Origin of the sequence: Methylobacterium tarhaniae, assembly GCF_001043955.1 — a bacterium.
Classification (GTDB): domain Bacteria; phylum Pseudomonadota; class Alphaproteobacteria; order Rhizobiales; family Beijerinckiaceae; genus Methylobacterium; species Methylobacterium tarhaniae.
The window spans coordinates 1-41123 of record NZ_LABZ01000044.1 but is presented as its reverse complement, the minus strand read 5'-3'; the positions used below and the strand labels follow the sequence as shown (position 1 = coordinate 41123).

Here is a 41123-nt window from a genome sequence, read left to right as displayed (position 1 = left end):
CGCCGGCGCTCGAGGCGCCCGGCCTCGAGGGTGGCGATGCCGGCCGAGTCGTAGCCGCGGTATTCGAGCCGGCGCAGGGCGTCGACCACCTGCGTCGACACCGTCTCGCGCCCCACGATTCCAACGATCCCGCACATGCCGCCGTGCTCCTGTTGCGGATGGGTGATGACCTCGAGGACCAGTCAGGCGCATCGGGCCGGTCCCCCGGCGCCTCGCGGGGGTCGTTGCCGCCGACCGGGTCCGGGAGGGGGCGGCCGAGGAAGCCGCCCCCGGGCTGCGCCGTCCGGCGCGGGGCCCGATCGGTGTTAGACGATCGTGAAGTCGCTCGCCGTCAGCGTCGGCTTGGTGTCGAGGGTCGCGAAGAGAACCGGGTTGCTGGCGGCCTGCGATCCGTCGGCATCGTAGTAGAGCGTGCCCAACGTCTTGTTGTAGAGGATGCGTGTGGTGGAATCCTCGACGGCATTGCTGGGAGTCGCCGGGTTCGTCGAGTTGATGGTCTTCAAGGCGGTGTTCGCGAGCGTCCCCTTCGGGATGGCGAACACGCTGCTCGACAGCTGGATCGTGTCGTTGTTGCCCGAGACCGACGGGCTGAAATCCGTGATGCGGTCGGCGTTCCCGGACACGAGGGCGGCGCTGAAGGCGAAGGTGTCGTTCCCCGCCCCGCCCGTCAGCGTGTCGGCGCCCGCCGCTCCGTCGATGAAGTCGTCGCCGCCGAGGCCGCTGATCGTGTTGCCGGCGGTCGTTCCGAAGATCAGGTCGCGCGCCGAGGTCATCGCCGGCGCCGATACCTCGTTGACCGAGATCGTGTGCTGACCCAGTCCCGACACGGTGAGGTCGAGCAGGTTGCCGGACAGGCTGGCGCTGTCGGCGCCGGTGACCTGGACGAACTGGTTCTGCGGGGACTTCAAGGTGACCTGGAACTTGCCCTCGCCGACGGCCGTGAAGCTGAGATTGGTGCCGTCGCCGGTCACCGAGACGAGATCGGACCGGTCGGCGAGCTTCGAGAGATGCGTCACGTCGTCGGGCGTGCCGCCGAGCGCGATGGTGAAGTTGCCGCCGTCCCGGTCGACGAAGACGCTGTCCTTGTCGTAGGCATACCATCCGGCGACGTTCTTGATGGTCTGGCCGGCGCCGAGATCGAGAGAGAACTTGCCGAGATCGCCCGTCGCCGCCGTGGTGACGGAAGCCGCCAGCACGTTGGTGGAGGCGTTCCAGGTATAGTTCACGTCGGACTTCTCGAGCGTCGCGACCCGCTGCGCCAGGTCGGCCAGCGTCACGAACTCGGATCCGGCCTGGTACGCCCGCTGGATGTAGCTCGTGAACATCTGCTGGGTGTAGTTCGACGCCACGCCCGGATCGAGCGGCCAGTTGGTCGGGCCGTAATCATGCCAGGGCCAGACGACCACCGGCAGGTCCGAGTGGCTGACGAGGTCGTTCCATTCCGAGGCCCATTTGGCGTCGGCCTGGGCCGGCGTGAGCTTCTGGTAGCCGATGAGGGTGAAGTCGAAGGAGGTGTTGGGGGCGATGTAGACCTTGGAATCCGCCGCCGCCGGGCTGAGATACCCGATCGCACCCGGATAGCCCGCGCCGATCATCGACGCGCCGCCGGTCATGTAGGGATAGTACTGGGCGATGTTGCGCGACGTCGCGATGGTCTCGCCCGCCCCGGGGACGGCGACACCGATATTCGTCAGCCCGAGCTGCTGCTCGATCACCTGCCGCGATTGCTGGAACTCGAACTGGTACTGGCTCGCATTCAGGAGGTTCGTGTCTTCAGGGTGCGTGTAGGAATGCGACCCGATCTCGTTGCCCATCGCGAGCAGCTGGTTGTAATACTTTTTCGAATAGGCCCAGTCCGTGTATTCCCCGTTGGCCTGGTTGTTGCCGATATCGATGTAGTAGGAACCGACGAAGTTGTAGTCCTTCTTCCACTGCGACAGGATCGGCATGAGCGCGTCGTAGATGCCGCGCCCGGAGGCCGGCTTCACGTCGTCGATCTGCATGGCCTGGTCCATGTCGACCCGGGCGGCCACGATCGCCTTGCCGCGGCTCATGTGCAGGCTGACCTCGGGCCCGCCGGCCGGCGTCGTCACCCAGTCGATGGCGTGCTGCAACATGTTGTTGTCGCCCATCATGCCTTCGGTGGCGAAATGGACGTTGTTGCCGCCGGTCTTCGTCGCCAGCACGGCCGCCTTCGACTGTCCGTTCACCACCTGGTTGGCGAGCGTGGTGCCGAGGCCGTCGGCACTCGTGAAGAAGGAGGTCGAGATGCCGGAATAATTGCGGATGACCTCGTTGGGCGTGTAGCCGGCCATCATCGGGTTGGTGCTCGACCCGGCCGTCACCTGGACGTTGCCGCTGGCGTTCCCGACGAGCTGGACGTCCAGCAGGGCCTTCATGCGCGCGTAGGAATCGCCCGGCAGGGCGGCTCCGGTCGCGTCGTTGGTCATGAAGTTGCCGGCCGTGACGATCCCGACATTGTAGTTCTTGGTCAGCGTGGTGAGGGTATCGGTGATCGCCCCGACCTTGTCCGCCGGAACGTTCTGGAAGGAGGGGAAGACCAGGGCATCGTAGTTGACCAGCTTGGACAGGTTGGTGAGGTCGGCCTCGGAGAGCAGGTCGTAGGCGACGCCGGCCTGGGCGGCCTGGTTCTGGGCCATCATGAACAGCTGCGAATACGCCGTCGGGCTGAAGTACTTGGCCGCGCTCGTCTCCGAATAGACGATACCGATCTTGTGCCCCGTGTAGGTTCGGGCCGGCAACGAGGCCTTTTCGGCGACAGAGTACGGCCCGGCACTGTAGTCGCCCGGCAGGTAGACGCTGTTGTCGACGTCGGCGAGGACGTTCAGGGCGGTGGTGTTGCCGATCTGCGCCACCGGAACGGTCACTTCGACGGCGGTTCGATCGGCATTGTAGGCATAGGTGAGCGGGGTCGGGCTGACCAGGTTCTGGCCGTCGGCGCCCGTATAGAGATACGGGACCCCATTCGTGAAATTGATGTTGTAGTCGTAGCCCGGGAACAAGCCCCAGATGTTGTAGCCGCTCGCCGTCGACTTGTCGGTGTTGAGCCAGATCGTCGAGCTGGTCGTGAGGGCGGTCGGCGCCTTGATCGCGAAGGAGAGAGAGCCGCCCGAGAGTTCGCCGTAGAGCTGATAGCCCGCCGGCGCGCCCGTGGTCGTCAGGAGGTCGGCGGTGGTCCAGTCGGACAGATTGCCATCGATCGTGCGCATAGCGGAGGACTTCCTGTCAGGATTGCTCGGCCAGCCGACCTCACGAACGGCTCACGCCGCGAGCCGCGCTGCAGCGGCCGGTGAGGCCGCCTGGTCATCGTTCGATGGCTGGGTATATGCAGGTTCCATCTCGCGAGAGGGTAATCATTCTCGCATGTAAACGCTTAATTTGCATATAACACTGACGAGTTACAGCATCTACGCCCTGTTTTCTTGCAGATCTGCTTGGACAGTCCTTCCTGCCACCGGAGCGTCCGCGCCCCGGCCCGGCTGCGCCCGGGACAGGACCTGAACCGCCGCCTCCCGGAGGCCGCCTCGCATCGGCTCGTCCGTCCAGGCGCGCAGCCGGGTCGTGTCGCCGACGATGATTCTCGGCTCGTGCGGCCGGTAGCGGGCGGGGTCGGCCGAGACCGCGACGGCCTTGCCGGACGCGGCGATCATCTCCTGGAGCAGATCGCCGAGGCGGGTCGGGACGCCCGTGCAGACGTTGCAGAGGCCGGCGGCATCGGCGTGCCGCGCCAGGGAGCCGAGAGCGACCGCGACGTCGTCGACGCGCATGAAGTCGCGCCGCACATCGACATTGCCGGTGAGCAACTCCCCGCCTTCCGGGGGCATCAGCGCGATCTGGGCCGCGAAATCGGCGAGGGCCAGGTGAGGCGGCATGCCGGCACCGATCGGGTTGAAGATGCGGGCCACGAGGACGCGTGACGACGTCTCGTCGCCGAAGGTGAGCGCGGCCTGAGTCTGCGCGAGCTTGCTGCGCCCATAGGCGGCGTAGGGCGAGCAGGCGGCATCTTCCCGCACGGGGATCCCGTCGAGCGCCGCCGCCCCGTACTCGGCCGCACTCCCGGCGATGATCAGCGTCGGGCGCAGGTCCGTCAGGCGAAGCGCTTCGAAGAGCGCTTCGGTGAGGCCGAGATTGATGGACAGGAGGTGCGCCTCGTCGCCCTGCATGGCGCCGGCGAGATGATAGACGGTGTCCGGTCTCGCACTCGCGAGTGCCCGGCGCCACCGTTCCACGGGCGGGACCGCCGTCTCCCGCGCGCCCTCGGCATCGGTCCGCAGGCCGACCGTCTCGACCTGCTCGCCGCTCGCGCGGAGATGGTGCGCGAGCGCCCGGCCGACGAAGCCGCCGGCCCCGCTGATGAGGCTGCCGGCCATCGGCTCACGAGGCCAGGAACTGGTTGCGCTCGCTGACGAACATCTGCTGCGCCAGAGCGAAATCGTCGGGCCGCCCGATATCGAGCCAGACGCAATCCTCGTGGTAGCAGTTGATGTCGCCGCCGGCCTCTTTGACATTCATGATCAGGCTCGGCATGTCGAGATACTCGCCGCTCGTCAGGTGGCTCCGCACGGCTTCCCGGCGCAGCGCGTAGACGCCCATGCTGACGAAGTGGCTGCTCGTCGGCTTCTCGCGATAGGCCGTGAGGCGGCTGCGCTGATCGATCTCGATGAGCCCGAAATCGATCTTCACCTCTCTTTTATAGACGCCGATGGAAATATCGGCGTTCGAGCGATAATGATTTTTCATCATCCGATTGAGGCTGAGGGTCGTGAGCAGGTCGCCATTCGTCACGAAGAAATCATCATCCAGATCATCGAAGATGTCACCGAGCGCGCCCGCCGTTCCGAGCGGCTTGCTCTCCAGCCTGTAGCGGATGTTGAGACCGATGCGCTCGCCATTGCCGAAGAAGGCCTCGAGCAGGTGGCTCAGATGGTTTACGGCCAGGATGACATCGGTGATCCCGGCATTCTTCATCTGCCGCAGCAACAATTCCAGGACGGGCATGTCGTTGAGCGGCATCAGCGGCTTGGGGAACAGGGCGGAATAGGGATGCAGCCGGGTCCCCTTGCCGCCGGCCATGATCACGGCCTGCGTGATGCGGGGCTCGGTCGAGGGGCAAGGGAGGCTGCTCGACATCAGCGCTTCGCCGTAATCGGCGGAGAGGAGATCGTCGCCTGCTCCATTCCGAAGATCTGCGTAGTCATCCAACCTCTGTGACATCTCGTTCTCCATTCTCGATGTCAGCGCTGCCCAGTACTTGCGGCGTCATTTTGCCGAATTATGCATCGATTTTTATCAGATAAATCGCCAATTTAGCAAGTAGATCGATATGGGTAGGAATTTATATCTCCGCGCCTTCGCATCGACACGTCGATGCGAAGGCGTCCGGCGCATCGGCGCCGGCGCCCGTTCGGGCTTGCCTTGCGCCTTCGAACGGATCTGTTCGAAGGCGCGGCGGTATTATACGGTGCCTGCCGGCGGTCATCCGGTCGAATTATCGCACGACAATCGTGTCTTCGGCCGCGGTTTTCGTCTCGCCGGCAATCTGGCTGCGGATCGCGCGGCCGAGAGCCAGCGCAGGCGGGGCCGCCCCGCGACAGGGCGACCCTGGTCCGGCGATGAGATCGCCTCGCATCCTTCGCGATCGTCCGGCTTACTGCGGCGGGGCCGAGTCCCCGACGCCGGCTCCCCGTGCGGCTCATCCTCCAGCGGGCTCGGGCGGGCTTGCCGCAAGCCGCCCGCCCCCCGTTCGAACCTGCCTGCGACGCCGCTCAGGCCACCATCATGGAGTAATCCTTGGCCCAAAGCGCCGCCTGGGTGCGGTTGTTGAAGTTCAACTTCCTCAGGATATGCCGGACGTGGACCTTCACGGTCGCCTCGGTGATGTTGTGCTTCCGGGCGATCACCTTGTTCGAGTTCCCCTCGGCGAGGGAGGAGAGAATTTCCTTCTCGCGAAGGGAGAGGCTGCACGCCACCGTGTCGCGAAAGGTGCGCTTCTCGGGAATGGCATGACCGAGCAGGATCGGGAGGTCGTTCCTCTGTTGGGCGGCGAGCGGCTCGCGGCCGACCTGCCGCGTGTCGAGAAGCGCCGCATCATGAACGATGACGCCGGTCATCACGGCCTGGACTGCAATGAGAAACTTCTTGGGGCTGCTCGCGCGGTCGAGGAGGGCCGCCGCGCCCGCCAGCACTTCGGTCGGCAGGCAGGCATCCATCCCGCCGCTCAGGAGGACGACCAGCTTGGTTCTGCTCGGCATCCTGCCGGGACGGGTCGCCTCCGCGAGGCTCGCGCCCCCCTGATCCGAGCAGACGATCAGAAGGTCACAATCGATGATGTCGGGCAAAGCGGGGAGGCTCGCGCTGACTTTGTACTCGGCCGATTGGAGGAGCAAAGCCAATCCTTCCCTGAGTAGCTCATCGCTACCAACGACAATGACATCGGGACAAGTGAGCGTGGTCATTGAAATCCCCTTCAGAAGTCAAGGCTGCGCCAATTGACGCAATGCGGGAGCGATGACGGCCCCTACGCGTTCCTCGATCCGCGCGCGATTCGCGGTTTTGAGCTTCTGGTTGCGCCGTGCCCGGCGCGGCCTCATTCATGTCTTATTGGTTACCGGCAAAGTTGGCACACGCAAGCGCAAGCACGCCGTCGTGCTCTCCCCGACGCATGTCAGGCAAATTCCGCGTTGTCATGAAAATTCCGCCAGGGACGGCCTGCCACCGGTCACGCACGACCACATGGAGTGCCACCGCGACCGCGGCCCCCTGCCTATCGCAGGCAGCGGATCGGCTTCGCCGCTTGGCCGGTGCGTGACCTGGCCGCCAACTCCCGCAGATCGCCGCACCGACCCACATTCGCTCGGCGAGATCGCCCGGCAAGGTGGCCCGGGCCGCCGGGATACATCTTCCGACGAGTATGGAATTTCACGGCGAGAATGTCGTCTCCGACTTCCGTATCATCGGCCCCGGCACCGGCCCTGCTGGAGGGGCCGGCCGCGCGCCCGGATCGCGACAACCGGCGGCGCGATGATCCGAACCGCCAGGTGAGAGGCGCCAGGCGGCCTCCGGCCATGGCGGGGAGGACGTCCGGCAAGCCGGAGAAAGCCGGCCGAGTTGCGTCTGGCTCCCGCCATCTCACGCATGCTTCAGTGAAGACTGAAGCCGTCTGCCACGATGGGTGTATCGGTCACCACAAACGCGTACCTGTGCCATTTGTTAGTGTGGCGGCTCAAAACTGAAATATCTTGACTCATTGCGCGTGGCGTTATCTTTGATCGTTGCGAAAAGGATATATTTGCAAAGCAATCCAATGCACCGATAGCTCGCTGCGACGGGGCATGACGGCAAAATCGATCTCGAGCGACGTTCAAGCGGCGACACGCCAATTTCCGCGATGTCGTCATGTACCAATCGAGACTGCCAAAGCGAAACTGCCAACGCGAAACCGCCAAGCAGAAGCCAGGAGGACGCACAATGTGGCATGCCTCACGCATCGACGGCTACCGCCCTGCCAAACGCGTGGCCGCTCTCCTTCTGGCGAGCGGGATGGTCCCGGGCGGGCTTGCGGCGGCCGAGGGCGTCGGACACCCTGTCACGGTGCATGACCGTCCCGTCGTGTCGGCGCGCAACGTCGTGGGAGAGGCCGGCGCGCCGATCCGCTTGGACATCGAGGTCGTGCCACCCTCCAACCGGCAGGTCGCGAGCACGTACCTGCTCGGTCTGCCGCTCGGCGCGCACGTGACCGACACCACCAACATTGCGGCGGCGGCCGAGGAGGAATCCGTCATCGAGGTGACGCGCTGGAACCTGCCGGAACTCGCCATCACCCTGCAACCGGGGCAGGTCGGCACCTTTGCCATGCGGGTCGCCGCCATGTCCGACTCGGTGGAGGGTGGCACGCAGCAGGTCGTGAGCTCCGGTTTCACCGTCAGCGCCCAGCCGCCCCATCCGACTCCGCTCAGACCCGCGCTCCACGCCGAGATGCCGCGCACCGTCGTCGCGGTCATCCCCAGGGGCACGGGCACCCAGCCGCCTGCTTCCGCGCCGGATGCGGCCGCGCCGCCGAAGGAGAAGCCCGTCGAGGCCAAGCGGCCCGAGACCAAGAGCCCCGAGGTCAAGAGCCCCGAGGTCAAGCGTCCCGACCCGGCTCCTCAGCCCCCTCCCGCCCCACCGGCACCGGCGCTGCGGCCGTCCCTCTCGGCCGCGACGCCCGTCGCGACGCCGGAGCCGGGCGCGCAGGCCCTCGTCGGACGCGCCGAGCAGCTGATCCGCCGCGGGGACATCAGCGGCGCACGGCTCACGCTGGAGCGGGCGCTGAGCCGGAACGAGCCGCGCGCCGCGTTTCTGCTGGCGCAGACCTACGACCCGAACGTGCTGCGCACGTGGAAGGTGCGGGGCCTGCAACCCGACGCCGAACGCGCGCAAGCCCTCTATGCCCGCGCGGGGCGCGACACCCTCGCCGAGCCGACGAACCTCGCCGCCTCCCCCCGCTGACGCCTCAACGATGACGGAGCATGCCGATGACGCCGGCCCGGTCCACGCTGTCCGCCCTGTTCGCCGCCGCGGCCCTGCTGACGGCCCCCTTCTGCCTCGCCCGTGAGGCCGGCGCCCAATCCCCGGCACCGCGCGAGCCGACGACGGAGGCGATGCTCGGCGAGATGATGAACGCCAACACGGTGTCGGTGATCACGGGAACGGCCGGCGGCACCTATTTCCGCATCGGCGCCGATCTCGCCTTCGTCCTCAACGACGGCGACAAGATCCGGGTCCTGCCGATCCTCGGCAAGGGCGCCGGCGAGAACGCCTACGATCTGCGCTTTCTGAAAGGCATCGATCTCGCCTTCCTGCGCACGGACACCATCGAGCAGCTTCGCCAGGACAAGCGCCTGAGGAACATCGAACATCATATCCAGTACGTCGCGAAGCTCTTCGACGACGAACTTCACGTGATCGCGCCCAGGGAGATCGACGACATCCGCGGGCTCGCCGGCAAGCGCGTCACCTTCGACGTGAAGGGCAGCGGTACCGACTATAGCGGCCGCGCGATGTTCCGCGGCCTCGGCATCGAGGTGAAGGCGGTCAACGTCGATCAGCCCACGGCCTTCGAGATGCTGCGGAAGGGCGAGGTCGAGGCCGTGGTGTCGGTGGCCGCCAAACCCGTCGCGGTCGTCGCGGGCTTCGATCCGGGCGATCGCTTCCACCTCGTCAAAGTCCCGTATCCGGAGACGATCAGCGAGGCCTACGTACCCGCGACGCTGACGAGGGCGGATTATCCGAAGCTCGTCGACGGGTCCGGACCCGTCGAAACGCTCGCGGTCGGCACCATCCTGGGCGTGTACAACCACCCGAAGGGCTCGGAGCGCTACCGCAAGCTCGAGCGCTTCGTGGACGTCTTCTTCGGCCAGTTCGACAAGTTCCTGGCCCCGCAGCGACACGCGAAATGGCGGGAGGTCAATCTCGCGGCCACGGTTCCCAGCTGGACCCGCTTCCGGCCTGCCCAGGACTGGCTCGACGCTCATCGGGAGGAAGCCTCCCCCCGGGCCGAGATCGAGCGCTTCCTGAGCGAGCAGCCGCTGGGCCTCGGCGCCGACAAGGAGCAGGTCTACCAAGCCTACCTGACCTGGCGCCGCGCCAAGGACACGGCGCAAGGGCCCGCGCGCCGCTGATGGCGGCGTCGCGCCGGACGGGACCACCGCGATCGCCTCGCCGTGGTCCCGGGACGAACAGGCGCCGGCCGGCTCACCCCTTGGCCGCCGTCACCACGACCTCGATGAGCGCGCCGCCGCCGAGATCCGCGACGCCGACGGTCGCGCGGGCCGGCAGGTCGTCCCCGAAGAAGCGGGTCCAGGCGGCGTCCATCTCCTTCTTGTGCGACAGGTCGGTCACGAAGATCGTCGCCGAGACGATGCGCGAGGCGTCCGTCCCGGCTTCCTTGAGGTAGCCGGCGATTTTGCCGAGGATGTTCTCGGTCTGGGCACCCATCGGCACCGAGGTGTCGTCCGCGATGGTGCCGCCGATGAAGACGAGACCGTTGACCTCGACGGCGCGGTGCATGATCGGGGTGCGGATCGAGCGGGTGATGGTCATGGTGGTCTCTCCTTGGGTCAGGACCGGAAGCGCTCGATGCCGAGCGCGCCGATCCGGGTCTGGGTGCCGCCCTCGACGATGAGCTCGGCCATGACGGCGCCCGCCGCCGGCCCGAGCTGGAAGCCGTGCAGCGAGAAGCCGAACTGGTGGTAGAGGCCCGGATGCCGGGCGCTCGGCCCGAGGACCGGCAGGTCGTCCCGCATCTTGGCCTCGATGCCCGCCCAGGCGCGCAGGATCTGGGCCTCGCGCATCACCGGAAACAACTCGAACACCGTGCGGGCGCTCTCGGCGAGGCGCCGCCAGTCGAGCACGGTCGTGCCCCGGTCCTGGTCCGGCACCGCGAGATGGCCGCCACCGATCAGCACCGTGCCATTGCCGAACTGCTTGAACGACAGCTTGCGGCCGCGCAGGATCACCACCGGATCGATGAAGTGCGGCACCCGCGAGGTGATCATCAGCATCGGCGCCACGGTCTCGACCGGGACCGGCTCGCCCAGGCTGGCGGCGATGCGCCCGGCCCAGGCGCCGGCGGCGTTGACGAGGACCGGCGCCGCGTAGGTGTCGGCGCCGACATCGACCCGCCACAGCCCGTCCTCCCGGCGTATGTTGGTCGCCGGCTCGCCCTCGCGCATGGTGGCCCCGAGCTGTTCCGCCTTGCGCCGGAACGCCGCCACCGTGCGGGCGGGCTGCGCCGCGCCGTCGCGACGCGAGACGACGCCGCCCGGACAGGTCTCGGCCACCGCCGGCACCAGCCGGCGCAGCTCCGCCCCGTCGATCAGCTCCTCGTGGGTGAAACCGTGGCCGTGGAGGTCCGCGACCCGCTCGGCACAGGCCGAGAGCTCGCCGTCATCCTCGGCGACCAGCACCTGGCCGTGGCTCTCGAAACCGCAATCGTCGTCGACGAGGTCGCCGATGCGCTCCCAGAGATCCATCGAGCGGATCGAGAGCGGGATCTCGGCGACGTGGCGGGCGAGCTGGCGCACCCCGCCGGCATTGACGCCCGAGGCGTGCCGGCCGGCATAGTCCTTCTCGATCAGGACGGGCTTGAGCCCGGCCCGGCAGAGATGGAGCGCGGTGGAGCAGCCATGGATCCCGCCCCCGACCACGATGGCGTCCGCGAGCACGGTCATCCGCGCACCACCGCCTCGGTCTCGGCCTTGGTCTTGGGCAGGGCGGCGAGTTCGCCGAGCGCGATCGGTTTCACCGGCGCGCGCAGGCGGTAATAGCCGATCTGCTGCGGCGTCTTTCCTCGCGCCTCGGCCATCAGCTCGGTGACGGTGAGCCCGCAGAGCCGGCCCTGGCACGGGCCCATACCGGTCCGGCGATAGGCCTTGAGCTGGTTCGGCCCCGTCGCCCCGATGGCGACGGCCTCGCGGATGTCGCGGGCGGTGACTTCCTCGCAGCGGCAGACGATGGTGTCGTCGGCGGGGATGCGGAACTGCCGGGCCGGCCGGAACAGCAGGTCGAGGAACGGCCGGCCACGCTCGGCGCGCGCGAGTTCGGCCCGCACGCCCGCCGCCGGTTCGAGCGTCGCGAGCGCCGCCGGCGCCAGGGCCTCGACCGCCGCCAGGGCGGCGAGGCGCCCGCGAAGGGCGGCAGCCTCGGCCCCGCCGATCCCGGCCCCGTCGCCCGCCACCGCGATCCCCTCGACCGAGGTCGCGCCATCCTTGCCCAGCACCGGCAGCCAGGCGAGCTGCACGTCGTCCCAGGCATGCTCGACGCCCGCCGCCATCGCCAGGTTGACGTTCGGCACCACGCCCTGATGCAGGAGCAGCAGCGAGGCCGGCAGGGTCTCCTCCCGCGCGCCCACCTTGTAGGTGACGCTCGACAGCCGCCCCTCCCCGCTCGCGGCAAGACCGGTGACGCCGGAGACCACGCCCACCTTGGCGCGCACCTCGCGCATCAGGGCGAGGCCCTTTCGGAAATACGGCGAGGTCGCGAAGGCCAGCGCGTGCGGCAGGGCACTCACGACGTTCCGGCGCTCGGTCGTGTCGAGGATCCGGTCGATCCGTCCGCCGAGGCGCAGGATCTGCGCCGAGAGCAGCCAGAGCAGAGGCCCCTGCCCGGCGATCACCGTCGGCTCGTCGGGCACCAGGCCGGAGGCCTTGAGCAGCGTCTGGGCCGCGCCCGCCGTCATGACGCCCGGAAGCGTCCAGCCGGGAATCGGGAACGGGCGTTCCAGCGCCCCGGTCGCCAGGATCACCCGCCGCGCCGTCACGAAGGCCGAGCCGCCGCCGACCGAAACGCCGATCTCGAGGGCCTTGTCGAGGCTCCAGACCGTGGCGCGGTGGATCACCTCGGCGCGGCTCTCCCGCAGGGCCCGTACCAGGTCCTCGCCGCTCCAGAAGTCGTGGCCGAGCTGCGTCCGGTCGGCGAGCGGCGTCGAGGTGATGGCGCGCCAGACCTGGCCGCCGGGGCCGGCATTCTCGTCGAGGAGCAGGACCGAGAGGCCGGCCTTGGCGGCGGTGGCGGCGGCGGCGAGGCCCGCCGGGCCGGCGCCGATCACCACGACGTCGTAGGCGTCGCGCCGCGGGGCGTTGGTGGACGGTCCCTGGCTCATCGGCCGATCTCCCGCTTGCCCTTCTGGATCTCGATTCGCATCCCGTCGGCCACCGGCACGAGGCAGCCCTGGCGGTTGCCGACCCCATCGATGGTGACGAGGCAGTCGAAGCACACCCCCATCATGCAGTAGGGCAGCCGCGGCGCCCCGCTGACGGCGGTGAGCCGGCGCACGTCGCGGCCGGACGCCAGCAGCGCGGCCGACACGGTGTCGCCCGCCCGCGCCTCGACGGCTGTGCCCTCGACGAGGATGCGGACGATGGGTCTGGTGTCGTGGTCGGATCGCTTGAACATGGGCGTCTCCGGGCCTTCCGGCCCTTGTCTCAGTGTCGGAGCCTGTCCGATGAGTTCTTGGTTCTTCCCACCCCCAACCTCATCCTGAGGTGACCGGCGATCGAAGATCGCAGCGCTTGCAGCAGCCTCGAAGGCGGGCTCCAGAAAAACACCGAGATCTCTGGAGCCCGCCTTCGAGGTCGGTCCCTCTCCGATGGACTGGCGACTCAGGATGAGGTGGAGGGTGGGATCGATCGAAGGATCCGGCTGTTCTCAATAATACCCGCTGCCGGCCCGGCTCTCGGCCGCCGCGAACCGCTTCGCCGTGAAGGCGCCGACCAGCTCCGGCTCCAGCGCCCCTCCCGCCACCATGCGGGCGATCTCGAAGGCGTGATTGGAGGCGAGCGTGACGCCCGAGTGGCAGCAGGCCACGAAGGCGCCCGGATGGGTCTCGGACTGGTCGTAGATCGGGAACCCGTCCCGCGGCATCACCCGGATGCCGGACCAGGTGCGCACCACGTTGAGCCGGGCGAGATGCGGGAAGGTGCGCTGGGCCCGGTCGGCCATCACGGCGTTGATGCCCTGGCGCATCGCGCGGTCGTCGAGCACGTCCTCCTTGCTGTCGCCGATCATCACCGTGCCCTCGTCGGTCTGGCGCAGGGTCGAGAGCGCGTGGGGCAGGAACGGTTCGGTGCGCTCGGTGACGATGATCTGGCCCCGCGTCGGCCCCATCGGCGCCGAGAGGCCGACCATCGGGGCGAGGGCCTGGTTGGCGTTGCCGGCGGCGAGGACCACCTTGGCCGCGCGCACCTCGCCCGCCGGCGTCGTCAACCGGAACTCGCCCCCCTCCCGGGCGATGCCGGAGACCGGCCGCTCGGGCAGGTAATCGACGCCGAACGCCTTCAACCCGGCATGGAGGGCCCGGTAGGTGCGCAGCGAGTTCACGTGGCCGTCGAGGGGGCAGAAGCTACCGCCGGACACGTCGGGGCCGAGGCCGGGCAGCGCCCGGCCGAGCTCCGCCGCCGGGACCATCTCCATCCGGTAATCGGCGGCGCCGATCTGGTTGTGCATCCGCGCGACGAGGTCGGTGCGGCGGCCGTACTCGTCCTCGCCGAGAGTGATGTGGAAGCCGCCATTCTGCTGCAACGAGACGTCGAGCCCGGTCTGCTCGCGCAAGGCGGCGGCGAGCTGCGCCCAGCTCTTGGCGGCGCGCACGGTCCAGCCGGTATAGGCCGGCATGCCGAGGCCCTTGCTCTGCACCCAGACCAGGGCGAAGTTCGCCCGCGAGGCGCGCTTGGTGATGTCGCCCTCGTCGAGGACGGCCACCCGCTGCCCGAGCCGGCCGAGGCCCCAGGCGATGGCCGAGCCGAGCAGGCCGCCGCCGACGACGGCGACGTCGTAGTCCTTGGACATGTGATCTCCTGTACGCGGCCCGCTCAGTGGCGACCCTCAGTCGGTTCCCTTGCCCGCGAGCACGCGGTCGAGGCCGTAGAGGCGGTCGAGGACGACGAGGAACGCCATGGTGACGGCGATCACGCAGGCCGAGACCGAGGTCACCAGGGGATCGATGTTGTCCTGGATGTAGAGGAACATGCGCACCGGCAGCGTCTCGGTGCCGGGCGCGGCGAGGAAGACCGTCATGGTCAGGTCGTCGAAGGACTGGATGAAGGCGAGCGCCCAGCCGCTCACCACGCCCGGCAGGATCAGCGGCAGGGTCACCCGGCGAAACAGCGTGAACCCGCCGGCCCCGAGCGAGACCGCCGCCCGCTCCAACGCCGGATCGAGGCCGGCCGCCGCCGCCAGCGTCAGCCGGAAGGCGAAGGGAAACACCACGACGATGTGGGCGGCGAGCAGCGCCAGGAAGGTGCCGCCGAGGCTCAGCGCGGTGAAGAAGCGCAGGAAGGCGACGCCCAGCACCACGTGCGGGATCATCAGGGGCGACAGGAACAGGGCCTGCAGCGCGCCGCGGCCCGGCACCTTGTAGCGCGTCAGCGCCAAGGCCGCCGGCACCGCGAAGAGCAGGGCGACGAGCGAGGACAGGGCGCCGAGCCCGAGGCTGACCCAGAAGGCGTGGACGAATTCGGGGTAATCCGCGATCGCCCTGAACCAGCGCAGCGAGAACCCGTTCGTCGGCAGAGAGAGGAAGCCCTCCGGCGTGAAGGCGACGAGGCAGACGACGACGATCGGCGCCAGCATGAAGGTCACGAACAGGCCGTGGAAGGCGAGCGCGAGGGGGCCGTTGCGGCTCATCGAAACACCTCCGCGTAGCGCCGCTCGACCAGCGCGTTGGCGCCGACGACGATCAGGATCAGGCCGACCAGCAGCAGCACCGCCACCGCGGCGCCGAGCGGCCAGTTCAGCGTGTTGAGGAACTCGTCGTAGGCGAGCGTCGCCGCGACCTTGAGCCGGCGCCCGCCGATGATCGCCGGGGTCGCGAAGGCGCTCGCCGAGAGCGAGAACACGATGATCGCGCCCGACAGCACGCCCGGCATGACCTGCGGCAGGACGATGCGGCGGATGATGGTGAGCGGGCCGGCGCCGAGCGACATCGCGGCGTGCTCGACCTGCGGGTCGAGGCGCTGGAGCGCCGCCCAGACCGACAGCACCATGAACGGCATCATCACGTGGACGAGGGCGATGACGACGCCCGTCTCGGTGAACAGGAACGGCAGGGGCGAGGCGATCAGCCCGAGCGACATGAGCAGCTTGTTGGCGAGCCCGTTCGCGCCGCCGAACAGCAGCGCCCAGCCGAGCGTGCGCGCCACCACCGAGATCAGGAGCGGCCCGAGGATCAGGAGCAGGAACAGACCGCGCCAGCGCCCGCTCATCCGGTTGAGGATGTAGGCCTCGGGGGTGCCCAGCAGCGCCGTGACCAATGTCGTGATCAGCGCGATACGGAGCGTCCGCCCGAACATCTCGGCATAGTACGGATCGGTCGCGATCTCCTGCCAGTTCTTGAGGGTCAGGACCGGCTCGATGCCCTTGTACTGGCCCCAATCGTGGAACGAGAGCAGCACCGTCATCGCCAGCGGCACCAGCACGATGCCGACGAAGAGCATCACGGCCGGAAGGATCAGCCAGAGCGGCGCGCGGCTGGCGCGGGGCTCCGGCACCGCCGCCGGAGCGGCGGCGGGCAAGGCGGTCGTGGCGGCGGCGCTCACGCGGCGGCTCCGGCGCTCAGGCTCATGTCCTCGGGCCTCCAGGCGAGCCGCACCGTCTCGCCTTCGCCGGGCTGGCCCGCGCCGTCGTTGGGGCGCACCACGATCGCGGGACCGCACTCGGTCTCGCACTGGAACAGCCAGTGGTTGCCCTGGAAGATGCGGGCGGCGACCCGGGCCGGCAGGCCGGTCTCGGCGAAGCCGATCCGCTCGGGGCGCACGCTGATCGTCACCGGGCCGCGCAGGCCCACGGGCGCCGGCGCGCTCCAGCCGCCGGCGACGATCCGGGCGGGAGAGCCGCCCTCGATCCTGGCGGCGAAATCGTTGGTCTTGCCGAGGAACTGCGCGACGAAGGCGGAGGCCGGGCGCTCGTAGGTGTCCTGCGGCGTGCCGATCTGCTCGATGCGGCCCTTGCTCATCACCACGATCCGGTCGGACAGCGACAGGGCCTCGGTCTGGTCGTGGGTGACGAGGATCGTGGTGGTGCCGAGGTTGCGCTGGATCTGGCGCAGCTCGATCTGCATCTCCTCGCGCAGCTTGGCATCGAGGTTCGAGAGCGGCTCGTCGAGGAGCAGCATGCTCGGGCGGATGACGAGGGCGCGGGCGAGCGCCACCCGCTGCTGCTGGCCGCCGGACATCCGGCGCGGATGACGGTCCTCGTAAGCAGCGAGTCCCACCATCGCGAGCGCGGCCCGGACCCGCTCGGTGCGCTCGGCCTTGCCGATGCGCTGCATCTCGAGGCCGAAGGCGACGTTCTCCGCCGCATTCATGTGCGGGAAGAGCGCGTAGCTCTGGAAGACGATGCCGAGGCCGCGCTTCGAGGGGTGGACGCTCGTCAGGTCTCGCCCCTCCAGGCGGATCGTCCCGCGGGAGGGCGCCAGGAAACCGGCGATCATCTGCAGCGTCGTGGTCTTGCCGCAGCCCGAGGGGCCGAGGAACGAGATGAACTCGCCGGGGGCGACCGCGAGGTTGAAATCCTCGACCGCGACGTGGCTGCCGAAGGCCTTGGCGACGCGATCGAGCTCGAGCAGCGGCGCGGCGGAGCGGGAGGGTGTCGTCATGCACAGAGTCCGGGTCAGTCCGGGGAAAGAAGAGGCGCAGCGTCCTCCTCCCCCCGCGGGCGGGGAGAGGGGACAATCCGCGTCCTAATCGGGAATGGCGGAATGGCTCACCGCTCCACCTCCCGATTCCACCTTTTCGTCCACTCCTCGCGCTTCTCGTTCACCACGGTCCAATCCGGGGTGTAGAGGGCGGTGGCACGGGCGCCGACGGGGGCCATCTTGACCATCTCCGGCGGGACCTCGACCGATTTCAGCACCGGGCCGTAGCCGTATTCCTTCAGCATCACGAGCTGCACCTTGGGGTCGAGCAGCGCCTTGATGAAGGCGTTGGCGAGCGGCGAGGCCTTGGGCTTCGCCACCGGGCAGGCGGCGGTGAGGAGCGCGACCGCGCCCTCTTTCGGGTAGACGAAATCGACCGGGAATCCGGTATTGGCGAGCCCCTGCACCCGGCCGGTGCCCCAGACCGCGATCACCGCCTGGCCGGACTGGAACAGCTCGGTCATCTTGCCGGGGGACGGCTCGTAGGCGAGCACGTTGGGGTTGATCTCGGACTTGAAGATCTTGAAGGCGGAATCGACGTTCTTCTCGCTGCCGCCGTTCATCTTCGCCAGCATCACCAGGACGTTGAGCCCGTAGGTGTTGTTGATCGGCGGGATGACGAGGGTCTGGCGGTACTTGGGATCCTTGAGGTCGTTCCAGGAGGTCGGCGGCGCCCAGCCCCGCTCCGAAAAGACCTTGGTGTTGTACATCAGCCCGGTGGCGACGAGGCCGGTCGCCACCGCCTTGTCGTCCTTGAAGCGGGCGAGGTCGTAGAGGTCGCCCGTCGGCACGCCCTCGATCCTGTCGCAGAATCCGAGCTGGATCGCCTGATACATCGGGCCGTCATCGACGATGGCGACGTCGATCTGCTGATTGCCCTTCTGCGCCTGGAGCTTGGCGAGCGTGTCGGTGGAGTTGCCGGCGACGTACTCGACCTTGACGTCGTTCGCCTTCTCGAAGGCCGGGATCACCTCGGTGCGGATCGTCTTCTCGAACGAGCCGCCGTAGCCGGCGACGTAGAGCGTCTTCTGCTGTGCCGCGGCGGGCGCGAGGGAGGTCGCCAGGGCCGTCAGGCCGAGAGCGGTCAGGAGGCCGAGCTGCTTCACCAAGGACCTGTCTCCTCTCGCGGACGCGATGCGGCGCTGCACAAGAATGTGCCATGGCGCGCCGATGGGCAAAAAGGTGCCGGGCCGGCCTGGAATCGTCCAATGCGAAATGGCGCGCACTTCATGCCGAAATGTTATGATCGGCCTCGGCGAGGGAGGCAGAATTGGCACGGATCAACCTGCGGCAAGTCGAGGCCTTCCGCGCCACGATGCTGACCGGCAGCGTCACCGAGGCCGCGGCCCTGATGGGGGTGACGCAGCCGGCGGTGAGCCGCTTGCTGCGCGACCTCCAGGCGCTCCTCAACATGCCGCTGTTCGAGAAACGCGGCACCGGCTTGGTGCCGAACGCCGCCGCGGTCGCGCTCTATACCGAGGTCGAGCGCTCCTTCGTCGGGCTGGAGCGGATCGGGGCCGCGGCCGAGGAGATCCGCTCGCGGCGCACCGGGTTCCTGCGGGTCGCGGCCCTGCCGGCGCTGGCCAACGGCTACCTGCCGCGGCTGGCCGGCCATTTCCTCAAGGAGCGGCCGAACCTGAACCTGTCGCTGTTCGGGGTGATCTCGCCGCTGGTGGTCGACTGGGTGACGAACAACCAGTGCGACGTCGGCTTCGCCGAGGTCCCGATCGCCCATGAGGGCGTGCCGAGCCGGCGCCTGCCGGCGGTGGCCCGGGTCGCGGTGCTGCCGGAGGGCCATCGGCTGAGCGAGAAAGCCGAGCTCGGGCCGCGCGATTTCGAGGGCGAGACCTTCGTGTCGCTCACCGCCGGCTCGACCGGGCGCCACCTCGTCGACCAGGCCTTCCACCGCGACGGCGTGCGCCGGATCCTGCGCATCGAGACGGCCCTGTCGGAGATCATCTGCGGGCTGGTCTCGTCGGGAATCGGGGTGTCGATCTCCGATCCCTTCACGGCACGGGAATTCGAGGGCCGCGGGGTGGTGGTGCGGCCCTTCGTGCCGCGCATCGAGTTCGAGTTCGCGGCGGTGTTCCCGCCCCAGCGCAGCCCCTCCCCCGTCGCCCTCGACCTCGTCGAGGCGGTGCGGCAGTCGATGACGCGCGCGCCGTATGCGGGGTGAGGGAAGAATTCCGGCAAAAAGAAGTGGCACCTCTCCCCTCTCCAGGCGATGCCGGGCTTACCCGGTATCGCTGCAAGGTGTGGGAGAGGGGATCCCGCGCTCGATCTTTGAAGGAATTTCTCTGGACAACCTGCGGCGTGATCAAGCCTCACCGGTCACGACGACCGCGCCAGCCGATGCTCCACCGCATCCCGGAGGTGATACCACCCGCTCACGACCGGCAGGAACCACGGCCTGCCGTCGTAGAACGGCACCGGGACGGGGGCGAAGCTCGGAGAATCGAAGGCGCTCGGGCGGTTCTGGCGGCCGAGCAGCTTCAACGCCGCCTGATGGCCGAGATAGGTCATCAGCGCCACGCCGTTGCCGTTGCAGCCGACCGCGAAGTCGGCGCCGTCCCGGCGGCCGAGATGGGCGAGCTTGTCGGCGGTCATGCCGACCTTGCCGCTCCAGCAATGCGTCACCCGCACATCCGCGAGTTGCGGCCAGACCGCCCGCATCAAGGCGTGCAGCCGCGGGGCGGCCTCGCGCTCAGGGATGGTGAACATGCCCGGCCGGCTGCCGAACAGGAGGCGGGTGCCGTCCGGCGAGGGTCGGGCATAGATCAGCTCGCGGCGCGAATCGGTGATCATCCGCCGGCCGGGGTTGATCTCGTCCATCAGCGCCCGCGGCAACGGCTCGGTGGCGATCTGGTAGCTGCGCACCGGCACCACGCGCTTTCGCAAGTAAGGGCTCGCCCGGTCGCTGTAGCCGTTGGTGCCGTAGAGGACGTGCCGGGCCCGGATCCGGCCGCGCCCGGTCTCGACGGCGAAGAGGCCGTCCGCCAGGGGCTCGACCGCGAGCACCGGGGCATGCGAGCGCAAGGTCGCGCCGTGGCGGCGGGCCAGCCCGCGCAAAGCCCGATGGTACTTGCCCGGATGCAGGCCGCCGTAATCGTCGATGACGATGCCGCCGTGGTAGAAATCGGTCCGGGTCACCTCGTGCTGGCGGCTCTTCGGAATCTCGTGGACGGTGACGCCGGTATGGCGCGCCAGCAATTCGCCGTTGCGGCGCAGGCGGTCGTAGTGGCGCGGCACGTAGGCCGCGAAGTAGCGGCCGACGACACCGAGATCGGCGTCGAGGGCCTCCTCGCGGATCAGCGTCTTCAGGTGCTCGTAGGAGGATAGCGAATCCTCGAGCAGCCGCGCCATGCGGGCGGCGTCGACGCCCTTGATCGCGCCGCCGATCACCAGCTTCTGCCCGCTCGACACCATGCCGCCGGAGCGGGTCGAGGCCCCGGCCCCCAGTTCCTCCGCATCGACCACCGTGACGGAGACGCCGTTGCGGGCGAGTTCCGCCGCCGCCGAGAGGCCGCAATAGCCCGAGCCGACGACGAGGATTTCGGTCTCCTCGGGCAGCGGGTCGCGGGCGGTCTCGGGAGCGGCGGCGTCCCACCAATAGGGATCGGTGGTGAAATCCTCGGCGAGGATGTGGGCCGGATCAGGCATGGAGGGCCTCCGATGTGGGGCGGAGCAGGGAGAGGAAGGCCTGCGTGCGGGCGTGAAGGGGCGCGCCGAAGAGGGCATCCGGCGGTCCCTCCTCGACGATGGCGCCCTCGGCCATGAAGACGACGCGGTCGGCGACCTCGCGGGCAAAGCCCATCTCGTGGGTCACGACGACCATGGTGGTGCCGTCGCGGGCGAGCCCGCGCATCACGTCGAGCACGTCGACGATCGTCTCGGGGTCGAGGGCGGAGGTCGGCTCGTCGAACAGGATCGCCTTCGGCCGCATGGCGAGCGCCCGCACGATCGCGACCCGCTGCTGCTGCCCGCCCGAGAGCGCGCCCGGAAAATCCTCGGCCTTGTGGGCGAGGCCGACCCGGGCCAGCAGCGCGCGGGCCTGCGCCTCGGCTTCCGCCCGCGACAGGCCGAGGCGGCGCATCGGCGCCAGGGTCATGTTGCGCAAAACCGTGAGGTGCGGGAACAGGGCGTAGTCCTGGAAGACCATGCCGATCTCGGTCCGCAGGCGCTGCCAGGCGCCCTCGTCGCCGAGATCGACCGACCGGCCGGCGACGCTGAGGCTGCCCGCATCCGGCCGCACCAATCCGTTGATGCAGCGGATGAGGGTGCTCTTGCCCGACCCGCTCGGGCCGATCAGCACCACGACGCTGCCGGCCTCGACATCGAGGTCGATGCCGTGCAGGGCCTGGAAGGCACCGAAGCGCTTCTCCAGCCCGCGCAGGGAGATGAGCGGCTCGGCACTCATGCGGCAAGCTCCCGCACATCGCGCTTGAGTGCGTCGCGCGCCGCCTGGAGCTGCGTGCGCCGGGCGACCAGGGCGGCGCGGCGTGCCTCCAGCCGCCCTTGCGCCGCCTCGACCGCGCGGGCGACCGAGTCCGGCGCCGGGCCGCCCGGCAAGGTGCGGGCGGCGACGCTCGCCGCCGGATCGAGGCTCACCCGCACAGCCTCGCCGGAGAGCCCGAGGGGACGGCCGATCTGGGCCTCGGCCGCCTCGTCGACCATCGCAGGCGTGATGCCGTCGGCGCTCAAGCCCGCATCCATCGCCGCCCGCACCACCGCGCCGACGACGTGGTGGGCCTCGCGGAAGGACAGGCCGGCCTCGCGCACCATCAGGTCGGCGAGGTCGGTGGCGGAGGCGAAATCCTCCGTGACGCGCCGGCGCATCAGGGTGGCGTTCGGCCGGGCCGTCGCGATGACGAGGTCGAACAAGGCGAGGCAGCGCAGGGCCTCCTCGCCGGCCTCCCACACCCCGCGCATCGTCTCGCGGTTGCCGTCGATCGTGTTGGTGAAGTGCGTGCCCTTCACGGCGCTCGCCGCGGCCACGTAGAGGCCGAGCATCTGGCCGGCCTTGCCCTTCAGGTGCTCCAGCACCACCGGGTTCTTCTTCTGCGGCATGATGCTGGAGGTGCCGGTGACGCGGTCGGGGAACTCGATGGTCTGGAACTCGTGCGAGACCAGCACGTGGTAATCCTGCGCCACCCGGCTCCAGCCGATCGCCACCTGCGACAGGCCGGCCAGGATCTCGAGGCCGAAATCGCGGGTCGCGACGGCATCGAGCGCGTTCTCCACGAGGCCGTCGAATCCGAGGCTCGCGGCCAGCCCATCCCGGTCGATGCCGAAGGCGGTGCCGGCGAGCGCACCCGCCCCGAGCGGGCTGACATTGGTGCGCGCCCAGGCATCCGACAGGCGGCCGAAATCGCGCGCGAGGGATTGCGCGACACCGGCGAGGTAGAAGCCGTAGGTGATGGGCTGGGCCGGCTGGAGATGGGTGTAGCCGGGCATCACCGCGTCGCGGAAGCGGTAGGCGCCGTCCAGCGCGTGCTCCTCGACCGAGAGCAGGGCCTGGCCGGCATCGAGCAGCAGGTCGCGGGCCCGCATCCGGTCGAGGGCGGAGGTCAGGTCGTTGCGGCTGCGGGCGATGTGCATCCGCCCGCCGGCATCCTGGCCGATCAGCCGGATCAGCTGCGCCTCGTAGTTGAAATACGAATCTTCGCGCTCGGGATCGAGCGGCACGGCGCCCGGGCCCTCCTCCTCCATCCGGAGCAGGCCCGCCGCAAGCGCCCGGGCCGCCGCCGGGGCGATGAGACCGCAGCGCGCCAGCATCAGGACGTGGGCCTGGTTGAGGTCGGTCATCGCGGCGAACACGGCCTGGAAGTCGCGTGCCAGGCGCGGGGCGTAGATGTGCTCGCACACTTCCTTCGCGACCGGCTCGGTGAGCCGGCGGCTGACCTTCGATTCCATGGCTGAGACCTTTTTTGTTAGATCTTCGGGCCGCGGCCGGCCTCGCGCCGGTCGCATCAGGGTTCAGGGAAGCTGCGGGGCGGGCGCGGGCGCAGCGGAGGCCGAGGCGGGGACGGGCCGACCTTGAGTCCGGCCGAGGCGCCGCTCCAGCCAGCGGCCGAACCACGACAGGCCGGAGCAGATCACGAAGTAGGTGACGAGCACGGCGCCGTAGACGAGGAAGGCCGGGTTCCAGCCCTCCATCATCGTGGTCCGCTCGACGATGATCTGCCCGACCTTGAAGAACTCGCCGACCCCGACGAGGGCGCCGAGCGAGGTCGCCTGGATCAAGAGCGTGAGCAGCCCGACGAAGGGCGGCAGGATGGCGCGCAGCGCCTGCGGTCCGGTGACGAAGCCGTAGACCTCCCAGGTCTTGAGGCCCAAAGCCGCCGCGCTCTGCCACTGGTGGCGCGGCACGGCGTTGAGGCCGCCGCGCACGATCTCGGCGCCGTTGGCGCTGCCCCAGAGCGACAGGCCCACCGTCACCGCCCAGAACGGCGTCAGGTCGAGCCCGGCGAGCGGTGCGACGAAGAACACCAGGAAGATGTTCACGATCAGCGGGATATCGCGAAAGAGCTCGACCCAGACCCGCACCAGGATCCGCAAGGCCCGGAAGCGCAAGGTTGCCAGGATGCCGAGAAGGCCCGACAGGATCGTGACGAAGAGAAGCGTGGTGAGCGAGAGCGCCAGCGTCAGCCCAAGGCCCTGGAGGATGAAGGGCAGGTTCTTGGCGAGGAGATCCATGAGCCGCCCCCTTCAGTGCCGGAACGGCGCGTTGAGCCGGAACTCGAGCCGGCTCGCCAGGAAGGACAGGACGAGGACCAGCGCGAGGTAGATCACGCAGATCGCCGCGAACATCTCCAGGGTGCGGAAATCCATCGAGATCCGGTCGATCGCCACGTAGGTGAGTTCGGCGAGCCCGATCGCCTGGAGGTAGGACGAGTTCTTCAGGAGCGAGATCGCGGTGTTGAGCATGGCCGGCAGCGCCACCCGGATCGCCAGCGGCGCGGCGACGAGGTGGAAGAAGCGCCACGGCGTGAGCCCGAGGGCATACGATGCCTCGCGCAGGCCCTTGCCCACGGTCGCGAGGCCGCCGCGCAGGTTCTCGATCTGGTAGGCCCCCGCCCACAGGGTCAGGCAGAGCACGCCCGACCAGAACAGCGACAGCTTCAGCCCGATGCCGGGCAGCCCGTAGAAGATGAAGAACAGCTGCGCCAGCATCGGCGTGTTGCGGATGAACTCGACATAGGCCGCCACGACCCGGTCGAGAACCGGCACCTCGAGCACCCGCACGGCGGCCCCGAGGAGGCCGACGAGCACGGAGAGCACGATCGAGATCAGGCTGACCTGGACCGTGAGCCACAGGCCGCGCATCAGGGCGGGCCCCTGCGCCATCAGGTAGGCGAGATCGAAATCCATGCCGGCCCCTTTTCGTGGTCGGGATTTGCGGAGTCACAGGTCGCCTCTGACGGCCAACCCCTTGCACAATCAGACTCGTTCCCCTCCCCCTGGTGGCAGGGCCGTTCGGGGGAAGAAGTGGCGTCGAAAATCCCCTCTCCCCGCGGGCGGGGAGCGGGGAAACCCGCGCCTTTTCGTATCCCCGGACATCCCTGCCCTTGTGGAGAGGAGGCTCGGGCCCTCAGCGCGCCGTCGGCTTCGGCTTGGTGAAGGCGTCGGCGTAGAACGGGCGCAGGTCGGCCGGCAGCCACTTGTCGACCCACTTCGTGTAGAGGCCTTCCGCCTTCATCCGGGCCAAAGCCGCATCGACGTAAGCGAGCCATTCGGGATCGTTCTTGCGCAGGCCCGCGGCGGCATCCGTGACCGCGAAAGCCTCGCCGACGAGGCGCAGGGACGGGTCCTTGGCGGCGACCACCACCAGCGTCGCGGCATCGTGCGTGTAGGCGTCGCCGCGGCCCTGCTTGAGCGCCTGGAGCGCGTCCGAGGCGGTGTTGAGCCGCAAGGTCTCGACCTTGGGCATAGTGTCCTCGAACCACTTCGCCTGGGTCGAGCCCTTGAGCATGATCACCGTCTTGCCGGCGACGTCGTCGAGCTTCCTGATCGGGCTGTCCTTGGCCACCAGCATGTCCGAGCCGCCCCAGCGATAGGGCTTCGAGAAGTCGATCACCCGGGCGCGCTCCGGCGTCACCCCGAGGGTGGCGAGCAGGATGTCGACCTTCTTGCCCATGAGCTGCGGGATGCGGTTCTCGGCGGTGACGCAGGTCAGCTCGATCTTGTCCGGGGCACCGAAGGCCCAGGCGGCGATCTGGATCGCCATGTCGGTCTCGATGCCCGAGAAATTCCCCGATTCGTCCTTGTAGCCGTAGGGCGGCTGGTCGCAGCGCACCCCGGCCCGCAGGACGCCCGCGGCCTGGATCGCCTTCGGCAGCGGCGGCAGCGCCTGGGCCGCCGCCGTGGAGAGGCCGGCGGCGAGAAGGGCCGCGGTGAGAGCGGATCGGGCGAGGTGCCGCAGCAAGGTCATCGGGTTCCCCTCTGGTCGAATGGAATCGTGGCGGCCGGCGCGTCCATCGCGCCCGCGCCGGAGCCGGTCAGCACCGCGACGGCGTGGCGGCCGGCGAGCGCACCCTCGGCGCCGAGCATGAACAGGGCCGCGACGCTCGACGCCGCAGCGAGCTCGGCGTGGAGGCCGGCCCGGCCGAGGCGTATTTGCGCGGCCCGCGCGGCCTCGTCGTCCACCACGATCGCCGTGCCGCGGCTCTCGCGCAGGGCGTGGAGCGCCTGGAAGGTCACCGTGTCGCCGCCGATCGAGAGCTGCGCCGTCCGGCCCGGAAACGACTCGCGGTAATCGGCCCCGGCGAGGACGCGGGCGAGGCGCGGGAACGGTTCGGCGGCAACGAGGCGCGGCATTCCGCGCCCGAGTTCCTGAAAGCCGAGCAGGAGCCCCGACAGCAGGTCGCCCCGGGCGCACGGCACCACGACGAGGTCGGGCAGGCCCTGCGCGGCGATCTCGGCGGCGAGCGTCTTGTAGCCCGCGATCCCGAACGGGTTGGTGCCCACCGCCGGGCGCCGGTAGTTCGTGGCGGCAAACGCGCCCTCGGCGGCCAGCCGCCCGACATGGTGCCAGCGTGCCGCGCTGTCCGCGACCTCGACCAGCCGGGCGCCGGTGGCGAGGATCGCCCGGCGGGCGCCTTCCGGCATGGCGGGGGTCGTGGCGATCTCCGCGCCCAAGCCCGCCCGCGCCGCATAGGCTGCGAGCGAGATACCGGCATTCCCGCTCGATGCGCCGACCACCAGCGGGGCGCCGCGCTCGCGCGCCCTCTCCAGGAGCTGGGCGCTCATCCGGTCCTTGTGCGAGCCGGTCGGGTTGCACCATTCGAGCTTCAGCGACAGCCGCCCCAGGCCCGCCGCCGCGGCAAGGTCCGGCGCCTCGATCTGCGGTGTTCCACCCTCTCCCAGCGTGATGCCGTCGGCATAGGGCAGGACGATCCGGCCCGGTGCTGCACTGCGGTAGACGAGACGCAGGTTCGCCGCATGTCCCTCGGCCGCGCAGCGCGGACACCCGTCGTCGACATCTCCGACGGGGAGCGCGAAATCGCAGCGCAGGCAGGACATCCCGCTCGGGTACTGCGTCTGTACGGCGCGTTGCTCGACCATGACGAGCAGTGTGCGAGGCTTGCGCTATCTGGTCAAATGCTGGTTTTTGCGCATGCTATTCACCGATGATATGGGGTGGTGCATGAACCTGAGGCAGGTTGAGGCTTTCCGCGTCGTGATGCTGCGCGGATCGATGACGGCGGCGGCACAGGCCCTGCGCACCTCGCAGCCGAGCGTCAGCCGGCTCATCGCGGACCTCGAATCGGCGACCGGCCTCACCTTGTTCGAGCGCCAGGCCGGGCGCCTGCGCCCGACCGACGAGGGGCTGTCCTTCTACCGCGAGGTCGAGCGCAGCTTCCTGGGCCTCGAGAACCTGGCCCAGGTCGCGCGCGACATCCGGGTCTTCGGCAGCGGGCGCCTGCGGGTCGCCGCGATGCCCGTGATGGCGCTCGGCTTCATCCCGCGCTGCATCCGCCGCTTTCGCGACCAGTTCCCGAACGTCGCGATCTCCCTGCAGATGGGCAGCGACGGCACGGTGATGCGCTGGATGTCGGCGTCCTATTGCGACATCGGCTTCATGGCGAACGTCGTCGAGACGCCGTTCATCGAGTACCGGCCCCTCTACACGATCGCCGGCCTGTGTGCCCTGCCCCCGGGTCACCGGCTGGCGGAGCGCGCTGTCATCGTGCCGGAGGACCTGGAAGGCGAACACTTCATCTCCCTGTCCCTGGAGGACGGCGCGCGGACCCGGGTCGACCGCGCCTTCGAGGCCGCCGGGATCCGCCGCCAGCTGATGCTGGAGACGCCGTTCGGGGCGACCATCTGCGCCCTCGTCGAGCAGGGACTCGGGATCGGCATCGTGAACCCGATCGCGGCCGACGATTATCGCCGCAGCGGCATCGCCTTCCGGCCGTTCCGGCCCGAGATCCCGTTCCACGGCCACGCCCTGTTCCCGAGCCGCCACCTCAACAACCCGCTGATCGACGGATTCCTCGCCGTCGTGCGCGAGGAGCTGGCCGTCTACGAGACGACGGCGACCGGGCTGCTGGCGTGACGGCAACGGGCCGGCGGCTCAGCCTGCCGGCAGGATCGGGGGACTTCGACGGGATCGCGCGTCGTCGTCCCGGCCGGCGAACGCGCAGGCGGCCGTGAATGCCGGCCATCCTGAAGCGGCAGGGTCGGATGACCAGCACCCGATGGCCGAGCGCCCCGATCTCTCCGGGCATCCGGAGCGCGCGCGCAGGGCAGGCGAAGTACAGCGCTTCGCTCTTCGCCCCCTGCCCATCGGACCCGCTCATCCCAAAGGATCAAGCACGGGCACGATTGAATTACTGTTTCGACGTCATCGCCAAAGGCATGCTCCACAGCCTGCCGACGAAAAATATCGGCAAAACATCGGCGATCGGGGCGTCAGTCAATGGAAAGATGCGATGTCTCTGAAGATCGCCACTACTCCTTTTCCGACACGGTGCTCGAAGAGGTCAGGGCGCATGGAGCAATGCGGTCGATCCTGACGAGCCGCGTCGTCGGCGCGACTGGCAGCGTCAACTTCATCGACTTGACCGTCGTTCCGTCAGGCAGCGACATCGGCGTGCACACGCATGCCGACGACAACGAGGAGATCTACGTCGTCGTCTCCGGCACCGCGACGATGATGGTCGATGGTCGACGCATCGCGGTGTCGGCCGGGGACGTCGTCGTCAACCGTCCCGGAGGGACGCACGGCCTCTGGAACACCGGTGCCGAGGAGCTTCGCCTCGTCGTGATCGAGGTTCCGGTGGGAGCGCGCGGCCGAGCCGGGTCGTGACATCCGCGTCGGGCCGCGCCCCGACACCCGCCTGCCTCGCGCCGAAGGCCGGGCGCGCAGGCGATCCCCCCTCTCTGAAGGATGCCCACACGATGGCCATGGCCCTGCGCGATTCTGGACTGGAGACCCCGCAGGTGTCTCTCGCTGCGGCGACTCGCCGGACGGCTTACGAAGTCGTGTTCCAGGACGGGGCGGCCGCGAGCGCGCTCCAGTCGCTCCGGCCCTGGACCGCCGGGCAGGATTTTCTGGTCGTCACGACGCCGACCGTGCAGGCCCTGCACGGGGACGCCCTGGCCGTCCTGGACCCGACCGGCCGGCGGATTCTCGTGCTCGCCTGCACGGAGGCCGGCAAGACCGTGACGCAGGTCGAGCACGTCTGCCGCCGGGCCCACGCACTCGGCCTGGGCCGCGGCGGCGTGCTCCTGGCGGTCGGGGGTGGGGTCTGCAGCGACATCGCCACGGTCGCCGCCTCCTGGCTGCGGCGCGGCATCCGGCACGTCCGGGTGCCGACCACCCTCGTCGGGCAGGTCGATGCGGGGCTCGGCTACAAGGGCGCGGTCAACTTCGACGGGCACAAGAGCTATCTCGGGTGTTTCCATGCGCCCGCCCACGTGCTGATCGCCCCGGACTTCCTGCGCACGCTGCCGGCCCGGCACCAGCGGGAGGGCTTCGCCGAGATCGTCAAGATCGCCATCGTCTGCGACCCCGACCTCCTGAACCTGGTGGACCGGCACGCCGAGGAGCTGGTCCGGACGAGCTTCGCCACGCCCCGGGCGGCGGGCCGCGCGATCGTGTGGCAGTCGGCCCTGCTCATGCTGCAGGAACTCGCGCAGAACCCCTACGAGGACCAGGGCTACGAGCGCCTGGTGGATTTCGGGCATACGTTCAGCCCGCTCCTCGAAGCCGATTCCGCCCATCGCCTGTCGCATGGCGAAGCCGTGGCGATCGACATGGCGCTGACCATGGCCCTCTCGGCGGAACTCGGCCTGGTCGCGCCGGCATCCCGGAACCGGATCCTCTCCCTCCTGCGGCGGCTCGGCCTCCCGACCGATTCGCCGCTGCTCACCCCCGAGCTCTGCCGGCGCGCGCTGGAGCAGGCCGCGCTCCACCGCGGAGGACGGCCCAACCTGGTCCTGCCGACCGACCTCGGCCCATCCCGCTTCCTGCAGGCGGCCGACGCCGTCGGGCCGGACATGATCGTCCGGGCGCTGCAGGCCCTCGCGCCTCCCCCCGGGATTCCGGGGCCGGTGAGCCTTGCCCGCCCGGGTCTTCGCGCCGCCGGCAGCCTCAACCTGGCCGGATCCTGAGCGATGGGAGCGCCCGACGCGCAGGCCCTGGTCTTCGATATCGGCGGCACCATGACCCGGGCCGGGCTCTATGATCTCGCTGCGGGACGGCTCCTGCGCACGGAGCGGGCGGCGACGCCGTCCATCTCCGCCGGCGCCTCCGAGCCCGGCCCGGGGCTGCGCACCCGCCTCTACGACCTCATGGAGCGCCTCGCCGCGCGCCTCGGCGCCGACGCCCCCGACCGCATCGTCGTCGGCTTCCCCGGCCCGGTGGACGAAGGCGGGGTCGCCCTGCGCGCGCCGACCGTCTGGGGGACGCAAGCGGATCCCGAGCCGGTGGCGGCGCGGGTGAAGGCGATCTGGCCGGGGGTGCGGATCCGGGTGGTCAACGACCTGAGCGCGGCCGGATACGGCTTCCTCCGTCACGATCGCGACGATGCCTGCATCGTGACGGTCAGTTCCGGGATCGGCCACAAGGTGTTCCTCGACGGGCGGCCCGCCGTCGGCCCGGCCGGACGCGGCGGCGAGATCGGCCACCTGCGGGTCGACTTCTCCGACGAGGCACCGCTCTGCGAATGCGGCGCACGGGGGCATCTCGCCGGCCTCGCCTGCGGGCGGGCCGTGCCCGATCAGGCCCTGCGCCTGGCCTGCCGCGATCCCGGCGCCTTCGCGCGCTCGTCCCTGGCCGCGCCGGTCGCCGGCCGGGCGGCGCGCGTCGATTCCCACCTCGTCGCCAGGACCTTCCGGGCCGGCGATCCCTGGTCGGCGGCGCTGGTGGGGGCGCTCGCCGCGCCGCTCGGCCGGGCGCTCGCCGGCATCCACGCCGCCGTGGGCGTCGAGCGCTTCGTGATCATGGGCGGCTTCGCGCAGGCCCTCGGCCCCGCCTACCTCGCGCAGGTCGGGCAGGCCGCCGCGGCGAGCACCTGGGACCTCGGCCAGGACTGGGGGCGGATGCTGGAACTCGGGGAGATGGGCGACGATGCCGGGCTGATCGGCGCCGGCCGCCTCGCCGCGCGTGAATGGGGCGGACCCGCGTGACCGGACACCTTGCCGTGCTCGGCGGCGGCACGCCCTACACGGCCGCCCTCGCCGACGCCCTCGCGGACCGGGAACCGGCCGTGCCACCCGGCGCCCTGGTGCTGGCCGGGCGGGATCGGGAAGCCCTCGACGCGGTCGGACGCTACGTGCGCGGCCGCCTCGCGCCCCTCGGCTGGACCACCGCCTGGACGACCGACGCCCGGGCGGCCCTGCGCGGGGCCGGGATCGTCATCCACCAGATCCGCTACGGCGGGATCGCGGGCCGGCAGCGGGACGAGGATCTGGCGCAGGCCTGCGGCCTCGTGGCGGACGAGACCCTCGGGCCCGGCGCGCTCCAGGCCGCCCTGCGCCTGCGCGACCCCCTGGCCGAGACCTGCCGCGCCCTGGTGGAGGAATGCCCGGATGCGGTGGTGCTCAACCTGACCAATCCGCTGAGCCTGACCACCGCCCGCATGATCCGGGCCGGCGTCACGCGCTGCGTCGGCCTGTGCGAGCTGCCGCGCGTGACCCTGGCGGCGGCAGCGGCCGTGCTGGGGGAGGACCCGGCACGGGCCTGCTGGGCCTATGCGGGCCTGAACCACCGCGGCTTCATCGTGCGGCTGGAATGGGACGGGGTCGACCGCATCCCCGACCTCGCCCGCAGGCTCGGCACGGACACCCTCGACGGGATCCGGGCGGACGAGATCGCCGCCCTGCACGCCGTCCCCACCAAGTACTTCCGCCTCATGCGGTCCGCGGCGCCCGCTCCCGAACGGGGCCGCGCCGCGTTCCTGGCGGGGCTCCGCACCCGGCTCCTGGAGGAGCTGCGCGCCGATCCCGGCCGGTCGCCGCCGAGCCTCCGGACCCGCGACATGGCCTGGTACCCGCACGCCGTCGTCCCGGCGATCGAGGCGCTCCGCTCCCGGCGGCCGGTGCTGTGCGAGCTCAACGCCCTCGCCGCCTCGGGCGTCGTCGAGGAGGGGCGCGCGCGCGTCGATGCGGCAGGTTCGGGGCCCCTGCTCCCGGCCCCGGCCCCCGCTCCGGTCGAGACCTGGCTCGCCGCCTTCCGCGACCACGAACGGTGCCTGCTCGACGCGCTGGAGCAGCCGAGCCTGTCGTCGGTTCGCCGGGCGCTGGAGGCCGACCCCCTGATCCCGGCCGACAGGGCCGAGGCCTGCGCCACCCTCGTCTGGGCGGGCCGGCAGGACGAGGTCGCGGCCCCGTAGCCGGCGGAATGCGGCCCCGATCCTGCCCTTCCGAGAGCCGGCCCCTCTGGACCGGCCCCTCGAGGCCGCGGCCCTACGCGGCCTGCGCGACCCGGCTGCGCGGCGAGGCGTGGACCTGCTCGAACAGATCCTCGATGCGGCCCGCCATGACGCGTGACGTGTAGCCGGCCTGGTAGCGCGCGTGGGCGTTGCGCCCGAGGCGCGCCGCCTCCTCGGGCTGCCGGAGAAGGCGCAGCAGCGCCTCGGAGAGCAGGCCCGCATCGCTCCGGGGCAGCACGATCCCGGTCTCGCCGTCGAGGATCAGCTCGTGGATGCCGCCAACCCGGGTGGTCACCGCCGGCTTGCCGACCGACATGCCCTCGAGGAGCGCGATCGGGGAGGAATCGAGCAAGGTCGGGTGGGCGTGGATGTCGACGAGCGGCCAGACGTCGCCGACGGGCCCCGGATAGGGGACCAGGCGGATACGGTCGCCCATCCCGGACGCCGCGATCATCTGCACGAGCCGGTCCCGGTGGTCCAGGCCCTCCTGGTTGTAGGACGGGTAGCCGCACAGGAGGAGGAACGCCTCCGGCACCTCGGCCATGATCCGGCTCGCCGCGTCCAGCAGGAGCTCCTGGCCCTTGTAGGGCTGGATGCGGGCGATTTGCCCGATCACCGTCGCCCCGGCCGGAATGCCGAGCTCGGCCGCGACCTCCTGCGCCGGGCGGGCCGCCCGCGGCGGCTCGATCCCGTTGGGAACGCAGTAGCCGGGAGGCGCGAACAGCATCCACCGGCGCATCGCGTCCAGGCAGGTCTGGGAATCGCAGACGACCGCGTCGACGAGGCCGTAGACACCCCGGAACAGATGCCAGGCCGGCGAGCGCGGGCCGGCATGCTTGACCTGCGGGAAGTAGTTCGTCGACACGACCGCCTTCGTGCCGGCGAGCTTGGCGGCCAGGGCCGCCACCACGGTGCCGGTATCGCCCCGCCCGTCCACCACGTCGATCTCCCGCTCGCGCAGCAGACGCGCGGTCCGCTGCACGAACCGGGCGAAGCCCTGCATCTTGCCGAGCTGGCGGTCGGCCGCCGAGGCGTCCCGCAGGCGCTGGAAGCCGTAGGGCAGGCCGAGATCGATCAGGGGGACGTCGAGGGCCGCGAACCGGTGCCGGATCGGGCCCCAGAGATCATCCATCTCTCGCGAGGCGCCGCAGCCGCTGATCACCAGGTGATCGAACCGGTCGGAATCCCGGGCCGCCAGATAGGCGAGCAGACGGTTCTCGTCGCCCCCGATATGCAGGAACGGGACGATCGTCGCGACTTTCAACCGGCGCGGCATGGGCGCTCCTCTGATCGGGCGTGCGGGAGGATGCGGTCAGCTTTCCCCCCATGCATCCGGCTCGCAATCGCTCCCAATGGCACCGCACGCGCCGAACGGCTGAGCCTGCCTCCCCTCTTCGGGCATCCCGGATCGGCCGTCCGCGCCGGATCGCCCTCTCCCTTGGGAACGGCGCGGCCGTGCCCCGACGCCGAAAGGACGTCGGGTGCGGCCGCCAGCGCCGGCCTATCCTGACGGGCGACCCCGGGTCCGCGGCAGGACCCGGGCGGGAGCGAGCGCGGAGTGGACGATGCCGAGCGATGCGGCGGGCCTCATCATGGCGGGCGGGACGGGCGAGCGGATGCGACGCTCGGGCAGCGCCGTGCCGAAGCCCCTGGTCGCCGTGGCCGGCAGGCCCTTGCTCGAGTGGAACCTGCTGGCGCTCCTGCGGGCGGGCCTCGGCGAGATCCACGTCTCGGTCTCGGCGGCGGACGGAAGGGTGCGGGACTTCGCACGGTCGCGCTGCGCGGACCTCGCGGGGCGGCACGGCGCGCGCTTCGCGGTCATCGAGGAGCCGCAGCCTCTCGGATCCATCGGTGCGGCGGCCTGCGTGGCTGGCTCCTTGGCGGGGTCCCCGGCGCGGCGCGGCGACATCGTGGCGGTCAATGCCGACAACCTGACCAGCCTCGACCTGCGCGCCATCCTGGCCGCCCACCGGGCCGACGGCGCCGCCCTCACCCTGGCGGTCCACGACGAGCCGTTCACCATCCCCTACGGCCAGGTCACCCTGGAGGGGAGCCGCGTCGTCGCCTACCGGGAGAAGCCGAGCTTCCCCGTGCGCATCTGCAGCGCCGTCTCGGTGCTCGGGCCCGAGGCCGTGCACGCCATCGCCCCCGGGGAGTCGATCGGGCTGCCCGCCCTCGCGAACCGTCTCCTGCAGGCCGGCGCGGCGGTCCGTGCCTTCCATCACGCGGCGCCCTGGATCGACGTGAACGACCTCGCCGCCCGGGAACGGGCGGAGGCGCTGGTGAGCCGCTTCGCCGACGGGTTCGCGGCCTGAGGATGCCCGATCCGCAGCTCCCGTCCGGGGCCTCCTCGCCGGCCTCCGCCTTCCCTGCCCCGTGCCGGCGGCTGGAGGGGCGCATCGTGGCGGTGACCGGCGGCGGCGGCTTCATCGGCTCCCGGCTGCTGCGGGCGCTGCACCGGGCGGGCGCCACCGTCCGCACGCTCGTCGGGCCGCCGGGCGCCGCGGCGGTGGCGCCGCCCGCCGGGATCGCGGCGTGGCACGGCGAGATCGACGATCCGGCCGTCCTGGCACCCGTGCTGCGCGACGCGACGCTCGTCCTGCACCTCGCCGGGCCCCGGTCCGTCGCGGCCTCCTTCGGCGCGGCGGCGGCCTATGCCCGCATCCACGCCGCCGGCACCGCGGCGGTGGTGGAGGCCTGCGCGGGAGCCGGAGCGGCCCGGCTGATCTACGTGTCGTCGGCGGAGGTCTATGGCCAGCCCGAGCGGAACCCCGTCGGCGAGGAGGCGCCGCTCGCGCCGCGCTCCCCCTATGCCACCGCCAAGGCCGAGGCCGAGGCCTTCGTCCGGGCCGGCGCCGCGGCGGGCGGGTTCGAAGCGGTGATCGTCCGCCCGTTCAGCGTCTACGGGCCCGGCATGGCGCCCGACACGCTGCTCGGCACGCTCGTGGACCGGGCGCGGTCCGGTGATCCGGTCGAGGTGTTCGACCCTCGCCCGGTCCGCGATTACTGCCACGTCGACGACGTCGTGGCGGCGCTGGTGGCGTGCTGCGGCGCCGCGCTCCCGGAGCCGACGCGGACCTACAACCTCGCCAGCGGCCTCGGCCTGCCGGTCGAGGAGCTGGCCTGGCGCGTGCTCGCCCTGGCCGGGCGGACCGACGCGCCCCGTGTCGCACAGGAATCCGACCGCCCGCGAAGCGCCGACATCCTCGCCCTCGTCGGGGACCCGGCGAGGGCCGCCCGCGAGCTGGGCTGGCACGCCGCCACGCCCCTCGACCACGGCCTGTCCGCGATGCTGCGGAGGAATCCATGACAGCCCGCATCATGATCACCGGCGCACAAGGCTTTCTCGGCCGCTATCTCGCCGCGGAGTGGCTGGCGGCCGAGCCCGGCGCCGTCATCCTCGGCCTCGGCCGCTCCCCCGCCCTGCCCGGCACCTTCACGCATGAGGTCCACTGGGGGGAGGCGGCGCTGCCGGCGCCCCTGCCCCCGGGCCTCGTCCGGATCCTGGCAACCCCCCGCTACGCATACCGGGCGATCGACATCGGCGACGGTTCCGGCCTCGCCCGGACGATCCGGGAGTTCCGCCCCGACCTCGTGGTGCATCTGGCCGCCGCCCTGCGGGACGACCCGCCGGACCGGCTCGTGAGCACGAATATCGGCGGTGTCGTCTCCCTCCTGGGCGCGCTCCGGGCGTCCGGGGTGATGCCGCGAAAGGTCGTCCTCGGCTCGTCCGGCTCGGTCTACGGCTGGGAGGCCGGGCGCGAGCCCCCGTTCGGCGAGGATGCCCGCTGTGCACCTGCCGACCCCTACGCCGCCACCAAGCGGGCGGCGGAGGAATTGGGGCGCATCCTGGCGGAGGCGGCCTGCCTGCCGGTGGTGTGGGGCAGGATCTTCAACCCGGTCGGCGCCGGGCAGGACGAGCGCCACCTCTGCGGCTGGCTCGGCCGGCAGATCGCGGAGGCCGGAGCCGGGCTGCGAGCCCCCCGCGTCGAGGTGGGATCGCTCGACACCACCCGGGACTACATCGACGTCCGGGACGTCTCCGGCGCCTTGCGCGTCCTGGCCGCCCACGGCGAGCCGGGACGCGCCTACAACGTGGCGTCCGGCCGCGAGACCAGCGGCGAGGAGATTTTCGCGATGCTCGTCGCGCTCGGCGACCTGGCCGCCCCGGTCGAGATCGCCCGGCGACCGGGGCGGCGGGGAGACATCGCCCGCAGCTTCGCCGATGCGAGCCGCCTCGCGGCGCTGGGGTACCGGCCGCGCCACACGCTGCGCGACAGCCTGGCCGAGGTGCTGGCCTATTACCGCATGTCCGTCGCGGCGGCGCACGCCTCACCCGCCTGACCGGACGGGCCGTCCGCTCATGGCGGGGCGAGCATCGCTCCCGGCGGCGGCGTCACCGCAGCGGCAGCACGCGGACCCGCCGCTGTTCGGCCAGGCGCGACGGGGTCCCGAGTTCCTGGGTGAGCCCGATTTCCTGCAAGCCGGCGAGGGCCGCGATGATCTTGACGTGGCTGGTCTTGGTGAGACCCGAGGCGGTGTCGACGTCGAGGAACACGACGCCGTCGCGGTCGCTCCCCTGCGCGCTCAGCCAGATATAGGTCTTCAGCACCGCCAGGTTCGGCGCCTGCCGGCAGGTGAGGCCGTGCAGCGCCGCGATCCGGGCGCCGGCCTGCGGCGCGCGACGGACGGATGCCGCGGCTTTGGACGGGCGCAGGCCGGTCAAGCGATAGGCGATCGTCCCGCCCTGCCGGTCGCCGCAGGTCGTGACGAGGCCCTGGTCGAGGAGGGCCTTCTTGCCCGCGCAGATCAGCGGGTCCGAGAGGCCGCACAGCGCGGTGGTCCGCTCGTAGGACAGGAGGATCGGCGACGGCTCGCCGGCGGCCGAGGTCGCGTCCTGGTTGACGACCAGGGTCAGGTAGAGCTTGAGCGCCGCGATCGAGCGCCCGAGATAGCCGGCATCGCCCCGAAAGGCGCGCAGGCCCCCCTCGTGGATCCAGTCCGCCGGCATCGGAAACGCCCTGCCCTCCTGCGCCCGCGCCAGGGTCACCGATGCCGGCAGGACCGGCCGGGCGCGCACCGGGATCGGGTGGAGAAGCTCCGGCTGCATCATGCGGTCCTCGCGTCCCTCGGGCCTCGCCCGGAAACGGCGTCCCGGCGAAAGCCATCGACGCGTCTCGCGGCATGAGCGAGTTCATCGGCGGTACGATGCCATTACGATCGCATCAATAGGAAGATTGCTTCCAGTACGACTCGCGGCTCGTGCTCGCAGAGTCATCGGGGCAGCGCGCGGCAAATCGCACGAGTCCTCTCCTTTTCCGGACAACCGGGCCCGATCCGGGCCGTCCGTTGCGCCGGTCCGGGACCTGCGCCGGACGTCCCGCCGAGCCCCGGCGCAGGGTGGCGCGGCCCTCGCCGTCCATCCGCGCACGGATTTCATGCTAAGCGACATGGACGGCACGCCTCGCGGGCGCGGCTCGTGCGCGGCGGTCGAGAGGACGCTACGGTGCGCCGATCATGACGACACCTGCCGATGAAGCGCCGGTGGTCGAGCTCGGGCTCGGCGGTTTCCTGCGGATCGGACGGGCGCGCATCGCCGTTGCCGAGATCTTCGCGCTTCTGCGGGCCATCGCCCAGACCCGCTCGGTTCAGGGCGCCGCCGTCGAGATCGGCCTGTCCTATCGCGCCGTCTGGGAGCGCGTGCGGGCGCTCGAAGCGGATATCGGCCACCAGCTCGTGCGCAAGACCCGCGGCCACGGCACCACGCTCACCGAGACCGGTGCCGCCCTGCACGATGCCCTGTCGGGCGCCGCCGAGGGCCTGTCCCTGCCGCTCGCCCGCGAGGCGCGGGTGATGCAGGCTCGCCTCGCCCCCCTGCTCACCGTCTCCCGTCGCCTCGGCCTGGCGGCGAGCCACGACCCCCTGCTGATGGAGGTGCTGGCGGAGTGGAGCGGGGCCGAGGTCGCGGTGATGGGCAGCCGCGACGCGGTGATCCGGCTGATGGACGGGCGCGCCGACGCGGCCGGCTTCCATTGCGGGGCGATCGGACCGGCGGCGGCCGGCCCGCCGTTTTCCGACCTCGTTGCCGACCCGGCATTCCGGGTCCGTTCGCTGTTCGAGCGCGAGCAGGGCTTCCTGGTGGCCCCCGGCAACCCGCTCGCGCTTCGCAGCCCGGCCGATCTGCGACTGACGAAAGCCCGATTCGTCAACCGGCAGAAGGGGTCCGGCACCCGGGCCTGGTTCGACCGGCTGCTTACCGAGACCGGAATCCGGCCCGACGAGATCGTCGGCTACGATCTCGAGGAATTCACCCACCAGGCGGTGGCGGCGGTGATCGCCTCGGGCGCGGCCGATGCGGGCCTGGGGGCCCGCGCGGCGGCGGAACGCTTCGGCCTCGGCTTCATCTCGGTCGGCTGGGAGGTCTACTGCCTCGCCGCCAGTGCATCGCTGCCGGGAGAAGGGCTCGACCGGGTCCAGGCGATGCTGGGCACGCGGGTCGGGGCGGTTCCGGGGTACCGGTTGCCGGGGTGAGCAGTCTTCCGGGTGAGAGCCTGGATCGACGACCGCGGATCGACGACGGCATGTGGGCGGATGAGGCGGGATTTTTCTCTTGCCGCGGTGCCCGGTGCCGGCCGGGAGCAGGACGCGGCGGCCGGGCGAGCCATCGATTGCCGACATGACGGGCATCATGCCCAGAATGTTTGCAAGCCGAAGCCTGGCGCTTAGAGGTACCCGCCATCGGCCTCGAGCGGCAGCGCCGCCACGCCGCGCAGCTTCAAGGGGTTCAGTCAGCATGAGGGGGATGTCCCGGATCGTCGGGTCCATGCGCTCGGGCGGCAAGAGGTGGGGCAATTGGCAGCTCAAGCCGATGCTCCCGGGCGCGACCCTCCGCGAGCGTCTCGTCGCCTGCCTGGGCGCCCTGGTCGGCATCGCGCTCACCGGCCTGATCAGCGGCTGGATCGTCGGCAAGGGGCCACATATACCGATGATCGTCGCGCCCATGGGCGCAAGTGCCGTGCTGCTCTTTGCTGTCCCCGCCAGCCCGCTGGCGCAGCCCTGGTCGATCATCGGCGGGAACACGCTCTCGGCCCTCATCGGGGTGACCGCCGCCCACCTTATCCCCGACCCGGTGGCAGCGATCGGCGTCGGGGTGTCCGTCGCCATCGCCGTCATGTCGCTCACCCGCTGCCTTCACCCGCCCGGCGGTGCGGCGGCGCTCACCGCGCTCATCGGTGGTCCGGCGGTCACCTCCTCCGGGTTCCTGTTCCCGTTCGTGCCTGTCGGTCTCAACTCGCTCGTTCTGGTGGGCCTCGGCATCGTCTTCCACCGGCTGGCCCGCCGCCAGTATCCCCATAGGCCGGCCGCGACACCGGCCAACACCCACGGCACCGCGGACCTGCCCGCTCCCCTGCGGGTCGGGTTCCGCGCCGGAGACCTCGACGCGGCGCTGCTCACGCTCGACGAAACACTCGACATCGATCGTGCCGACCTGGACCGGCTGCTGCGCGAGATCGAGTACAAGGCGCTCGCGCGGTCCCACGGCGCGCTGACCTGCGCCGACATCATGTCCCGCGACGTCGTCACGATCGGGATGCACGAGCGGGTCGAACGGGCGCGCGAGCTTCTCTTCCAGCACGATATCCGCACGCTGCCCGTCGTGGACGCGGCCGACCGCCTCGTGGGAACGGTCGGGCTGCGCGAGCTGATCCTCCGCTCGATGGGCGACATCGCCCAGGCGATGTCCGCGGCCAGGACCGCCGGGCCGGACGAGCCCGCGTTGGTCCTGGTCCCGGCGCTCACGGATGGCCGTACCCACGCCGTCGTCGTGACGGCGCCGGATCGCCGCGTGCTCGGGATCGTGACCCAGACCGACATGCTCGCGACCCTGGCCCGGGCCGCCACCACGCAGGCTCTGCTGCCACCTTGAGCACCGGGCCGAGCACGGGACCGGGAGACCTCTCGCCGCGCCCGTCCCCAAGCCGCAGCCCCTTGCAGGAGGCGCCGGACTCGCGGGCCCGTTCGTTGCATGGGGGCTCCGTGCTGCGGACAGCACGTCCGCCGGGATGACGCCCATGCCCGACACTTCCCCGGCCCTCCACCTCCTGCATGCCGCCCTCATGGTGGCGAGCATGATGCTCACTTGGCAGGTGTATCTCCTCCGGAACCGGTAGCGGCGGCTGCCGCCGCGTCGGGGAGGAAGAACAAACCGGCTTGAAGGCTGGCGCCGATCCGCTCGGCCCGCTCCTGCAGGGCGGCCGCATCGTCCGGGAGGAAGCGCGTCGCAGCCGTCTCCCGGAACAAGTCGAGCCAGCGCGCGAAATGCTCGGGTCGCAGGATGCCGAGCGCCTGGTGCCTGCCGAAGGGATTGCCCTTGTAGCGCCCCGTCTTGAACAGGACCGAAGACCAGAACGCCTCGACCGTCGCCATGTGGTGCGGCCAGTCCGCGTCCGGGATCGCAGCGGCGAAGACCGGCCCGATGAGCAGGTCGCTGCGGACGCGTCCGTAGAAAGCCGCCAGGAAAGGGGCGAGGCTGCTGTCGTCCAGGGTCGTACGGGTCATGCCCGTCAGATGCCAACCGGCTCGGGCCACTGCAAGGGATGCGGACGGGGTCCCGGTATCTCGGCTGGTGCGAGCCGCACGTCTCGGTGTCGCGACTCTTCAATACGGGCGGCGCTCCAGGGAGTGACCCCGCACACGCAGCGCAGCGAACCGGTCCCGCAGGTCGTCGATGCGCACGGCTGATGATGCGCTGCCCTTGAACGGAGTTCACGCATACCCATCTCGGGTACAAGCCGGCCGCGGAGGCTGGGGCAGTCCATCTGCCCCGCCTCCCGTCGCCCCGGCCGCGATCCTCCGGATCCCGGCCGTGTTGACAGGCGAGCCGGCTACCCTTAGACAGCCGCTCACCGACGGGGCGCCGAGACGAACGGCCTGCCTCGCAGGACTTCCTCAGAGAAGGGCAAGCAAGGGCCGGGGCAACCCGGCGCGGCTTTCTGGTCTCTCAGACATGAGATCCGGTTCACACTGGATCAGCTCTTTGACAAGTTCATCTG

36 protein-coding genes are annotated in these 41123 nt (G+C 70.4%); 13 read left to right on the top strand and 23 right to left on the bottom strand.

Annotated features, from left to right (window positions below):
• Positions 1-305: 305 nt before the first annotated feature.
• From VQ03_RS07820 to VQ03_RS07805, 4 genes are all read right to left on the bottom strand, one after another.
• Positions 306-3230, bottom strand: coding sequence for a polysaccharide deacetylase family protein (locus VQ03_RS07820; protein ID WP_053078446.1), 2925 nt, complete (start codon positions 3228-3230; stop codon positions 306-308).
• A 198-nt stretch (positions 3231-3428) separates the two neighbouring features.
• Complete coding sequence (locus VQ03_RS07815; protein ID WP_048450309.1) at positions 3429-4391, bottom strand: NAD-dependent epimerase/dehydratase family protein; 963 nt, start codon at positions 4389-4391, stop codon at positions 3429-3431.
• A 4-nt stretch (positions 4392-4395) separates the two neighbouring features.
• Positions 4396-5223, bottom strand: a complete 828-nt coding sequence (locus tag VQ03_RS07810; RefSeq protein ID WP_245291999.1) for a sugar phosphate nucleotidyltransferase — start codon at positions 5221-5223, stop codon at positions 4396-4398.
• A 563-nt stretch (positions 5224-5786) separates the two neighbouring features.
• On the bottom strand, positions 5787-6476 hold the full coding sequence (locus VQ03_RS07805; protein ID WP_083467840.1) for a LuxR C-terminal-related transcriptional regulator: 690 nt from the start codon (positions 6474-6476) through the stop codon (positions 5787-5789).
• A gap of 1012 nt (positions 6477-7488) precedes the next feature.
• Here VQ03_RS07805 and VQ03_RS30910 point away from each other — a divergent pair.
• A complete protein-coding gene (locus tag VQ03_RS30910) occupies positions 7489-8508 on the top strand; it encodes a tetratricopeptide repeat protein (RefSeq protein ID WP_053078444.1) in 1020 nt (339 codons plus the stop codon).
• A 26-nt stretch (positions 8509-8534) separates the two neighbouring features.
• Positions 8535-9680 carry a TAXI family TRAP transporter solute-binding subunit gene (locus VQ03_RS07795; protein WP_157064007.1) on the top strand — a complete coding sequence of 382 codons (1146 nt, stop codon included), beginning with the start codon at positions 8535-8537 and terminating at the stop codon, positions 9678-9680.
• A 73-nt stretch (positions 9681-9753) separates the two neighbouring features.
• On the opposite strand, the gene VQ03_RS07790 is transcribed toward VQ03_RS07795, so the two are convergent.
• The 9 genes from VQ03_RS07790 to VQ03_RS07750 form a co-directional block, all read right to left on the bottom strand.
• Positions 9754-10101, bottom strand: a complete 348-nt coding sequence (locus VQ03_RS07790) for a RidA family protein (RefSeq protein ID WP_048450307.1) — start codon at positions 10099-10101, stop codon at positions 9754-9756.
• Positions 10102-10118: 17 nt separating this feature from the next.
• Positions 10119-11231, bottom strand: coding sequence for an NAD(P)/FAD-dependent oxidoreductase (locus tag VQ03_RS07785; RefSeq protein WP_048450306.1), 1113 nt, complete (start codon positions 11229-11231; stop codon positions 10119-10121).
• Positions 11228-12661: an FAD/NAD(P)-dependent oxidoreductase gene (locus VQ03_RS07780; RefSeq protein ID WP_048450305.1), complete on the bottom strand. Its 1434-nt coding sequence runs from the start codon at positions 12659-12661 to the stop codon at positions 11228-11230. Before VQ03_RS07780 ends, VQ03_RS07785 begins: the two co-directional genes overlap by 4 nt.
• A complete protein-coding gene (locus tag VQ03_RS07775; protein ID WP_048450304.1) occupies positions 12658-12954 on the bottom strand; it encodes a (2Fe-2S)-binding protein in 297 nt (98 codons plus the stop codon). Before VQ03_RS07775 ends, VQ03_RS07780 begins: the two co-directional genes overlap by 4 nt.
• 252 nt (positions 12955-13206) lie before the next feature.
• Complete coding sequence (locus tag VQ03_RS07770; RefSeq protein WP_048450303.1) at positions 13207-14346, bottom strand: NAD(P)/FAD-dependent oxidoreductase; 1140 nt, start codon at positions 14344-14346, stop codon at positions 13207-13209.
• A 36-nt stretch (positions 14347-14382) separates the two neighbouring features.
• Positions 14383-15183 carry an ABC transporter permease gene (locus VQ03_RS07765; RefSeq protein WP_048450302.1) on the bottom strand — a complete coding sequence of 267 codons (801 nt, stop codon included), beginning with the start codon at positions 15181-15183 and terminating at the stop codon, positions 14383-14385.
• Positions 15180-16046 (bottom strand): ABC transporter permease, encoded by an 867-nt coding sequence (locus tag VQ03_RS07760; protein WP_245292000.1) that lies wholly within the window; start codon positions 16044-16046, stop codon positions 15180-15182. The genes VQ03_RS07765 and VQ03_RS07760 overlap by 4 nt, the downstream gene beginning before the upstream one ends.
• Positions 16047-16090: 44 nt before the next feature.
• Positions 16091-17152 (bottom strand): ABC transporter ATP-binding protein, encoded by a 1062-nt coding sequence (locus tag VQ03_RS07755; RefSeq protein ID WP_048450301.1) that lies wholly within the window; start codon positions 17150-17152, stop codon positions 16091-16093.
• Between the two features lie 107 nt (positions 17153-17259).
• Complete coding sequence (locus tag VQ03_RS07750) at positions 17260-18297, bottom strand: ABC transporter substrate-binding protein (protein ID WP_048450315.1); 1038 nt, start codon at positions 18295-18297, stop codon at positions 17260-17262.
• A 164-nt stretch (positions 18298-18461) separates the two neighbouring features.
• Here VQ03_RS07750 and VQ03_RS07745 point away from each other — a divergent pair, with 164 nt between their 5' ends.
• Positions 18462-19367, top strand: a complete 906-nt coding sequence (locus VQ03_RS07745) for a LysR substrate-binding domain-containing protein (protein ID WP_048450300.1) — start codon at positions 18462-18464, stop codon at positions 19365-19367.
• Between the two features lie 155 nt (positions 19368-19522).
• Here the strand turns inward: VQ03_RS07745 and VQ03_RS07740 are convergent, their stop codons facing one another.
• From VQ03_RS07740 to VQ03_RS07710, 7 genes are all read right to left on the bottom strand, one after another.
• On the bottom strand, positions 19523-20851 hold the full coding sequence (locus VQ03_RS07740; protein WP_048450299.1) for an NAD(P)/FAD-dependent oxidoreductase: 1329 nt from the start codon (positions 20849-20851) through the stop codon (positions 19523-19525).
• Positions 20844-21608, bottom strand: coding sequence for an amino acid ABC transporter ATP-binding protein (locus VQ03_RS07735; protein ID WP_048450298.1), 765 nt, complete (start codon positions 21606-21608; stop codon positions 20844-20846). The genes VQ03_RS07740 and VQ03_RS07735 overlap by 8 nt, the downstream gene beginning before the upstream one ends.
• A complete protein-coding gene (argH, locus tag VQ03_RS07730) occupies positions 21605-23104 on the bottom strand; it encodes an argininosuccinate lyase (RefSeq protein ID WP_048450297.1) in 1500 nt (499 codons plus the stop codon). Before argH ends, VQ03_RS07735 begins: the two co-directional genes overlap by 4 nt.
• Before the next feature lie 63 nt (positions 23105-23167).
• Complete coding sequence (locus VQ03_RS07725; RefSeq protein ID WP_048450296.1) at positions 23168-23887, bottom strand: amino acid ABC transporter permease; 720 nt, start codon at positions 23885-23887, stop codon at positions 23168-23170.
• A 12-nt stretch (positions 23888-23899) separates the two neighbouring features.
• On the bottom strand, positions 23900-24562 hold the full coding sequence (locus VQ03_RS07720; protein WP_048450295.1) for an amino acid ABC transporter permease: 663 nt from the start codon (positions 24560-24562) through the stop codon (positions 23900-23902).
• 220 nt (positions 24563-24782) lie between these two features.
• The gene (locus tag VQ03_RS07715) at positions 24783-25622 is read right to left on the bottom strand and encodes a transporter substrate-binding domain-containing protein (protein WP_048450294.1); all 840 of its coding nucleotides are present in this window, start codon (positions 25620-25622) and stop codon (positions 24783-24785) included.
• Entirely contained in the window at positions 25619-26755 is a 1137-nt protein-coding gene (locus VQ03_RS07710; RefSeq protein ID WP_048450293.1) for a pyridoxal-phosphate dependent enzyme, read from the bottom strand. Before VQ03_RS07710 ends, VQ03_RS07715 begins: the two co-directional genes overlap by 4 nt.
• An 82-nt stretch (positions 26756-26837) precedes the next feature.
• Between VQ03_RS07710 and VQ03_RS07705 the strand changes: the two genes are divergently transcribed.
• The 5 genes from VQ03_RS07705 (at position 26838) to VQ03_RS07685 (ending at position 32031) form a co-directional block, all read left to right on the top strand.
• Complete coding sequence (locus tag VQ03_RS07705) at positions 26838-27749, top strand: LysR substrate-binding domain-containing protein (RefSeq protein ID WP_048450292.1); 912 nt, start codon at positions 26838-26840, stop codon at positions 27747-27749.
• A gap of 444 nt (positions 27750-28193) precedes the next feature.
• The gene (locus VQ03_RS07700) at positions 28194-28502 is read left to right on the top strand and encodes a cupin domain-containing protein (protein WP_048450291.1); all 309 of its coding nucleotides are present in this window, start codon (positions 28194-28196) and stop codon (positions 28500-28502) included.
• 92 nt (positions 28503-28594) lie between these two features.
• On the top strand, positions 28595-29809 hold the full coding sequence (locus VQ03_RS07695; protein WP_053078443.1) for a 3-dehydroquinate synthase family protein: 1215 nt from the start codon (positions 28595-28597) through the stop codon (positions 29807-29809).
• Between the two features lie 3 nt (positions 29810-29812).
• A complete protein-coding gene (locus VQ03_RS30905) occupies positions 29813-30826 on the top strand; it encodes an ROK family protein (RefSeq protein ID WP_053078442.1) in 1014 nt (337 codons plus the stop codon).
• A complete protein-coding gene (locus VQ03_RS07685; protein WP_167376063.1) occupies positions 30823-32031 on the top strand; it encodes a family 4 glycosyl hydrolase in 1209 nt (402 codons plus the stop codon). The genes VQ03_RS30905 and VQ03_RS07685 overlap by 4 nt, the downstream gene beginning before the upstream one ends.
• Before the next feature lie 73 nt (positions 32032-32104).
• On the opposite strand, the gene VQ03_RS07680 is transcribed toward VQ03_RS07685, so the two are convergent.
• Entirely contained in the window at positions 32105-33346 is a 1242-nt protein-coding gene (locus tag VQ03_RS07680; RefSeq protein ID WP_048450289.1) for a glycosyltransferase family 4 protein, read from the bottom strand.
• A gap of 289 nt (positions 33347-33635) precedes the next feature.
• Between VQ03_RS07680 and VQ03_RS07675 the strand changes: the two genes are divergently transcribed.
• The 3 genes from VQ03_RS07675 to VQ03_RS07665 are packed head-to-tail and all read left to right on the top strand — an operon-like array spanning position 33636 to position 36414.
• Positions 33636-34385 carry a nucleotidyltransferase family protein gene (locus VQ03_RS07675; RefSeq protein WP_053078441.1) on the top strand — a complete coding sequence of 250 codons (750 nt, stop codon included), beginning with the start codon at positions 33636-33638 and terminating at the stop codon, positions 34383-34385.
• A 2-nt stretch (positions 34386-34387) separates the two neighbouring features.
• Positions 34388-35380, top strand: coding sequence for an NAD-dependent epimerase/dehydratase family protein (locus VQ03_RS07670; protein ID WP_053078440.1), 993 nt, complete (start codon positions 34388-34390; stop codon positions 35378-35380).
• On the top strand, positions 35377-36414 hold the full coding sequence (locus tag VQ03_RS07665; protein WP_048450288.1) for an NAD-dependent epimerase/dehydratase family protein: 1038 nt from the start codon (positions 35377-35379) through the stop codon (positions 36412-36414). Before VQ03_RS07670 ends, VQ03_RS07665 begins: the two co-directional genes overlap by 4 nt.
• Before the next feature lie 52 nt (positions 36415-36466).
• Here the strand turns inward: VQ03_RS07665 and VQ03_RS07660 are convergent, their stop codons facing one another.
• Positions 36467-37183, bottom strand: a complete 717-nt coding sequence (locus VQ03_RS07660; RefSeq protein WP_048450287.1) for a hypothetical protein — start codon at positions 37181-37183, stop codon at positions 36467-36469.
• Positions 37184-37587: 404 nt separating this feature from the next.
• Between VQ03_RS07660 and VQ03_RS07655 the strand changes: the two genes are divergently transcribed.
• The gene (locus tag VQ03_RS07655; RefSeq protein WP_048450286.1) at positions 37588-38601 is read left to right on the top strand and encodes a substrate-binding domain-containing protein; all 1014 of its coding nucleotides are present in this window, start codon (positions 37588-37590) and stop codon (positions 38599-38601) included.
• A gap of 271 nt (positions 38602-38872) precedes the next feature.
• Complete coding sequence (locus tag VQ03_RS07650) at positions 38873-39997, top strand: HPP family protein (RefSeq protein ID WP_083467838.1); 1125 nt, start codon at positions 38873-38875, stop codon at positions 39995-39997.
• Positions 39998-40206: 209 nt separating this feature from the next.
• On the opposite strand, the gene VQ03_RS07645 is transcribed toward VQ03_RS07650, so the two are convergent.
• On the bottom strand, positions 40207-40629 hold the full coding sequence (locus VQ03_RS07645) for a group III truncated hemoglobin (protein WP_048450285.1): 423 nt from the start codon (positions 40627-40629) through the stop codon (positions 40207-40209).
• Between the last annotated feature and the right edge of the window lie 494 nt (positions 40630-41123).

Bases quoted from the DNA above. Each gene is read 5' to 3' on its own strand.
- VQ03_RS07820 (WP_053078446.1), bottom strand. From the start codon at position 3,230: ATGCGCACGATCGATGGCAATCTGTCCGACTGGACCACCGCCGACCTC.
- VQ03_RS07815 (WP_048450309.1), bottom strand. From the start codon at position 4,391: ATGGCCGGCAGCCTCATCAGCGGGGCCGGCGGCTTCGTCGGCCGGGCG.
- VQ03_RS07805 (WP_083467840.1), bottom strand. From the start codon at position 6,476: ATGACCACGCTCACTTGTCCCGATGTCATTGTCGTTGGTAGCGATGAG.
- VQ03_RS30910 (WP_053078444.1), top strand. From the start codon at position 7,489: ATGTGGCATGCCTCACGCATCGACGGCTACCGCCCTGCCAAACGCGTG.
- VQ03_RS07795 (WP_157064007.1), top strand. From the start codon at position 8,535: ATGACGCCGGCCCGGTCCACGCTGTCCGCCCTGTTCGCCGCCGCGGCC.
- VQ03_RS07790 (WP_048450307.1), bottom strand. From the start codon at position 10,101: ATGACCATCACCCGCTCGATCCGCACCCCGATCATGCACCGCGCCGTC.
- VQ03_RS07785 (WP_048450306.1), bottom strand. From the start codon at position 11,231: ATGACCGTGCTCGCGGACGCCATCGTGGTCGGGGGCGGGATCCATGGC.
- VQ03_RS07780 (WP_048450305.1), bottom strand. From the start codon at position 12,661: ATGAGCCAGGGACCGTCCACCAACGCCCCGCGGCGCGACGCCTACGAC.
- VQ03_RS07775 (WP_048450304.1), bottom strand. From the start codon at position 12,954: ATGTTCAAGCGATCCGACCACGACACCAGACCCATCGTCCGCATCCTC.
- VQ03_RS07770 (WP_048450303.1), bottom strand. From the start codon at position 14,346: ATGTCCAAGGACTACGACGTCGCCGTCGTCGGCGGCGGCCTGCTCGGC.
- VQ03_RS07765 (WP_048450302.1), bottom strand. From the start codon at position 15,183: ATGAGCCGCAACGGCCCCCTCGCGCTCGCCTTCCACGGCCTGTTCGTG.
- VQ03_RS07755 (WP_048450301.1), bottom strand. From the start codon at position 17,152: ATGACGACACCCTCCCGCTCCGCCGCGCCGCTGCTCGAGCTCGATCGC.
- VQ03_RS07740 (WP_048450299.1), bottom strand. From the start codon at position 20,851: ATGCCTGATCCGGCCCACATCCTCGCCGAGGATTTCACCACCGATCCC.
- VQ03_RS07735 (WP_048450298.1), bottom strand. From the start codon at position 21,608: ATGAGTGCCGAGCCGCTCATCTCCCTGCGCGGGCTGGAGAAGCGCTTC.
- argH (WP_048450297.1), bottom strand. From the start codon at position 23,104: ATGGAATCGAAGGTCAGCCGCCGGCTCACCGAGCCGGTCGCGAAGGAA.
- VQ03_RS07725 (WP_048450296.1), bottom strand. From the start codon at position 23,887: ATGGATCTCCTCGCCAAGAACCTGCCCTTCATCCTCCAGGGCCTTGGG.
- VQ03_RS07720 (WP_048450295.1), bottom strand. From the start codon at position 24,562: ATGGATTTCGATCTCGCCTACCTGATGGCGCAGGGGCCCGCCCTGATG.
- VQ03_RS07715 (WP_048450294.1), bottom strand. From the start codon at position 25,622: ATGACCTTGCTGCGGCACCTCGCCCGATCCGCTCTCACCGCGGCCCTT.
- VQ03_RS07710 (WP_048450293.1), bottom strand. From the start codon at position 26,755: ATGGTCGAGCAACGCGCCGTACAGACGCAGTACCCGAGCGGGATGTCC.
- VQ03_RS07705 (WP_048450292.1), top strand. From the start codon at position 26,838: ATGAACCTGAGGCAGGTTGAGGCTTTCCGCGTCGTGATGCTGCGCGGA.
- VQ03_RS07700 (WP_048450291.1), top strand. From the start codon at position 28,194: ATGCGGTCGATCCTGACGAGCCGCGTCGTCGGCGCGACTGGCAGCGTC.
- VQ03_RS07695 (WP_053078443.1), top strand. From the start codon at position 28,595: ATGGCCATGGCCCTGCGCGATTCTGGACTGGAGACCCCGCAGGTGTCT.
- VQ03_RS30905 (WP_053078442.1), top strand. From the start codon at position 29,813: ATGGGAGCGCCCGACGCGCAGGCCCTGGTCTTCGATATCGGCGGCACC.
- VQ03_RS07680 (WP_048450289.1), bottom strand. From the start codon at position 33,346: ATGCCGCGCCGGTTGAAAGTCGCGACGATCGTCCCGTTCCTGCATATC.
- VQ03_RS07675 (WP_053078441.1), top strand. From the start codon at position 33,636: ATGCCGAGCGATGCGGCGGGCCTCATCATGGCGGGCGGGACGGGCGAG.
- VQ03_RS07670 (WP_053078440.1), top strand. From the start codon at position 34,388: ATGCCCGATCCGCAGCTCCCGTCCGGGGCCTCCTCGCCGGCCTCCGCC.
- VQ03_RS07665 (WP_048450288.1), top strand. From the start codon at position 35,377: ATGACAGCCCGCATCATGATCACCGGCGCACAAGGCTTTCTCGGCCGC.
- VQ03_RS07660 (WP_048450287.1), bottom strand. From the start codon at position 37,183: ATGATGCAGCCGGAGCTTCTCCACCCGATCCCGGTGCGCGCCCGGCCG.
- VQ03_RS07655 (WP_048450286.1), top strand. From the start codon at position 37,588: ATGACGACACCTGCCGATGAAGCGCCGGTGGTCGAGCTCGGGCTCGGC.
- VQ03_RS07650 (WP_083467838.1), top strand. From the start codon at position 38,873: ATGTCCCGGATCGTCGGGTCCATGCGCTCGGGCGGCAAGAGGTGGGGC.
- VQ03_RS07645 (WP_048450285.1), bottom strand. From the start codon at position 40,629: ATGACCCGTACGACCCTGGACGACAGCAGCCTCGCCCCTTTCCTGGCG.